Source organism: Pseudomonas sp. R84, from assembly GCF_009834515.1.
Classification (GTDB): domain Bacteria; phylum Pseudomonadota; class Gammaproteobacteria; order Pseudomonadales; family Pseudomonadaceae; genus Aquipseudomonas.
This window is the reverse complement of the sequence record NZ_CP019426.1, coordinates 3,437,064-3,494,734: the sequence shown is the minus strand read 5'-3', so window position 1 is coordinate 3,494,734 and position 57,671 is coordinate 3,437,064. Positions and strand designations below refer to the sequence as shown.

The window sequence follows — 57,671 nt, the reverse complement described above, 5'->3', positions numbered from 1 at the left end:
GTCGTCGACGCGGGAGTCGATGGATGCATCGAGGTCACTGAACAGCTCGGCAATCGGCTCGATCGACTCGTAATAAACGCGGGTCGGTGCGTAGAGTTTTTGCGCGGTGGCCAGGTCGCCTTTCTTCACCGCATCGGTGAATTGCTGGGTGTGGCTGCCCAGTTCATCCAATTGTTCGGTGACGTAGATCTTGTAGTCCGACACCGGCCCGACCAGATCCAGCGGTGCCGTGGCGGCGAACGCCGACAGCGGGGTGTTGAGCAAACCTAGGGTCAGCAATAAGGCGAGTGGCGTCTTTTTCATGGGGGCGGCTCCAGTGTTGGGATGTTGTTTCAGGCAGCGGTTTTCGGTTGTGTGGCGTTGAGCAGCGAGCGACCGATGAAGTCTTTGTCGCCGGTGACACCCGGCAGGGTGAAGAAGTAGCCGCCGCCGACCGGTTTGAGGTATTCCTCAAGCGGCTCGCCGTTGAGGCGGGTCTGCACGGTGATGAAGCCTTTTTCCAGGTCGGCCTGGTAACAGATGAACAGCAGGCCCATGTCGAGCTGGCCGTTCTTGTTCACGCCGTTGGAGTAGTTGAACGGCCGGCGCAGGATCAGGTTGGCCTGCGTCGCGGCAGTGCGCGGGTTGGCCAGACGAATGTGCGCGTCGAGTTTGGTCAGCTTGCCGGCCGGGTCTTTGCTGTAATCCGGGACTTCGCTTTCATGCTGGCCACCCATCGGTGCCCCGGTAGTTTTGACCCGGCCAAGGATGCTTTCCTGTTCCTGCAACGGCGTGCGATCCCAACGCTCAACGAAGTTGCGGATGATCCGCACCGCTTGATAGCTGCCGTGCGCGGCCCAGGCCGGTTCGTCACTGCCCGGTTGCACCCACACCAGGCGATCCATGGCCTTGCTGTCGTTAGAGTCGGGGTTGGCCGAGCCATCACGGAAACCGAGAAAATTGCGCGCCGACTGTGCCGGCACACCGGGTTTCGCCGGGGCTTGCGGCGGCACGCTGCCTTCCTGCTTCCAGCGCACCAGCAGCAGGTCGGGCAGGTTTTTGACGATGTCGCGCAGGGCGTGAATATTGGTGTCAGCAGTGTTCGAACAGAACTGCAGGCTCAGGTCGCCATGGCAGCAATCGGCGTCCAGCGCGTCGTTGGGGAAACCGACCATGCGCATCAGTCGTTTGGGTTTAGCATCGGCCAGACCGAAGCGCTCGTCGAACAGTGACTCGCCGACAGAAACGGTGATGGTCAGGTTGTCCGGCGTCACGTTCGGGCCGAGGATGCCGGAATCCGGCGGCGGCAGTTTCGGATCGATCTGTGCGACCGGGCCACCCTTCATCAGAAACGCGATGCGTTCGTTGAGCGTGCGGAACAACCGCTCCAGATCTTCACGATCACTGGCCAATACGTCGAACGAAACCAGCATGCCCGAGGCCGGACGCGGGGTGACGATGCCGGTCTGGTGCACGCCGTGGAAATCGTGGCGGTCTTCGGTCTTGTCGCTGCTCGGTGCTTCGGTGACTTGCGCCGGCGCTGCGGCCATGGCCGGGCAGCTCAAGGCTGAACCGGCGAGGGCAACACCCGCGGCGCCCATGCCCATCAAGACACGGCGACGTTGCAGGTTAAGTGGTTCGATATCTTTCATCGGGAATTCGTCTTCTGCTTACAGGCCGGAGAGGCCGAGGGCGGGATCGATGCCATCCAATGCGTCGGCCAGGGCCTGGGCCTTGTCGGCAATCTGCTTGCGTTGCGCGCCGCTGACGGAGTCGTAGCTGGCGTAGCCGTCCTTGATCTTGTAGGCGTCGAGTTCGCTGTCGAAATCCGTCAGTGCCTTGTCGATTTTCGGCAGCAGGTCAGCGGCGGACTTGCTCAACATTGGCAGCAGCAGATCGACGACTTTGTGTGCGGTTTGCGCGTTGGCTGCAAAACCGTTGAGGTCGCTGTGGCTGTAGCGTTCTTCTTCACCGCTGGCGGCGCGGACGTCGGCCAGGGTGTTGAGGTTGCGCACGATGATGCTGACCAATTGCTCGGGTGGCAGGCTCTGCGCGAGCAATTGCTGTTTGAGTGTGGTGACATCGCTGAGCAGGCGCTTGGCGACCGGTGTCAGTTCGTCGAGTTTGCGTTGCTGGAACAGGGCGTATTCGACGCGGTGGAAACCGACGAACGCCGGATCCTCTTCGCGCTTTTCGAAGTAGTCGGCGCGGGCGTTGATGCTGTTGTCCAGTTCGGCGAGGCGCTGCGCGGCCGGGGCCAGACGTTGATAAGCCGCACGTGCCGGCAGGTACAGCGCCTGCGCCTGGCTCAAGTTGCCGCTTTCAATCGCTTGATCGAGCGCGGTCACGGCTTTGATCAGCGCGCTGCTCTGGCTGGCCAGGTACACACGGAACTCCGACAACGGCCCGACGAAGGTGACCATCGACGGTTTGGCCTTCGCGGCAGCATCAGAAGCGGCAGTCGGCGTCACATGCAGGGTGCCACGCGGATTGCTCAGCAGGCCGCAGGTGATCGCGTAATCGCCCGGTTGCAGGTTGGCATTGATCACCTGACTCAGGCCCGGCGCAATGTTTTCGCGCTCCTCAACGACGAGCACGCCGTCGAGAATTTCCCATTCCACCGCCCGGTCGGAGCGGTTGACGATGCGGAAACTGGCGCGACCGGCCGGCACTGTCAGCGCGTTCGGCTCGCATTTGCCCGGATGAATGTTCACCACCACTTCATCGTGATTGTGCTGACGCTTGGCCGCAGCCATTTTCGAGGCGTAATAAAACAGACCACCTGCGGCGATCATCACCACCACCGAACCGGCCACCGCCCAGCGCAAGGCGCGGGGAGGGGAGGCCTGAGGAGTATTAGGCTTTGACATGAATGCCCTTATTGGCTGGAAACAGAAGACGATTGAGCGGACGGCTTGGGCGCCGGCAGAAAGAACATCACCAGCGCGACGAGCAGATAGATCAGATACGCGCCGAGGGTGCTGACGGTCGGCGCATCCTGGTAACCGAACATGCCGGCCAGCACCGAGCCCAAGGGGCCGTCCATCGGCAGCGTCGCGCTGAAGTCGAACAGCACGGTTTGCAGGTGATTCCACATCCCGGCTTCATGCAGGGCTTGCACGGAATTGGCGAGAATCCCGGCGGCGACCACCAGAATGAACAGGCCGGTCCACTTGAAGAACGCCGAAAGATTGAGACGCATGCTGCCGCTGTAGATCAGGAAGCCGACGATGATCGCCAGAATCAACCCGAGCAGGGCACCGATCGGCGCGCCCGGGCCTTCGCTCTGCTGGAACACCGCGAGCAGGAAGAACACCGTTTCCAGACCTTCCCGGGCGACAGCGAAAAACACCATGGCGATCAGCGCAATGACCTGATGCTTCGAAGAAGTCAGCGCGTGATCCAGCGAAGATTGCAGCGAATGCTTGATCGAACGCGCGACTTTACGCATCCAGAACACCATGGAACTGAGAATGCCAACGGCCATCAGGCCGACGATGCCTTCGAACAGTTCTTGCTGTTTTTGCGGGAATTCGGCACTGACCAGTTCCAGGCCACCACCTACCAGCAGGGCGAGGGCGGCGGCGAGAAACACGCCGATCCACACGGCGGGCATCCATTGACCACGGCCGGTTTGCTGGAGGTAACTGGCGATAATGCCAACGATCAGCGCGGCTTCAATGCCTTCGCGCAGCATGATCAGAAAGGGAACGAGCATTCGGTATCCAACAAGTCATTCGAAGAGGTTACAAGTTGTAACATAATGACAACCATTCTCACATGACATTGATTGACATAAACCTGAACACAAGCTGAACAACCTGTTTTTTGCCCCAGCACAGAACCCTGTGGGAGCGAGCCTGCTCGCGATGGCGTCGTGTCAGTCAGCGCTGATTTTTCAGACCCACCGCTATCGCGAGCAGGCTCACTCCTACAGGGGGTTCGTGTTGAATTCGCCACCTGCGGTAAGATGCCTGCCACTCAAAACAACAAGGTTCACCGCGCTCCATGTCGGAAAAAGACACCATCGCTGTTCAACTGGTGCGTGAAGCACTGCTGCAAAGTTGTGCCCCGGGCGTGGCCACGGAAGAAGCCTTGAACAAGGTCGGGATTGATCCGGCGTTGCTGCAAACCGAGCACGGTCGGGTACCGGCCTCGCAGTACGCGAAGCTTTGGCGGTTATTGGCGCGCCGTGGCGATGACGAGTTCTTTGGTATGGACCCGCGCAAGCTCAAGTCCGGCAGCCTTGAATTCCTCTGTCGCAGTGCGATGGCGCAACCGACACTCGCAGCGGGTTTGAGCACGGGGTTGAGCTTTCTCTCACTGATGCTCGAACGCCTGCCTGCACAACTGGTGCACCAGCAAAGTCTGGCGGAAATCGTTCTGCTTGAAGACGATCCCGAACCACGCCGTGCCTTCAGCTATTTCACCTACTGGATGATCGTCCACGGCGTCGCGTGCTGGCTGGCCGGGCGACGGATACCGATTCTGGCGATTGAATTGCGCTGTGCGGCGCCGGACTTCACCGATGATTACCGGGTAATGTTCTCGGAAAACCTGCGTTTCGAGCGGCCACGGACACGGATGATTTTCTCCGCCGATTGCCTCGATCTGCCGATCAAGCGCAGTGCCGAGGAGTTGAAACGCTTTCTCGCCCACGCCCCGGCCAATATTCTGGTGAAGTACCGCGATCCGCAAAGTCTTGCCAGCCGGGTCAAGCAGGATCTACGGCAACTGCCCGCTGAACAATGGCCGGAAACCGAGGCACTGGCGCAACAGTTGTGCATGTCGGCCTCGACCTTGCGCCGGCGACTGGCGGAGGAAGGGCAGACCTATCAAGGCCTCAAGGACAGTGTGCGCAAGGAGTTGGCCATTGTCTGGCTGGCGGAATCTTCGATCAGTTTTGTCGAAATTGCCAGCCGCTTGGGATTTGCCGATGTCAGCTCATTTTATAAAGCGTTCCGCAAATGGGCGGGCTCCAATCCTGGTCACTACCGCAGCCTGATCCTCAGCCAGCCAGCCGAAGCTGGCTCGACCGAGGGAACAGTTACAGTTCTTTCACACTGACCAGCGAGGTGGTACCGGTACCGAACGTCGAAGCCTTGATGCGCAACTGCAAGTCATTCTTCGCACCGCGCAGGACATAGATATGATCCGTCAGCTTCGGGCTTTCGAGCTTGAACAGTTTCACACTGCCCTCTGGATAAAGCGTGGGGTCAAGTTCCAGTACCGCGTGGATCTTGTTGGCACGGGATGAAATGTTGTAGCGGTTTTTCCCGAACAGCGTCTCCGAAAGCTGCTGCAGAGGCATGGAATCCGGAGCGAGATCGGTCACATACAGTCCGACGATGTTGCGTTGCGGTCTGCCGTACGCATCGTTGGACGAATTGTCGATAAACGCGCTTCTTGTGGCTTTGATCGTCGCTAATTTATCCCGGTTCACGTAGTGATACAGTCGCTTGGGCAAGGGTTTGATTTCGGTTTCGATAACCGACGGAAACCCGCTACTGTCAGCGATTGCCCGCCGTGAAGGCCCCGGTGCCTCAGTGTTGGAATCATCATGGCCGCGCTTGCTTGGCGCGCCCCCTTTCAGGTGCATCCGGTTATCCACTGTCCATCGCCCCTGACCGTCGGAGATCAGGAAGGGGCCGGGCCGCTGGTAATCCACCGGGTCAATGATCAGCACCGGCCCTTCTTCAATCGAAACCCGAAAAAACTGACCTTCCACCAATGCATGCCATTTGTTGTTGTACCGATAAAGGCCTTTGTTGCGTCCTTGCGCCTCGGGTTCTCCGAGGTCTACCGGCTTTTCCATCGCGAAACTGTCGAGTATCGCTTGCTGCGCCCGGGAAAAGGATGAGCGCGGTGTCGCCAACGCGTTTTCGGTAATCGACAGGTCCACCTGTGGATGTTGCTCACTCGGTAAACTACGGTTTTCAAGGACCGGCACGTCGGGCGTAGCGGGGGCGGGACTTTCGACGGAATAGTCGAACACTTCCGGTTCGATCGACAGGTGCGGCACACTCTCGGCGTTTTGGGACCTCGTCGTGACGCGCCCGGCGTGCATGAGTACGGCCGCCAGGTTAAGCAACAGGTCAGCCACGGCGAACGACTTGTCCTGACCATCCGATTGCGACAGTGCCTCAAGATCGGCCTTGAGACTCACCGCCAATTGCACTAACCATCCGGCGGTGGCTGCCGGCCCGGTCACCAGCGGCAACAACGACTCGAATATCAACCAGCTCAGTGTCTTGAAGTGGGCCCAGCGACTTTCTGCATTGGACACTGATTGGCGGTCTGCCAACTCGACAAGCGCCCGGCTGTTCGCCTCATACAAGTGCTGAAATACATCGCCCTGCAGTGGGGACACGTTTTTCAGTTCCCAACGCAGGCGTATTTCGTTAGCGCCCAACAGCCCGGTGTGCCTGACCACGGCTTGGTACCAGTCATGGATGCTCTTCTGCAGCGGGGCGTCGGACTGAATTGCCTGCTCCAGATGCCTGCGCGAAGGGTATTGAATCAACGAAGGGGAATAGAAGGGGCGATAGAGGATAACCGGAGCATCGCTCTGGTCGCCGGCAGCAATGACGAACATATTCAGAACCGGTCCGAGCCGCAGGTGCAAGGGGCTGACGACGATCTGTCGAGCGGCGTCGCCATCAGCCAGCGCGATGATCAGACGTACACCGTCATCGTCAAAACCATGGGCGCCCGTCAGTTTTGCCTCTAGTGCCTGGAGCGGCAATTGATTGCGCAGGTGAACCGTGAACAGATTTTGTCGGGACGACGCCTCGGTACGATTATCAAGCAAATGCTGTTTCAGATACGCCGGGTAGGTACGGCCAATGTCCACCGACTGGATGAGACTCTTGACGTAATCAGGGGTCATCCACGCTGGTACATTACGCTGGTGCAAGCCTTTGACGGTCATCGTGCCCCATGGCAGGCCGGCAAGATTCTCCAGCGCAAAATCGATGATGCCCAGCCTGATGGTTTCCACGCTTCCCCATCCACCGGGTACACCTCGCGCCACCTTGACGTTGAGTTCCATGTCATCAGGGTTTACCGGTTCATGCCCGTCATGGCTCATCTGATCGACGAGTGCTTGACTGGCAAAGTCGCGAATGGAATCCAGATCGGTGAAAAACGTCGCACCGTCGTACTCCAGATGAGTTGCCGCCATGGCCGATACATAGCGCCGATAAGTACGGCGATCACAAGAGTCTGCATTCTTTAGCCATTGCGGCAAATGCTGGTCGACATTTGCCGTTTGGTAAACATGCGGCTGTTTGCCGGCCAGCAGGCGAAGTGGATCGGTGATCTGGTCGAACAGTTGCTCAGCGCCCTCGAATATTTCGTTGACCGGAATCTGGATGCACTCAAGTTCCAACAGTTGCTGATCGATCAGGACCCGCACCAGCTCATCAAAAATATCCGCATCAGGCTCATAACGATCAACGCTCAGGGTGGTGAACTCCCAGCTTCGCTGCAAGTATCGGGCAATATTCTGTATGCAGTCAGACTCGGATTCAAATCGCTCCCAGGCACCCGAAGATTGAATCAACACTGTTCCTGATTTGTCCGTAATCAACAGAGCAGGATAGATTAGCGAGAGATTATCAGTCTCGTTATTCAAGGTGATTTTCAACAGATAAGCCGGCGCCCGTAAATGCTCGTTAAAAATTTCTCGATGGTGTTTTTCTGATTTGATGACCAAGCCAGTCAAAGCAAAATAAAAGTCTTGATCTGACTGGTGAAGTAATTCATTGATGTTCGATGCGCAGGCATCTTTTACAACCTCAGCCAGCCACTGCCAACGCGTCATGCCGTTATCGGCTGGTTGCTGCCAATAATCCAGCAACTGTTGCTGCAACGCAGGAACCAGTGCTTGGCACAGTTCTTCCTGAGCCAGGTGGAATTCGGCGAGATCGATTGCAGAGTGGCTCTCGGCATTTACCGGAATGATCAGGTTTTCGTCGGCCACAACAACACTGCGCCCTTCAGTGAAGGCCTGAATGAATGCATCCAGAAAAGGTACTGGTTCGGCGTCCAGAACAAAACGGGTATCACGATAAAATATCGAATCAAGCGTTAGTGAGCCCGATTCAAGACAGTGTTCCAGATAGTTTTCCAGTTGCGATCTGGCAACACTGCGTAACGTCGGGTGATTTTTGAATTGAGCGCGTATCGATTGTTCGAAAATAAAGCTTTTGTCATCAAATGAGTTTTCTTGGGGCGACACTGTGCGTTCCTTTTGGATCAAGATAGAAGTTGGGTGTTCGTCATCGCAAACTACCAAGGCATCCAACTTTCTACCACTGCATATAATTATCAACTTGTAAGTAAACGGTTGTACGCCAGTCAGGGTTGGCCAAACCAGTCAGCCACATTGATAGCTTTGACCATTGCCCCAGTCCCCGCACGGCGCGACTATCCCTGTGTTGTTTACGGTTCCCAGCCTAATAAAAAACAGAGGGATTCTGGCAATGCGCGATTACTTGTCTGCCACCGCACAGTTCAACTATCAGCACACCGTGGATGCCGCGCTCAGCGGTACGCTTGCGGCGCTCAACGCCTGCGTCGAATGCTGCGACCGCCATGCCTTGCCGGGGCGCATTGCGCTGTTCTGGGAAGGCCGCGATGGCGCCAGTGCGACGTACACTTTCTGCGAGCTGCAGGACAAAGCCGCGCGTTTCGCCAATTTCCTTCTCGCCCAGGGCGTGCAGAAGGGCGACAAGGTCGCCGGTCTGCTGCCACGCAACATCGAATTGCTCATCACTGTGCTCGCCACCTGGCGCATCGGCGCGGTGTATCAGCCGCTGTTTACCGCGTTCGGCCCAAAAGCCCTTGAACATCGCCTGAACAGCTCAGGCGCCAAAGTGGTGGTCACTGACGCGGTCAACCGGCCGAAACTCGCTGAAGTCGCCGATTGTCCGACACTCGTCACCGTTGGCGGCGCGAAAGGCCAGGGCATTGTCCGTGGCGACTTCAGTTTCTGGGCCGAACTGGCCAACCATTCCAGCGTCTGCGAACCGGTATCACTGAGCGGTGAAGACCCGTTTTTGCTGATGTTCACCTCAGGCACCACCGGCCCGTCGAAAGCGCTGTCGGTACCGCTCAAAGCCATCGTCGCGTTCCAGAGCTACACCCGTGATGCCGTCGATCTGCGCCCGGAAGATTCGTTCTGGAACGTCGCCGATCCGGGTTGGGCCTACGGCATTTATTTCGGCGTCACCGGCCCGTTGTCGATGGGGCACCCGATCACTTTTTACGATGGCCCGTTCACCCTCGAAAGCACCTGCCGGGTGATCAACAAATACGGCATCACCAACCTCACCGGTTCGCCAACCGCTTACCGCTTGCTGATTGCCGGCGGCGACGAGTTCGCCAACTCGATCAAAGGCAAATTGCGCATCGTCAGCAGTGCCGGCGAACCGCTGAACCCGGAAGTGATCCGCTGGTTCGCCGACAACCTCGACGTGGTCATTCATGACCATTACGGCCAGACCGAACTGGGCATGGTGCTGTGCAACCACCACGGCCTCGACCACGCGGTTCATCTCGGTGCGGCCGGTTTCGCCTCGCCTGGCCACCGCATTGTTGTGCTCGATGAGCAATACAAAGAACTTGGCGTCGGCCAGCCCGGCATTCTCGCCATCGACCGCCCGCAATCGCCGATGTGCTGGTTTGGCGGTTACGAAGGCGCGCCCACCAAGGCGTTCGTCGGCGATTACTACCTCAGTGGCGATACCGTGGAATGGAACCCGGACGGCAGCATCAGCTTCGTCGGCCGCAGCGACGACGTGATTACCACGTCGGGCTACCGCGTCGGTCCGTTTGATGTTGAAAGTGCATTGATTGAGCACCCGGCAGTGGTCGAAGCGGCGGTGGTCGGCAAACCCGATCCGGAGCGCACCGAACTGGTCAAAGCCTTCGTGGTGCTGAGCGCCCAATACCGCGCCGCGCCGGAGTTGGCCGAAGAATTGCGCCAACACGTGCGCAAACGTCTGGCCGCGCATTCATACCCGCGTGAAATCGAATTTGTCAGCGAATTGCCCAAGACCCCGAGTGGCAAATTGCAGCGCTTTATCTTGCGCAACCAGGAAATCGCCAAGGCTCAAGAGGCCGCGGCGCACAACGTTTCAGCTTGAACCGAAGGAAACAGTCATGCAGATCGAGAACAAGGTTTTTATCGTCACCGGTGGCGCGTCCGGCCTGGGTGCCGCTACCGCTGAATTGCTGGTCAGTGCCGGCGCCAAAGTGATGCTGGTGGACATGAATGCCGAAGCCGTCGCCGCTCAGGCTCAGCGTCTTGGCGCGCAAAGCGTGGTCGCCGACATCAGCAACGAAGCCGCCGCTGAAGCTGCCGTGCAGGCTACCGTCAAAGCCTTTGGCAGCCTCAACGGTCTGGTCAACTGCGCCGGTATCGTCCGTGGCGAGAAGATCCTCGGCAAGAGCGGCCCACATGCGCTGAGCAGCTTCGCGCAAGTGATCAACGTCAACCTGATCGGCAGCTTCAATATGCTGCGTCTGGCCGCTGCGGCCATCGCTGAATCCGAGGCAAACGCTGATGGCGAACGCGGTGTGATCATCAACACTGCATCTGTCGCGGCGTTCGACGGCCAGATCGGCCAAGCGGCGTACTCTGCTTCGAAAGGCGCGATCGCCAGCCTGACCCTGCCGGCTGCCCGTGAACTGGCGCGTTTCGGCATCCGCGTGATGACCATCGCCCCAGGCATTTTTGAAACGCCGATGATGGCCGGCATGACCCCGGAAGTCCGCGAGTCGCTGGCCGCCGGCGTACCGTTCCCGCCACGTCTGGGCAAGCCTGCCGAGTACGCCGCGCTGGTTCGGCATATCATCGAAAACAGCATGCTCAACGGCGAGGTGATCCGTCTCGACGGCGCCTTGCGCATGGCCGCCAAGTAAGGAGGATTTGTCATGACCATTTCCAACGATCCGATTGTTATCGTTAGCGCCGTGCGCACGCCCATGGGCGGTTTTCAGGGCGAGCTGAAAAGCCTCACTGCACCGCAACTCGGCGCTGCGGCGATCAAAGCCGCAGTGGAACGTGCCGGTGTCGCCAGCGACTCGGTCGATGAAGTGCTGTTCGGTTGTGTGCTGCCTGCCGGGCTCGGCCAGGCACCTGCACGTCAGGCTGCGCTGGGCGCCGGGCTGGATAAATCGACCCGTTGCACCACCGTCAACAAGATGTGCGGCTCGGGCATGGAAACCACCATTCTCGCTCACGACATGCTGTTGGCTGGCAGTGCCGATGTGGTGATCACCGGTGGCATGGAAAGCATGTCCAATTCGCCGTATCTGCTGGATCGCGCGCGCGCCGGTTACCGCATGGGCCATGGTCGCGTGCTTGACTCGATGTTCCTCGACGGCCTTGAAGACGCTTACGACAAGGGCCGCCTGATGGGCACCTTCGCCGAAGACTGCGCCGAGACCAACCACTTCAGTCGTGAAGCGCAGGATGCCTTTGCCATCGCCTCGACCACCCGCGCGCAGCAGGCGATCAAGGACGGCAGCTTCAAGGACGAAATCGTCCCGCTGACCGTGACCGTCGGCAAAGAGCAGGTACTGATCAGCCACGACGAGCAGCCACCGAAAGCCAAACTCGACAAAATCGCCTCGCTGAAACCGGCATTCCGTGAAGGCGGCACGGTGACGGCGGCGAACTCCAGTTCGATTTCTGACGGTGCGGCGGCGCTGGTGCTGATGCGTCAGTCGCAGGCGCAGAAACTCGGACTGAAACCGCTGGCGGTGATCCATGGCCACGCCGCGTTCGCTGATACTCCGGGCTTGTTCCCGGTGGCGCCGATTGGTGCGATCAAGAAACTGATCAAGAAAACCGGTTGGTCGCTGGGTGACGTCGATCTGTTCGAGGTCAACGAAGCGTTTGCCGTGGTCGGCATGGCGGCGATGACGCATCTGGAAATCCCCCATGACAAGTTGAATGTGCATGGTGGCGCCTGTGCCTTGGGTCACCCGATCGGTGCATCGGGGGCGCGGATTCTGGTGACGCTACTGTCGGCCCTGCGCCAGAGAAAGCACAAACGCGGCATCGCAGCGATCTGTATCGGCGGCGGCGAAGCCACGGCCATGGCCGTGGAATGCCTTTACTGAGCCCAACACCAATCCCCTTGTAGGAGTGAGCCTGCTCGCGATAGCGTCTTTTCAGTCAATAATGATCTGTCTGATCCACCGCTATCGCGAGCAGGCTCACTCCTACAGGGAAAGCGGTGCGACTGATATTTAAGGATTCACCATGATTCCCAACGAAGACCAAACCCAGATCCGTGACATGGCCCGGCAGTTCGCCGAGGAACGACTCAAACCGTTCGCCGCCGAATGGGATCGCGAGCACTGTTTCCCCAAGGAAGCCATTGGTCATATGGCTGAGCTGGGCTTCTTCGGCATGCTCGTGCCGGAACAGTGGGGCGGCTGCGACACCGGTTACCTGGCGTACGCGATGGCCCTGGAAGAAATCGCCGCCGGCGACGGCGCCTGCTCGACGATCATGAGCGTGCACAACTCGGTCGGCTGCGTGCCGATCCTCAAGTTCGGCAACGACGATCAGCGCGAACGCTTCCTCAAACCCTTGGCCAGCGGCGCCATGCTCGGCGCATTTGCGCTGACCGAACCGCAAGCCGGTTCCGATGCCAGCAGCCTGAAAACCCGTGCACGGCTGGAAGGCGATCACTACGTGCTCAACGGCTGCAAACAGTTCATCACCTCCGGGCAAAACGCCGGGATCGTGATTGTGTTTGCGGTGACCGATCCGAGTGCCGGCAAACGCGGCATCAGCGCGTTTATCGTGCCGACCGATTCGCCGGGCTACAAAGTCGCTCGCGTCGAAGACAAACTCGGCCAGCACGCTTCCGACACCTGTCAGATTCTTTTCGAAGATGTGCAAGTGCCGGTGGCCAACCGCCTGGGTGAAGAGGGCGAGGGCTACAGAATCGCCTTGGCCAACCTTGAAGGCGGCCGTGTCGGCATCGCTTCGCAATCGGTGGGCATGGCCCGCGCGGCGTTTGAAGCGGCGCGTGATTACGCCCGTGAGCGCGACACCTTCGGCAAACCGATCATCGAGCATCAGGCCGTGGCATTCCGTTTGGCCGACATGGCCACGCAAATTGCCGTCGCCCGGCAGATGGTGCATTACGCGGCGGCCCTGCGTGACAGCGGCCAACCGGCGCTGGTCGAGGCCTCCATGGCGAAACTGTTCGCTTCGGAAATGGCCGAAAAGGTCTGTTCAATGGCGTTGCAAACGCTCGGTGGTTACGGTTACCTCAACGACTTCCCGCTGGAGCGCATCTACCGCGACGTGCGCGTCTGCCAGATCTACGAAGGCACCAGCGATATTCAGCGCATGGTCATTTCGCGCAATCTTTAAGAAGGAATTTTTATTCATGACGTACGAAACCATTCTGCTGGAAATCCATGGCCGCGTTGGCTTGATTACCCTCAACCGTCCGCAGGCGTTGAACGCGCTGAATGCGCAACTGGTCAGCGAAGTGAACCAGGCTCTTGATGCACTTGAAGCCGATGCGAACATCGGTTGCATCGTCCTCACGGGTTCGAAAAAGGCCTTCGCCGCCGGCGCCGACATCAAGGAAATGGCCGAACTGACTTACCCGCAGATCTACATGGACGACTTGTTCAGTGACAGCGATCGCGTGGCCAATCGCCGTAAGCCGATCATCGCCGCCGTTAACGGTTTCGCCCTCGGTGGTGGCTGTGAGCTGGCGTTGATGTGCGACTTCATTCTGGCTGGCGACAACGCCAGATTCGGCCAGCCGGAAATCAACCTCGGCGTGCTGCCGGGCATGGGCGGCACCCAGCGTCTGACCCGCGCCGTGGGTAAAGCGAAAGCCATGGAGATGTGCCTGAGCGGGCGCATGATCGATGCGGTGGAAGCCGAGCGTTGCGGCATCGTTGCGCGAATTGTACCGAGTGATGAGTTGTTGGACGAAGCGCTGAAAGTGGCGGCGGTGATTGCCAGCAAGTCGCTGCCGATTGCGATGATGGTCAAAGAGAGCGTGAATCGTGCCTTTGAAGTGAACCTGACTGAGGGCGTTCGCTTCGAGCGTCGGGTGTTCCATGCGGCGTTTGCCACGCAGGATCAGAAGGAGGGGATGGCGGCGTTTATTGCCAAGCGTGAGGCGGCATTCCAAGGCAAGTAATGCGTCAAAAGCGAAAAGCCCCTCACCCTAGCCCTCTCCCAGAGGGAGAGGGGACTGATTGGGGGATGCTTTAGATATACGCCGACCTGAAAGTGCTTTAATGAATCCATAATCGACACAATCTTCCAGGTCGATGTATAACGCCAGACACCTCGGTCGGCTCCCTCTCCCTCTGGGCGGTCCGACGTTTCGGGAGGGCTGGGGAGAGGGAAAGGGGCCAACACCATTACAACTGGTAGTTCTTCAGCTCCCGCGCAATCACCATCCGCTGAATCTCGCTCGAGCCTTCATAGATCTGGGTAATCCGCGCATCGCGGTAGTACTTCTCGACCGGATAATCCTCCAGATACCCATACCCGCCATGAATCTGAATCGCTGACGAGCAGACCTTCTCGGCCATTTCCGAAGCAAACAGCTTGGCCTGCGAAGCCTCGGACAAGCAAGGTTTGCCCGCCGTGCGCAGACGCGCTGCATGCAGGATCATCAGCCGCGCGGCGTTGATTTGCATGTGCATATCGGCCAGCAGGTTGGCGATGCTCTGGTGCTCATTGATCGGTTTGCCGAACTGGATGCGATCACGCGAATACACCAACGCCGCTTCAAATGCCGCACGAGCAATACCCAGCGCCTGAGCCGCGATACCGATACGTCCGCCTTCGAGGTTGGACAGGGCAATCGCCAGACCTTTACCGCGCTCACCCAGCAGATTGGCCTCGGGGATGCTGCAGTTATTCAGCGTCACCGCGCAGGTATCAGAAGCGCGGATGCCCATCTTGTGTTCGGTGCGATCGACGATAAAACCGGCGGTATCGGTCGGCACCAGAAACGCCGAAATACCTTTCTTGCCCAGATCCGGATCGGTCACCGCAAACACGATCGCCAGCTTCGCGCGTTTGCCATTGCTGACAAATTGCTTGGCGCCGTTGATCACCCACTGGCCGTCACGCAGTTCGGCGCGGGTGCGCAGGTTGTGCGCTTCGGAACCGGCCTGTGGTTCGGTCAGGCAGAAGCAGCCGATGGTTTTCCCGCTGGCCAGATCCGCCAGCCAGGTCTGTTTCTGTGCTTCGCTGCCGTAGTTGAGCACCGGGCCGCAGCCGACCGAGTTGTGGATGCTCATGAACGCGCCGGTCGCGCCGTCACCGGCGGAAATCTCTTCCACGGCCAAGGCGTAGGCGACGTAATCGACGTAGGTGCCGCCCCATTCCTCAGGCACCACCATGCCGAGCAAACCGAGTTCGCCCATTTTCGCGACGAGCGCATCGTCGATCCAGCCAGCCTTTTCCCAAGCCTGCGCGTGCGGTGCGATTTCGCCACGGGCAAAGTCCCGGGCCATGTCGCGGATCATCACTTGTTCTTCAGTCAGTTCGAGATCGTGCATTGCTCAGCTCCCGCTCTCAGGAAAACCGTGGAAGAAACTCGCGACATGCGCTGCGTCCAGCGCAGCGAGGGTCGGCGGGTTCCAGCGAGGTGTCTTGTCTTTGTCGATCAGCAGGGCGCGTACGCCTTCGATCAGGTCGCCACGGGCGAACCACTGACGATCCAGATGCAGCTCCAGCGCGAAGCAGTGCTCCAGACTCAAGTGTCGGCCACGACGGAGCATCTGCAGGGTAACGGCCATGGCCAACGGCGAGCGGGTTTCCAGCAAGTCTGCCGTGGTGGTCGCCCATTCGTGGCTGTCGGCGACGGTCACCGCGCGCAATTGCTCGACCATGCTCGGCACGTCCGGCAGGGCGAAAAAATGATCGATGGCCGGGCGTAAGGCTTCGAGCGGAGCATCGGGCAGGGTTTGCACGGCGTGTTTGGCCAGCAGGTTTTGCAGCGCCTTCAGCGGTGTCTCCTGCCATTCCATCTGATCGAATTTTTCGTCGAGCAGCGCCAGTTTGCTGCTGTCCAGGTACCAGTCGGCGAGCCCGCAATAAAGCGCATCGGCGGCACGGATCTGCACGCCGCTGACGCCCAGATAAATCCCCAGCTCACCGGGAATGCGCGGCAGGAAATAACTGCCACCGACATCGGGGAAATAACCGATGGCCACTTCCGGCATCGCCAGTCGGCTCTTCTCGGTGACCACGCGCAGATCGGCGCCTTGCACCAGGCCCATGCCGCCGCCGAGGACGAAACCGTCCATCAGCGCCAATACCGGTTTGCGGTAGTGATGAATCGTCAGGTCGAGGGCGTACTCCTCGACGAAGAAATCTTCGTGCAGCGTATCGCCGCTTTTGAAACTGTCGTACAGCGAGCGAATGTCGCCACCGGCGCAGAAGGCTTTTTCACCGGCACCGCGCAGGACTACCGCGTGAACATCGGCGTCAGTCGCCCAGGCGTCGAGCTGCTGCTGCAGCAAACGCACCATGTCGAGGGTGATGGCATTAAGACCGGCGGGGCGGTTGAGGGTCAGGTGACCGATGTGGTTGCGAACCTCGGCCAGCACTTCGTTTTGCGTGGCATCCATGGACGGGGTCCGCGGGGATGAAGCCTGAGCTGTCATCAGTAACTCCCTGCTTTTATTGTCTTTATTCGAGAAGCTCGCGCGCGAGCGTTAGCCGATCGTAACAGTGCAAATTTGCCCTGTACAACCGGGATATTCGCAGGGGGAGTTTGCGTTTTTACCTTGGTCGAAAATGTGCGCGCTCATGTAGGAGCTGCCGCAGGCTGCGATCTTTTGACTTTGATTTTAAAGATCAAAAGATCGCAGCCTGCGGCAGCTCCTACACGGAGTCAGCGGAAGGTTTGGGTAATGCTGCGGCGCTTGGCGTGCAGTTCGCTGGCGTGGATCAGTTGTTCGAGGTCTTCAGGGGTGATGTCGATGAAGGCTTCCATGTCGGCCAACGCCAGTTTGAGGTCTTCAGCGGTGATCGCCTGACTGTCGACCGGGGCCACCAGCGGTGCCGGTTCAGCCGGACGTTTCGGATAACGAATCCGTGTCAGGTTGTTGTAGGCGAGGGCACTGAGCAGCATGCACGCCGCGCCGAGCATCACCGGTTCCATGGCTTTCCAGTCCAGGGCGATGGTCGCGGGATCCGCCAGCACCAGCGTCAGGGCCAACGCGCCAGCGGGCGGATGCAAGCAACGCAGCCAGCACATCAGAATCAGCGCCATGCCCGCCGCCAGACACGCGCTGCCAAGGGTCCGGCCGAGCACGTGAGCGACCAGCAATGCGACAACGCCGGCACATAAATACCCGCCGAGAATCGACCACGGCTGAGCGAGAGCACCGGAGGACACGGCAAATAGCAGCACGGCCGAGGCGCCCAGCGGACCGATCAGGTGATAGGCGACTTCATGGCCGAATACTTGTGCACACAACCACACACTGAACAACGTGCCCAAGGCCATGCCGATGGCGGCGCGGCTCCATTCGGTCGGGCGGGTATTGATGGCGGCGGGCAACCAGCGAGCGAGCATGTGAATCCGATCCTTGCAGCAAATTCGAGGCAAAAAAAAGGACTTGTCCGGCATATCCGGAAAGCCCTCGAAGCGTTCCAACATTGGGGGAGGAACGTGCACAGTGTGCCGGGCAAACTCGATGCTGACAAATTCATATTAATGCATATTTAGTGCATTAATTTTGTATTGAAGCGACGCGGCGGCCACTCACAAAGCATAAATAGCCGCCCACCGCCGCCAGTGCGCTCAAGGCGTAGAACATGCTCGGCGCGGGTGTGTGCATCAGCAGAAACCCGCACATCACCGGGCTCGCCGCACCGCCCAGCGCTGCGAGGTTCTGCGCGCCGTAATAGCTGCCGCGCAGTTCTTCCGGGGCGAGGGTGTCGACAAACAGAAAGTCGGCCGGGTAAATGATCATCTCGCCCAAGGTGAAGATGAACATCGCCACGCACCAACCGACCAGACTGTCGGCCAGACTGAAGCCGATCAGGCCGATGATGAACAACGCGGTACCGCCGGCGATCCAGTGGCGCAGGTGCTCCCGGGTGAGTAATCGGCCGACTTGGTACTGCAACAGAATCACCGTGACCGCGTTGCAGGCGAGCAGGGCGGCCATGGTGTCCAGCGTTTGTTGCTGGGTGTGGGTCACCAGCAGGTATTGCGACAGGTACAGGGTGAAACGCCCGTGCACCAGCGTGCTGAGCAGGCAACCCAGAGTGAACAGAATCATCGTGCGGTCGTTTTTCAGGATGATCAGGGTTTTCAGAAAACTTTGTGGCTGAGCGACCGCGGCGACCGGGTTCACTTCGCGCGCGGCACCGAACAGCAGAAAAATGCTGCCGATGGCAATCGCGCCCGCGACGATAAACGGCGCTGACGGCTGAACGCCGGCAATCACCACGCCAATCATCGGGCCGACGGCGTAACCGATGTTGGTCAGCGTGTAGTTCAGGGAAAACGCCTTGACCCGCTGGCCCACCGGCAGGTTTTCACTGAGGATGGCTTTAGAGCAGATGAGGAACAGCGCCGACGCCGTTTCGCTGATGATCAGCACCAGGGTGACCAGATACAGATTCTGCGCGAAGGTCAGCAGGATCAGACCGATACCGCTGGAAAGCATGGTCAGGATCAGCAACTGGCGTTTGTCGAGCCGATCAATGATGTAACCGCCGTACAGCGACAACAACGTGGCGCTGAACACCGCAATGCCCAGCAGCAGACCGACATCTTGCGGGTTGAGGCCGAGCTTGTTGCTGAGGAACAGCGTCAGCAGTGGGCTGATCAGGGCGCGGCTGATGACGACGGTCAGCGAGCTGATCATCAACCGGCGGATGAGGCGCGAGTAGGTGGCCACGAAGGGTCAATGTCCTTATTTCAAATGCCTGGCGGGGGTACGCCATCCTTACCGGGCGGCCATCACCGGTCAAGCTGCCACACCGCATTTCCTCTGTTGGAGTGAGCCTGCTCGCGATAGCGGTAGATCTGCCAATGAAGTGTTGAATGTGCAGACGCTATCGCGAGCAGGCTCACTCCTACAGGGGATTTGTGTTGTCTTCAGGAAAGGGGCAGGCGCATCGCGCAGCGGCGCTCTGCGGGAAAGCCGAAGAGGACCTCGGCTTGCAGCGCATCGCGCAAATGGCGATCGGTGTGTGCATGCGTCAACTCGACAAACCCCAACCTCTGATAAAACGGCGCATTCCACGGCAGATCGCGAAAAGTGGTCAGCGTCACTGAGTTCAACTGCATCGCGCGCGCTTGTTCAATGACGGCCGCAACCAGTGCACGACCCATGCCTTGTCCTTGAAAAGCCTGACTGACGGAGAGCTCCTCAATGTGCAGGTGCTGATCGATGTCTACAGCACGAACAAATCCAGTCAGTTGCCCATCGCTATTTTCAGCAACCCAGACGTACGCCTGTTCGATGGCCTGCCGATGTCGGGCAGCATCGGGCACCTCGGCATCAGCCAGCCACGCCAACGGCGGATCAAGACGAAACAATTGCGCTGCCGAACGCTCGATCGCGGGGAGGGCAACCGCGTCAGCAAGGCTGGCGCGGCGTACGTCGAAGGTCATGTTGAGGCGCATCCTGTCGGTCAAGAGCTGGACAGGTTACGGTTTCAGCCACAGCAATACATAGTCGTTTTTGTCGAAACGCCCGTTCAACACCGGTTGCGCGCTTTCCAGCGGCGTGCCCTTGAGGGAGGGTAGATCACTGCGATCCATCATCAGCCACGCCGGACCTTTGATCGCCTCCACTTGCTGGATCGAGTCGCTGAACTGCGGTTGCAGGTCCTGCGAGAGATTGACCATGAACTTGATCGCTTTCGCGTCCTTGCCCATGCCATGCAACACCAGCGGCGCCGGGTTTTGCTGAACCTGGGCGAACACCGCGTGGCTGAATGACTGGGTGTCGTACAAACGCCGTTCCACCGGTTCGAAGACCGCCGCATACACCATCCACAGCGCCAGCACGGCACACAACGCCAACAGTTCGGCGCGCCAACGCGTGATCAACAATCTCGACAGAGCCAGCAGTTGAAGAACGCCCAGCGCGAGCAAAACAATGGAAACTTCACTCAATTGCTCGGGAAAGCGCCGTTGCGCGACCAGTAAAACCACCAGCAACAAGCCCGGCGTGACCAGCCACAAGCCCATGATCAACCCGCGCAAGCAGCGAAACACCCGCCCATGCGCCACCTGAAACGGATACGCCGCAATGACCGCCGCCATGGGCAGCATCGGCAGCAGATACCGTGCCTTCTTCGCCTGGGGAATCGACAACCCGACCATCACAATCAGGGCCGCCGCCGCGCAGTACTGCACCAGACGCAGCGCCGGGCCACGCTGTTGCGGCTTGCTCAGCCAGGCCGCTGCCAGCACCAGCAATGCCAACGGATAGGCCAGCGCATAGTTACCGAAGGAGCTGGTGAAGTAATACAGCGAACCGCTGACGCCTTCGCTGCCGTCCATGCGCCCCATGAACTGCATGCGGATCACGTCCTGCAGGAACACCGGGCCACCGCTGACCTGTGCCAGCCATAACAACAACCCGACACAGGCGACCAGCAACAGCGAAGCCAACACACCGAACACCAGCAACCGCGACCATTCACGGTTGAGCAGGTAATAACTGCAGAGCATTCCGGTCGGCACCACCAGACCAATCGGCCCGCGTATGCCGAAACCGAGCAGCAGCAATACGAAGATCAACGGCCAACGACGCCCGCCGCCAAAATGATCATGGGCATAGCCCAGATAAAACACTGCGAACGCCGCACCCGCGAGCATCAAGTCCTGCGACACCGCGCGCACTTCAGTGACAAAGCCACTGGTGAGCATTAGCAAGGCAATACTGATCAACGCCCAGGGCCGTGAGTACGGTGCCAGCAGGCGATACATCAACGTCACGATCAACGCGCCCGCGATTGCGCTCGGCGCCCACGCGGTCAACGCATTCACCGCGCCAAACGGCAACGACAACAGCCAGATGAACAGCGTCGAAACCGCTGAGTAATCCGCGTAAGGCTGACCATAGGTGGTCGGAAACACCGTCGGCTCATGGCGTAGCATCTCTTGCGCGAACAACACAAATCGCGAGTCGAAACCGATCGGGGCCTGCCCGTGGACCCCGGCCATGAACAATAAAAACGCCAGCAGCCCTGCGATCAGGGACTGCCGGCGAATCTCAGGCGATAACGCGATCAAGCAACGTCGGACGCATTCGGCCACTGTTGCAGCGGGATCGGCAGTTTGCGCGATTCGCCACGGCCCATCGGGAAGTATTGGAAGCCATTGCGCGCCAGACGCTCGGCGTCGTAAAGGTTGCGCCCGTCGAAAATCACCGGGCTGTTGAGGCGCTGTTTGATCAGGTCGAAATCCGGTGCTTTGAACTGCTGCCACTCGGTGCAGATGATCAACGCATCGGCGCCGGGCAAGACCGATTCCGGTGTGCCCATCAGCATCAGTTTCGATTCGTTCGGGTAAAGGTTCTGGGTTTCCTGCATGGCTTCCGGGTCGAAGGCGCGCACGCTGGCACCGGCGGCCCACAGTTCTTCCAGCAACACGCGGCTCGGCGCGTCGCGCATGTCATCAGTGTTGGGTTTGAACGCCAGGCCCCACAGGGCGAAGGTCTTGCCGCGCAGGTCGCCCTTGTAGAACGCGTTGATGCGCTCGAACAATTTGTGTTTCTGGCGCTGGTTGATCGCCTCGACCGCTTGCAGCAAGTCGCTGGAGCAATGCGCTTCTTCGGCGCTGTGGATCAACGCGCGCATGTCTTTCGGGAAGCACGAACCGCCATAACCGCAGCCTGGGTAGATGAAGTGATAACCGATGCGCGTGTCGGCACCGATGCCCTGGCGTACCGACTCGATGTCGGCACCCAAGTGTTCGGCGAGTTCGGCGATCTGGTTGATGAAGCTGATCTTGGTCGCCAGCATGCAGTTGGCGGCGTACTTGGTCAGCTCAGCGCTGCGCAGGTCCATGAACATGATGCGGTCGTGGTTGCGGTTGAACGGCGAATACAGATCGCGCATCACGTCGCGCACGTCATCGCCTTCGCAACCGATAACGATACGGTCCGGCCGACGGCAGTCGGCAACGGCGGAGCCTTCCTTGAGAAACTCCGGGTTGGAAACGATATCGAATTGCAGCAGGCGGCCGACCTTGATCAAGGCTTTTTCAATGTGCGTGCGCAGGGTGTCGCCCGTGCCCACCGGCACCGTGGATTTTTCCACGAGAATCAATGGCTGCTCACGATGGCGGGCAATGGCATCGCCGACCGAAAGCACATAACGCAGATCCGCCGAACCGTCCTCACGCGACGGCGTACCCACGGCAATAAACGCCACCCGAGCGTGCTGCACGGCGAGCTTTTCATCGGTGGTGAATTGCAGGCGTTTCGAATCCAGACCTTCGCGTACCAGGCTGGCCAGCCCCGGTTCGAAGATGCTGACATGACCCTGGCGCAACAGGTCGACCTTCTTCTGGTCGACGTCCATGCACACGACATCGTGGCCGACTTCGGCCAACACAGCCGCTTGCACCAGACCGACGTAACCGCTGCCAAATACTGTGATTTTCATGGAGCACTCCTGAATTCGGGCGCACGAGCCGGACGAGTGTTGATGGTGATGACCCCGAGCATGACCAGCGCCACGCCCAGTGATTTGGTGAAACTGAAGGATTCGTTGAACAGCGGCAGACTGGCCGCCAGCAGATACACCAGCGCATAGCTGATGCTCAGCAGCGAGTACGCCCGGCCCAGCGGCAGATCGCGCAGGGCGGCGAGCCAGCAGAGCATCGACAGCGCGTAGGCAAAAATCGCCGCAACGACCACGGCCAATGCACGCAGGTCGAGGCTGTCGATGTGCAGCCATTGTTCCGGCACGGGCAGGCGGGTCATGCTCCAGCGCATGCCCAGTTGCGCCGCGCTGACGAGAAACACGCTGCCCAACGCGAAGGTGATGCCACGACGTTGATTCATGTCTGTTGCCCCAGCAGAACCACGCCGCCGATCACCAACGCCACGCCAAGCCAATGCTGGCGGTCGATGGGTTCACGGAAGACGAAGCGCGCGATCAGGGTGATCAGGACAAAGTTGAGGCTGAGCATCGGATAAGCGACGCCGACTTCCAGCCGCTGCAGCACCAGCAACCAGACCAACAGACCGGAACCGAGGGCGAGCAGGGCCAGCCACAACCACGGCGAGCGCAGTTTGTCGGCCCAGGTCGACTCGACGCCGCGCCAGCTCTCCACCGCGTATTTCTGCCCCACTTGGCCCAGACAGGTCAGCAGGCACGCGGCCAACAGCAGCAACAGGCTCATGACGCCTCCTTGGGCAGGATCATGATCACCAGGTTGCCCTGCTCGTAACGGACGCCGTCCTTTGGCAACTTGTCGATTTCGTCCAGTTCGTCCTGCCCCTTGACGCGCATCACCACGCCGACCGCACCGCTGCGGCGTGCCTCGCGCATCCACTGTTGTACGTGTTCGGGATCGACCCGCTGTTGAATGCCGTCAGGATAGGCAAGGCCATATTTCAATTCGCCTATCGTGTTGTACAACGCCACTTGCGGGGTTTTCAGGCGCCAGGCCAGTGCCGAAGCAGCACCCAGATCGTTGCTCAACAGGTGTGTGGTTTGCGCCAGTTCCGTGACGTGATGCTTGATGAACTGATCGGGCATCTTGTTGGCGACCACCGATTTCGGCAGCGCCGCTGGCAACACCGCGATCAGCAACAGGCTGCCCAGCGCCGGAGCCGCCCAGCATTGCAGCGGAAGCAAGGCTTGCAGCAGATTGGCGATGATCCAGCCGATCAGCGCGATAAACACCAGCACCATGCTGTGTAGTTCGTGGTCGTACACCGGTTTGCTCAGTTGCAGGTACACCAGCGCGATCAGCGTGACGACGCCCAGCAGCAGATTGAGCAACCCATTGATGCTCAGTGCCCGACCTTGCTCCAGACGCAAACGATCGGCCAACGCATCGCCCAGCAACAACGCCAGCGGCAGCAGGCACGGCAGTATGTAAGTCGGCAATTTGCCGTTGCTCAGGCTGAAAAACAGTAGCGGCATCAGCAGCCACAGCAGCAGGAACACGATTTTCGGCTGAGCGCGGGTTTGCCAGGCTTGCCTGAACGCCGTCGGCAACAGGCCGGCCCACGGCAGACTGAACGCCACCAGCAGCGGCAGGTAAAACCACCACGGCGCGTCGTGTTGCGCATCGTCCCCGGCAAAGCGACGAATGTGCTCGTGCCAGAAGAAGAATCGCCAGTAATCGGGCTCCTGCGCATGCACCGAGAGCACCCAAGGCAAGCTGATGAGGATCGCGATGGCAATCGCCACCTGGCCGAACATCAGCAGTTCTCGCCAGCGTTTTTGCCAGAGCATCCACGGTACGGCGATCAGCACCGGCAGCAGCCAGGCGAGAAAACCCTTGGTCATGAAACCCATGCCGCAGGCCAGCCCCAGCACGGCCCAAGCGGCCATGCGCTTGCCGCCGGTTTGACTGTCGAGGGCAAACCACAGCGCCACCAGACTCAGATTGACCCAGAAGGTGAATTGCGGATCGAGGTTGGCGTAGCCCGCCTGACCGGCAACGATGGTGAAACTCATGTAGAGCAGGGCGCAGACGAAACTTTTGCGCGGCTCGCTCCACAAGCGCCGGGCAACCAGATAGCACAGCAGCACGCTCAAGCCAGTGCTCAGCGCCGAAGCGAAGCGCACGCCGAACAGGTTCTGCCCGAACAACTCCTGACCCAGCGCGATCATCCAGTAACCGGCAATCGGCTTCTCGAAGTAGCGCAGGCTCATGAAGTGCGGCGACACCCAGTTACCGCTCAGCAGCATGTTCTGACTGATCTGTGCGTAACGGGTTTCGTCGGGAATCCACAAGCCGTGCGTGCCCAGCGGCAGCAGATAGGCCAGCAAGCAAATGACCAGCAACAGCAGTGGCAGCGTCCAGCGTTTAGTCATGCGTCTTGCACTCCCAGCCAGCCTTCACGGCCGTCGAGGGCGCCACGTTGTACGCGACCCATGGGCAAGGTGTTGAAGAACTCGGGCAACAAGTCGCCCAGCGGTTTGAAAGCGATGTTGCGCTGGCGTGCATCGACCAGCAGTTGACGAAAATCCTCAGCCATCAGAATCCCTTCTACTTCGGCGTGAATGGTGTAGACGTTGAGCTGTTGCGGACGAAAGTGGTCAAGGATAAACCCGTTGAAGTCCCGCGCTGCGACGATCGGGCCGACGACTTCATCGAAGGTCGGCAGATCCACCGGAATCTGCGGCGTGCCCGGCGTGCCGTCGGCCAGCAGCGGACGAAACAGGCGGTCGCCTCGGCAATCGCTGTTGTAGCGAAAGCCGAAGGCTTGCTTGGCCTCGATCACGCGCTCGTCCGCACGCCAACCAGCGGCGGCGGAACAGTCGACTTTCGCGCCGAGGATGTCGCTCAACGAGTCGACGCCCTGACGAATCTGCTCGATCAGTTGCTTGTCGCTCCAGGTCCCGGCGTTGGCCTGCCAGCCGTGGTGATCCCACGCATGCAGGCCAACCTCATGACCGGCATCGCGGGCCTGACGCATCAGGTGCCCGAGATCACGGCCAATCGGTTTGCCCGGCCACGCGGTGCCGGCCAGCAGAATGTCCCAGCCATACAGGCCGGCCGCATTGGAGCGGAGCATCTTCCAGAGAAACTGCGGGCGGATCAGGCGCCACAGATGCCGGCCCATGTTGTCGGGGCCGACACTGAAGAAAAACGTTGCCTTGATCTGCGCCTCGTCGAGCATTTCCAGCAAGCGCGGCACACCTTCACGGGTGCCGCGAAAGGTGTCGACGTCGATGCGTAGACCGGCCTGCATTAGCGCTTGTCCGCGATTTCGAGCATCGCTTCACGCAGGAAGAAGTCGAGCGTATTGCCAATGGTCTCGCGCATTTCCACGGTTGGCGTCCAGTCGAGCAGACGCTTGGCGTTGGCGATGCTGGGTTTGCGGTGCTCAACATCCTGATAGCCAGCGCCATAGAACGCCTTGCTCTCGACGTCGCGAAAACCGGCGAACGGCGGGAAGTTATCGCGCAGCGGATGCGCTTCGAACTGACGCAGCAGTTCTTCACCCAGCTGACGGATGCTCGCTTCGTTGTCCGGGTTGCCGATGTTGATGATTTGACCGTTGCAGACATCGTTGTCGTTATCGATGATCCGCGCCAGGGCCTCGACGCCGTCGGCGATGTCGGTGAAGCAGCGTTTTTGCTCGCCACCGTCGAACAGGCGAATCGGCGTGCCTTCCACCAGATTCAAAATCAACTGAGTGATGGCGCGGGAGCTGCCGATGCGGGCCGAATCCAGACGATCAAGGCGCGGGCCCATCCAGTTGAACGGGCGGAACAGGGTGAAATTCAGACCTTTGGCGCCGTACGCCCAGATCACGCGGTCCAGCAATTGCTTGGACACCGAGTAGATCCAGCGCTGCTTGTTGATCGGGCCGACCACCAGGTTGGAGGTGTCTTCGTCGAAATGCTTGTCCTGGCACATGCCATAGACTTCCGAGGTCGACGGGAAGATCACGCGCTTGTTGTACTTGACGCAGTAGCGCACCAGCTTGAGGTTTTCTTCGAAGTCGAGTTCGAACACGCGCAACGGGTTGCGGGTGTATTCGATCGGCGTGGCGATGGCCACCAGCGGCAGGACCACGTCGCACTTCTTGATGTGGTACTCGATCCACTCGGAGTGAATGCTGATGTCGCCTTCGACGTAGTGGAAGTGCGGATGGCTGCGCAGACGGTCGATGGCGTCGGAACCGATGTCCAGTCCATAGACTTCGTAGCGGTCATCGCGCAGGAGGCGTTCGGACAAGTGATTGCCGATAAAACCGTTAACGCCAAGGATCAGCACGCGAGTGCGACGTGGCGCACGGCCGGATTCGGCACCGCGCAACAGCGAGCCGTCGACCAGACCCAGTTCACTGGCCAGTTGCGGGCCACTGAGGAACAGGCCGTTGTCGTTGCGCTGACCGGAGAGGATTACCAGCGAGTCTTCGCCGCAGGCAATGCGCAGCGGATCGACGCTGATCACCCGGCCCGGCGCCTGGCTGTCGTTGCCCTTGGCAACTTCAGCGCTCCAGACGATCAGTTTGTGCTCGCCCACAGCGCAGAACGCGCCCGGGTAAGGTTGGGTGACGGCGCGCACAAGGTTGAACAACTGCTCGGCCGGTTTCGCCCAAAGCAGTTTGCCGTCCGCCGCCGTGCGACGCCCGAATACTGTGGCTTTCGATTCGTCCTGCGCGGTTTCACTGATCTTGCCTTGCAGCATGGCTGGCAAAGTGTCGCGCAGCAGATCCGTCGCGGCGATGCGCAGCTTGCCGTGCAGGCTCAGCGCGGTGTCGCTGCGTTCAATGGCCACACGCTGTTGGGCAACGATGGCGCCGGCATCGGCACGTTTGACCATGCGGTGCAGAGTCACGCCGGTTGCGGTCTCGCCGTTGACCAGCACCCAGTTGGCTGGGGCGCGGCCACGGTAGCTTGGCAGCAACGAGCCGTGCAGATTGAACGCGCCTTTTTTCGCGGTGGCCAGCAACGACTCGCTCAGCAGGTGGCGATAGTAGAAGGAGAACAGGTAGTCCGGATTCAGTTTGGCGATCCGCTCGATCCACAGTGGGTGATTGACGTCTTCGGGGGCGTGCACCGGAATGCCTTTGCGTGCGCACAGTTGTGCGACCGAGGCGTAGAAGGCGTTCTCTTTCGGGTCGTCGGCATGGGTGAATACCGCCGCAATGTCATAGCCGCTGTCGAGCAGGGCTTGAATGCCGGCGCAGCCGATATCGTGATAAGCGAAGACAACAGTTTTTGCGCTCATGAGAGAACCTGATCATTGGAGGAGGAGAGACCGTCGACGGTGATGGCGCGCGGCGGCATGGCGGGTTGGCCGCGCAAGACTTTTTCAACGAAGAAACGCGGGCGGGCGCGCACGTCGCTGTACATGCGCCCGAGGTATTCGCCGAGCAGGCCCATGCCGATGAACTGGCCACCGGTGAACACGAACAGCACAGCGAACAGCACGAACATGCCGTCACCGGCCCAGCCGGCACCGAACACCAGGCGCAGCACGATCAGTGCGGCGGCAAACAACACGCCGAGGCCAGCCATGGCAAAACCGACGATGCTCAGCAGGCGCAACGGCGTGGTGGTCATGCAGGTGATCAGGTCGAACATCAGGTTGAGCAAACGCATCGGGCTGTACTTTGAATCGCCGTGTTCACGCTCGGCGTGGGCGACGACGATTTCAGTGGTGTGGCGGGCGAAGCTGTTGGCCAGAATCGGGATGAACGTGCTGCGTTCACGGCAGGCGAGCATCGCGTCGATGATCGTCCGCCGGTAAGCGCGGAGCATGCAGCCGTAGTCGCTCATGGCGACGCCGGTGGAGCGTTGCACGGCGAGGTTGATCAGCTTCGACGGATAGCGACGCAGGGCCGAGTCCTGGCGGTTGCCGCGCACGGTGCCGACCACGTCGTAACCCTTTTCCGCTTCGGCGACCAGGCGCGGGATTTCTTCCGGCGGGTTCTGCAGGTCGGCGTCGAGGGTGATCACGACATCACCTTTGCACTGTTCGAAACCGGCCATGATTGCCGCGTGCTGGCCGTAGTTGCGGTTGAGAATGACGGCCACAAACGGGCTGTCTTCACGTGTCGCGGCTTCTTCCAGAAGGTTGGCCGACTCATCACGGCTGCCGTCGTCGACGAGGACGATTTCATAGTCGTGACGCAGCATGCGGCAGGCCGCTTCGGTGCGCCGCAGCAGTTCCGGCAGGCTGTCCTGTTCGTTGTAGACCGGGATGACGATCGACACACAGCGGATCGGATAGGTTTTCACAGGCGTTTGTCCATAAGGGTGGCGATGGCGCCGACCACGCGATCGAGGTCTTGATCGCTCATGTCGGGGAACAACGGAATCGAGCACAGCCGCGCCGAGTTCCATTCGGTGTCGGGCAGATACAGGTCGGGGGCACGCTGGCGATACCAGGTGTGCAGGTGAGTGGCGATGAAATGGATACCGGTGCCGATGCCCTGGTCCTGCAAGCCTTTCATGAAGGCTTCGCGGTCCATGCCGCAGCGCTCGCTGTCGATGCGCAGGATGAACAGGTGCCAGGCGTGGGTTTGTGCGTAAGCGGGCAGGGCCAGCGGTAGCACCGGCAAGCCTTCGAGTTTTTGCCGGTAGGCGGCAGCCAGTTCGCTGCGGCGGGCGTTGATTGCGTCCAGACGCTCAAGCTGCACCAAGGCAATTGCAGCGTTGATGTCGGCGAGGTTGTATTTGAACCCCGGCTCCATCACTTGCGCCTGCGGCTTGCGGCCACCGGTCAGCCGGTCGTAGGCGTCAACGCCCAAACCATGGAATTTGAGCATGCGCACGCGGCTGGCCAGGGCTTCGTCGTCGGTGACGAACATTGCGCCTTCGGCACAGGTCATGTTCTTGATCGCGTGGAAGGAGAAAATCGCCGTGCCCTGCGCGCCGACTTGGCGGCCCTTGTAACGGCTGCCAGCGGCGTGGGCGGCGTCTTCGATGACGGCGATACCGTGCTTGTCGGCCAGCGCGTACAGCGGATCAAGATCAAACGCGGCGCCGGCGTAATGCACCGGGATGATTGCTTTGGTGCGCGGAGTGATCGCCGCTTCGATACGCGCGGCGTCGGTCATCAGCGTGTCACGGTCGACGTCGACGAACACCGGTGTGGCGCCGAGCAGCGAGATCATGTTGGCCGTCGACACCCAGGTCTGCGACGGGGTGATGACTTCGTCGCCCGGACCAATGCCCAAAGCCAACAAGGTGATGTGCATGCCGCCGGTGGCCGAGGAAATTGCCACGGCGTGCTTGCAGCCGACATAGTTGGCGAAGTGTTCTTCCAGTGCCTGGCTTTTAGGCCCGGTGGTAATCCACCCCGAACGCAATACTTGTTCAACGGCGGCTATTTCTTCATCGCCGATACTCGGACGGGAAAACGGCAGAAACGCTTGACTCATAAGAACCTCGGGGCGACAGCCATCCTTCAGCCGATTGTCTGAAAAACACGGAATTTCAAAGGGTTGAGATACCGGCCGGGGAATGCCTGATTGACTTTTAAGTCCACGGACGGCAGGGTTGCAGGCCTTTCGGGGCAACCTGTTGTAACTAAGGTTATGCGCGTTTTTGTCAAAGGAACATGAAAAAACGGTCGGCGATTCGTCTATCTCTAAGCCATACAGCCACCGTTCAGACTTCTTCCGTTCATCGGCTCTTTTAATAGAAAAGTCCTACGGAAGAGTCGCTCTTTATATAAGTTTGTTTGCACTTTTAAGTTGTTTTGTTGAACTGTTTTCTATTCAAGGCCGTTTCGTTTGATTGACTTGTCGAGTACTGAATCCACACCGTCCACCACTAATCCGCTGACGCTTTATCTGGCGCGACTGGCGCCGTCCAGCCAACTGACCATGCGCTATGTCTTGCAGGATGCTGCAGACCGCCTCGGTTTCGAAGACGTGGATATCGAAGAAATCCCCTGGCACGGGCTGCAACCGGAAGACGTCGTGGCGCTGGTCGCCGCATTGCGCGCCGACGGTTATGCGCCGAATACCTCGTCGCTGTACGTGAATGCCGTGCGCGGTGTGATGAATGAAGCCTGGCGCATGAGCCTGATCAGCCAGGATCATCTTTTGAAGATGCGCTCGGTCAAAGGTATTGCCGGCACGCGCTTGTCCCAGGGGCGCAACTTGAAGCGCACCTTGATCCACGAATTGATGGAAGTCTGCGCCGCCGATCCGCGTCCGCAAGGGCTGCGCGACGCAGCGGTGATTGCGCTGTTGTACGGCACCGGCATGCGTAAATCGGAGTCGGTGGATCTGGACCTGAATCAGGTCGACTTCACCGAACGCAGCCTGACCGTCACCGGCAAGGGCAACAAGCAACTGATCAAGTACGCACCGGCGTGGGCGTTCGCCAAACTTGATGCGTGGCTGGAACTGCGGCGTTCAGAACTCAAGGAGGGCGAGAGTGACGATGCCTTTCTGTTCAACCGCATCCGTCGCGGCAGCCATATCACCCGTGAGCGCATCACCAAACACGCGATTTATTACATTGCCCGTCAGCGGGGTACTCAGGTCGGGGTGAAGATCATGCCCCACGATTTCCGCCGCTCGTTTATCACGCGGGTGATCGAGGAGCATGATTTGTCGATTGCGCAGAAACTGGCGCACCACAGCAACATCCAGACCACCGCCAACTACGATGTGCGTGATGACAACGAGCGGCGGCGTGCGGTCGATCGCTTCGATCTGTAGGCCCCGTCAGGACGGGGAAGGGCAGGTGCGCGCGTTGCCGGTGGCCGCCCGACTGATCTGCACGGCCAAGCGTTTGACGTTGTTCTGCTGGGCACCCACCAGATCATCGATGGTCGGGCCGGACGGTGTTTGCAGGGTCGAACGGCAGGTCAGCGAGCCATTGTCAGTGGCGCCGACGGGACGCAAGCGCCATTTGGCGTCGATCAGGCCGTACTGACCGGGGATCGAGTCGAAGCGTTGCACTTCGATGCGAACCGAAACGTTGCCTTGGCCACTGGTATTGCTCAACTGGTCGGCCAATGCACCGCGCAACTCATCCGCCAGTGTCGCCCCCCACCAATCGGTTTCCAGAATCGCCAGGCCGCTGTTGCCCTGGCGGATAACGATTTGCGCCCGGTCGACCTGCGGCGGCACGCTCAGCGCTTCAATCGGAATCTGCGCGCCGGTCCGGGTGTTGGCGATCTGCACCGGCGTCAGCGTGTGAAAGCTGATCGGGTCGCTGCGGCAGGCGCCAAGCAGCATGAACGCAGCGAGCACGGTGATTTTCAGCGGTACAGCCATGGTTCAGCTCCTGTGCTCAGTTACGTGGCGGGCCTTTCAGATCGATAGGCGCGGCGTTATCGGGGCGACCGCGGATCAGCGATTCAGGATGCCGGCCCAGGTAATCCGACAGCTCACGCAGGGAGCGCGACATGCGCCCGAGCTCGTCGAGGGTTTCCGTGAGTTTCTCGCGTTGCGGCGAATCTTCGGCCAGGGTCGAGCTGGCGGACTGCAAGGTCTTGCTCACATCGGCAAGGGTGCTCTGTACCCCCGGCAGAGTTTTGGCATTGAATTGGGCAAGGCCTTTGCGCAGCTCGATCAGATTGCTGTCGAGGTTGTTGGCGATGCGATCAACCGGCAGCTTGTTGAGCTTGTCGACCACGGCTTCGAGTTTTTCCTGCAGCTGTTCGAGGCTACCCGGCACGGTTGGAATCACCACCGGGCGCGCCGTGGGGTCAAACGCGACTTTTTCGGCTTTCGGGAAGAAGTCCAGGGCCACGTACAGTTGCCCCGTCAGCAGGTTGCCACTGCGGGCCTGGGCGCGCAGGCCATTGTCGATGAAGGTGCCCATCAGGCGAATGCCGGCGGCCTCATCGTTGGGATCATGCTTGAACGCAGTGAGCATTTTTCCATAAGCCATGCCCAAACGTTGCGGGTAAATGACGATGCCGACGTTAAGCGGGAAGCTGCGTTTTTTCGCATCGAAATCCAGATTGATCGCCACCACCCGACCGATTTCCATGCCGAGGAACTCCACCGGTGCGCCAACCTTGAGGCCGCGCAGGGACTGGTCGAAGCGCAGACTCAGATACTGCGCCTTGCCGTTGGGTGGGGCGAGGGCGGTTTGCTGGTCTTCGAACAGTTCGAATTCCTTGTCATCGGCGGCGGCCACGTCGTTGGGGCTGTAATCCGGCGCACGGAAAGCGATACCGCCCACCAGCATGGAGGACAGGGATTCGGTTTTCACCTGGAAACCGTTGGCGCCGACGCTGACGTCAATGCCACTGGCGTTCCAGAATCGGGTGTTTTCAGTGACGAACGCATCGTTGGGCGCGTGAATGAACACTTCGATATTCACGCCTTTACCGTCAGGCGCCAGCTCGTAGGTGACGACCTGGCCGACAGGGATCTTGCGGTAATACACCGGCGAACCGATGTCCAGCGAACCGAGATCCTGGGTGTGCAGCATGAAACGCTTGCCGGGTTCGCCGTAGGTAATCGGCGGCGGGTTTTCCAGGCCCTTGAATTGTTTGGCGCGGTTGTTGGCCTGTCCGATGTCGGCACCGATATAGTCGCCGGAAAGCAGGGTGTCGATACCTGAAACGCCACCGGCACCGATTCGCGGGCGTACCACCCAGAACTGTGAATCTTCACGAGTAAACGTCTCGGCCTGTTTGGCCAGTTTGATCGTGGCGTTGACGCTTTTCTGGTCGTCGCTCAAGTCGACATCGGTGACCTGACCAATCACCACGTTGCGGTATTTGACTTCGGTCTTATTGGCTGTCAGACCGCTGCCGGTCTTGAAGGTGACCACGATGGTCGGCCCTTCCTGCAGGATGTTGTGCACCACCAGCGAAATACCCACCAGCACCGCCACGATCGGTACGATCCAGACGAGGGAGATGCCGAAGCGGCGGGTTTTCACGGGGGCTTGGCCTGGCGCTCGCGGCTCGTCGGTGGCTGACGACTTCATCCATGTCTCCTCGATTGAATGGGCACTGAGCGTCAGGAACGCAAAAGCACCTCATCAATATAGAAGTGCTTGGCGATAGAGCAAATGTGTATAGCTCGCATCGTTGACAGTTTCCATGTAGGAGCTGTCGAGTGAAACGAGGCTGCGATCTTTTGATCTTGCTTTTTCAGGGCCAAAAGATCGCAGCCTTCGGCAGCTCCTACTTGGGCATGGTGTCGGAGCGGGTTGCGGGTTATCCGAGCATTTCCCGCAGGCGATACCAGAACATGCCCAGTGCCAGCAGTGGCGAGCGCAGGGACGGGCCGCCAGGGAAGGTCATGTGCGGCACGCCGCTGAACACGTCCATGCCCTGACTGTGACCGGCATGAATCGCCTCACCGAGCAGCTTCGCGCACCAGTGCGTGACGTTCAGGCCATGGCCGGAATAGCCCTGTGCGTAGAACACGTTCGGCTGTTGCTTGAGCCGGCCGACCTGCGGAAAGCGGTTAGCAGTGATGCCGATCTTGCCGCCCCACTGGTAATCGATGCGCACGTCGGCCAGTTGCGGGAAGACTTTGAGCATCTTCGGTCGCATATAAGCGGCGATGTCCGCCGGATCGCGCCCGGAATAGTGGCAGGCACCGCCGAACAGCAAGCGCCGATCGGCGGAGAGCCGGTAGTAATCGAGGCCGACTTTTTGGTCGCACACCGCCAGATTGTGCGGGATCAGTTGCGCGGCGCGCGCCTCGGACAACGGTTCGGTGGCGATGATGTAACTGCCGGCCGGCAGCACCTTGCCACTGAGTTGCTGTTCGAGTTCGTCCAGATGCGCATTGCAGCCGAGCACCAGACTGCCAGCCCGCACCGTGCCGCTTGCGCAGCGGACCTGCACGGTCGGGCCATGGATGATTTCCAGCACTTCACTCTGCTCGAAAATCCTTACGCCTAACGATGCTGCAAGTCGCGCTTCGCCTTGCACCAGATCCAGCGGATGCAAATGACCGGACCCCATGTCCACCAAGCCGCCGGCGTAAATGTCGGAGTTGACCACCTGCTGGCGCACCTGCTCCGGGCCGATCAGCCGGGTTTCGTGGGCGTAACCGAGTTCGGCGAGGTCGACCAATTCATCCTTGAAGGCAGCGAACTGCGCCGGGGTATTGGCCAGATCGCAGAAGCCCCAGCGCAGGTCGCAATCGATGGCGTTGTCGCCGATGCGCTGACGCACCAGTTCGACCGAATCGATGCCGGCGCGCTGCAAATAACGCACGCCTTCCTGACCGACATACTTGGCGAATCCCGTGACCTCATGACCGATCCCGCGAATCAACTGGCCGCCATTGCGCCCACTGGCGCCCCAGCCGATGCGCCGGGCTTCGATCAACACCACCGACAATCCGCGCTGAGCCAGCTCGATGGCGGTGTTGACCCCGGTGAAGCCGCCACCGATCACACAGACGTCGGCGGTCAAGTCACCGTCCAGCAGCGGATAGGGTGTGCTCGCCCGGGCCGAAGCGGCGTAATAGGAGCGGGCGTGTTCCTGGGTGTACTGATTCATTTGTTCGACTTCACTTTGCTCCAGGATCGGGTCATCAGTCGCATGATCGCTTGGGGCGGGGTAGAGGAGATGTAGAGCTTGTCGAGCACTGCCTGGGATGGGTAAACCTCAGGGTTGTTGACCAGCTCTTGATCCATGTATTGCTTGGCGGCCGGGTTCGGGTTGGCGTAACCGACCGAAGCGCTGACTTTGGCGATCACTTGCGGATCGAGCAGGTAATTGATGAAAGCGTGGGCTTCTTTGGTGTTGCTCGCATCGGCGGGGATGGCCAACAGATCAAACCAGAGGTTGGCGCCTTCCTTCGGAATGGCGTAAGCGATGTTCACGCCGTTCTTGGCTTCCTTGGCACGGTTGGCGGCCTGGAACACGTCGCCGGAGTAACCGAAGGCCACGCAGATGTCACCGTTGGCCAGATCCGACACGTACTTCGAAGAATGGAAATAGGTGATGTACGGGCGGATGCTCAGCAGTTTCGCTTCAGCCTTTTTATAGTCTTCCGGGTTTTCGCTGCGCGGGTCCATGCCCATGTAGTTGAGCACGGCCGGGAAGACTTCGTCGGCGGAATCCATCATCGACACGCCGCACTGGCTGAGTTTTTTCAGGTTTTCGGGTTCGAACAGCACGGCCCAGGAATCGATGTGGTCAATGCCCAGCACTTGCTTGACCTTGTCGACGTTGTAGCCGATGCCGTTAGTGCCCCACAGGTACGGCACCGAATGCTCGTTGCCCGGGTCGTTTTTCTCCAGCAGTTCGAGCAGTTTCGGGTCGAGATTCTTGAAGTTCGGCAGTTGCGCACGGTCAAGTTTGAGGAAGGCGCCGGCCTTCACCTGACGCGCGAGGAAGTGGTTGGACGGCACGACCACGTCATACCCGGTGCGACCGGCGAGCAGTTTGCCTTCGAGGGTTTCGTTGGAGTCGAAAACGTCGTAGATCACCTTGATCCCGCTTTGGCTCTGGACATCGGCGAGGGTGGTTTCGCCGATGTAGTCGGTCCAGTTGTAGACGCTGACCTGGGGTTGGGCGTTTGCTACGGCGCTGCACATCAGGGCCAGAGCGGCGGGAATCATGGTTTTCAACAGACGCATTTCGACACCTCTTAAATTGTTGGATTTTTCAGGTGGTTCGCTAATCCCTTGTGGGAGCGAGCCTGCTCCGGGCGGCGTTCCGACGAAAGCGGTGGGTCAGGCAACATAAATGGTGACTGTGCTGACGCCTTCGCGAGCAGGCTCGCTCCCACAGGGTCTGTGCAAATCTGAATTACACGCTGAGCATCAGGAACTCACGCTCCCACGAGCTGATCACGCGCTTGAAGTTTTCATGCTCGGCACGCTTTACCGCGACGTAGCCCCGGACGAATTTGTCGCCCAGGTACTGCCCAACGGTTTCGCACTCTTCCATCTGCGTCAGCGCTTCTTCGATGGTGATCGGCAGGCGCAGGTTGCGACGCTCGTAAGCGCGGCCCTGTACCGCAGCGCTCGGCGCGATGGCTTCGACCATGCCGATGTAACCGCAGAGCAGGCTCGCGGCGATTGCCAGGTACGGGTTGGCATCGGCGCCCGGCAGACGGTTTTCTACGCGCATGGCTTCCGGGCTGGAAGTCGGTACACGCAGACCAACAGTGCGGTTTTCTTCGCCCCATTCGACGTTGACCGGTGCCGAGGTGTCCGGCAGAAAGCGGCGGAACGAATTGACGTTGGGCGCAAACATCGGCAGCACTTTCGGGATGTACTTCTGCAAACCGCCGATGTAATGCAGGAACAGCTCGCTCATCTGCCCGTCTTCATTGGCGAAAATCGGTTTGCCAGTGGCGATGTCCACCACGCTCTGGTGGATGTGCATGGCGCTGCCCGGCTCATCACCGATCGGCTTGGCCATGAACGTCGCCGCAACGTTGTGCTTGAGCGCCGCCTCACGCATGGTGCGTTTGAACACGGTGATCTGGTCGGCCAGATCAAGGGCGTCGCCGTGACGGAAGTTGATTTCCATCTGCGCCGGGCCGTCTTCGTGGATCAGCGTGTCGAGGTCCAGGCCTTGCAGTTCGCACCAGTCGTAGACGTCTTCGAACAACGGATCGAATTCGTTGGCGGCATCGATCGAGAACGACTGCCGACCGCTTTCAGCACGGCCCGAACGGCCCAGCGGTGCCTTCAGCGGCAGATCCGGGTCTTCGCAGCGTTGGGTCAGGTAGAACTCCATTTCCGGCGCCACAATCGGCTTCCAGCCTTTGTCGGTGTAGAGCTGCAAGACTTTCTTCAGCACGTTGCGCGGCGACAGTTCGATCGGGTTGCCGAACTTGTCGAAGGTGTCGTGGATGACGATGGCGGTCGGTTCGATCGCCCATGGAATCACGTAGACCGCGTCAGCCACGGGCTTGCACACCATGTCGATGTCGGCAGGATCGAGCAGGTCGTAGTAGATGTCGTCGTCGACAAAATCCCCGGTTACCGTTTGCAGCAGCACACTTTCCGGCAGGCGCATGCCTCGCTCATGCAGGAACTTGTTGGTCGGTGCGATCTTGCCGCGGGCAATGCCGGTCAGGTCGCTGACCACACATTCGACTTCGGTAATCTTGTGATCTTTCAGCCACGTGAACAGCTGATCGAAAGGGGCATTCATAAAGACCTCGTTATTGGTTTTATAGACGCCGGGGAGGGCGGGTTTCATCTTCCGCCCCTTCCCCTGTGGCGCGTTGACGACTATCTTGGGCGAGCCATGCAGTTCCATCTATCCACTTTAAGCAGCACCAAAGCGCACCAAAAGAGTGCGCAAGGTCACCCCATGACAACGTGCAATTCGTTACAGGTCCAAGCGTTCAACACCGCCGATGTCGCCGAACAAGTCCGTGCCACACCGGGCTGGGTCCAGCATTACCAACAGATGTCACCGGGGCATTTTGCCGGGCAGATCCGCTATCTGGATCTGCAGGGTGTCGAGGTCTATGAAGAGCAGATGAACACCCGGGTCGAGCAGAATTTCAGCGCGCCATCGGGTGCCTTGGCGTTCTGTTTTGATCGCAGCGACAACGCGCTGTACCTGCTCAATGAAGAGAGCCGCAACATCTGGATCACTCCGGAGAACTACCAGGAAATCGCCGTGGTGTTCGGTCCGGAGTTTGTCCGTCAGCACGGTCTGAATGTGGCGAAACTCGAAGGGTTGTTCATGACACAACTCAATTGCGGACAGAACGCTCTGTTCAGTCGCTGGTTAAGCTCCACTCTCACGAAGTTGTCGCAAGCTGTTGATCTGTTTGATAAAGATTCACTGACTCAGCAGCTACTGGAAGACTGTCTGTTCATTCTCGATAACGCTCACACCAGCCTCGATCGCGGCGGATTACAGCGGCGCAGCGAAGAGCGGATGATCATGAAACGCGTTGGAGAGTGGGCGGCGGATTCGCCGGAAGACACGGTCAATCTGCTTGAGCTGTCGCACGTGGCCGGCGTGCCATTGCGACAATTGCAGCAGGCGTTCAAAGCCTACACCGGGATGACCCCTAGCCATTGGTTGCGCCTGCGCCGGTTGAACAGTGCACACCGTGAATTGCTCAAGCGCCGGCCGACGGAAACTACGGTTGCCGAGGTGGCGATGCAGTGGTCGTTCTGGCATTTGGGAAGGTTTTCCAGCAGTTACCGGGCGTTGTTCAAGGAGTTGCCGAGCGAGACGCTGAAACGCTCACCAGTGATTTGAACTGACAGCGCCCTGTTTCCCGGGCGCGCAGCTTTTCTGCCGGTTTCGATTGTTACGGATTCTTGCTGACAACCTTCGCTGCGGTGACTGGATACAGCGTCAACAAGCTGTGTTTGAGCAATACAACAGATCCTGCGAGCAAAACTGCATCCTTGATCAGAAAACTGGTTGCGCCGCCCATTGCCGGAAAGCCGCCGGCAGACGCTTCCCACGCATCCGGGGTGGTCAGGATCAGGGTGAGCGTGGTCAGGTAAGTGATCGCAGATCCGGCCGAGGCCCACAGCGATACTCGGGGAAACCAGGCGCCCACAATCAAACCGAGGCCAATGGCCCATTCGGCTACACCCAAGGCATAGCTGGCCCCCTGAATTCCGAACACACTGTGCATCCAGCTCAGTAGAGGGCTGTTGCCCAACAGAGGAATCAAGCCTTCAGCTTCGTACGCAAACCATTTGCTATAGCCAAAGATCGCGAAGATCAGTACGAGCGTCCAGCGCATCAATCTGATCTCGAAGTCATTCGAAAGCAGGCGGGACAAAGTGCAAGTGTTCATGGTTGTTCCTTTTCTTTGAGGTGATGACACCCGCTAGAGAAGGTCCCGTTGCAAAAATTACAGCCCGACGCAGACTAAAGCGCGACAAAAAACAGGCTGCTTGCGCGAAATTTTGTTGCAGGCCGACATCAATGGGCAAAAAGACCTTTGTGTCAGCGTTGAAGTTAAATAGAATCAGTCTCATTTGAATTCTTACTTCGCGCAGGGCCTCTTGAGATGACTGAAGCAGCGACGCCATCGGAGCAGAGCCTGCATGAGTTGTACCGCGATCATCAGGGCTGGCTGGAAACCTGGTTGCGGCGGCGCATGGGCAATGCGTGGGATGCGGCGGATTTGAGTCAGGACACCTTCCTGCGCGTGCTGTGCAGCGCTCAGCCGATTACCGATATGCGCGAGCCTCGGGCGTATTTGCTGACTGTCGGCAAACGCCTGCTGAGCAACTTCTACACACGTCGCAGCCTGGAAAAAGCCTACCTCGAAGCCCTCGCGCAATTGCCCGAAGAATGCGTGCCGTCGCCCGAGCAACGTTGGGTGCTGCTGGAAACCCTGCAAGCGCTGGATGAGTTGCTTGATGGTTTGCCCCGAGCAGTGCGCCGGGCGTTTTTATGGAGTCAGCTTGAAGGCCTCGGTTACCGCGAAATCGCCGAGCGCCTGCAGGTCTCCGAACGCACCATAAAACGTTATATGGCGCAGGCTTACGAGCATTGTTTGATGTTGGATCTATGATGCGCGTATCGTCCAACTCAGAAGCGCGCGAAGTGGCTCGTGCCGCCGCGCAATGGTTGGCACTGCTCGAATCGGGCGACGCCACGGATGCTGATCACGCGCGCCTGCAGTATTGGCGCAACAGCGACAGTCGTCACGAGAACGCCTGGCAGAAGATTCAACTGCTGCGCCAACGCTTTTCCGCGGTGCCGGCGGCGTTGGCCATGGCCACGCTGGATCGTCCGGATCTGGAACGTCGTGCCGCGCTGAAACGTGCGCTCGGACTCGCCGCGCTGGTGCCAGCAGCGTGGCTGATCAGTCGACAATTGCCGATGGATGCATGGCGTGCCGATCTGCACACCAGCACTGGAGAGCGCCAGCGTTTGTCGTTGGGTGACGGCAGTTCGTTACAACTGAACACCGCCAGCGCAGTGAACGTCGATCTGCCGGCACGGCAATTGACGCTGGTGCGTGGCGAGATAGCACTCAACGTGCCGGGCAGTTCGGCGCTGACGATCAACGCACCTTACGGGCGAATCATCGTCAGTCGCAGCGAGGTGTGCGTGCGTATCAATGAGCGTGACTGCAACGTTTCGGTCGTCAGCGGCAAGGTGCAGTTACAACCGTTGCACGGGGCGGCGCTGGTGTTGAATCAAGGTCAGCAGGTTAGCCTGAAAGCATCTGGTTCCGGTTCCGTTACAGCGTTCGATGCGCTGATGCCGGGTTGGCGCGACGGTGTGTTGATGGCGCAAAACCAACCGCTGGGGGATTTTTTGCGCGAGCTGAGTCGCTATCGTTCGGGCTTGTTGCGCTGGGATCCGGCCTTGGAAACGCTGCGCATCACCGGCAGTTTCCGCCTCGACAATACTGATCAAATCCTCACACTGCTCGCGGCCAGCTTGCCGATCGACGTTCATACGCGTACACGGTTCTGGGTGTCTCTCACGCCTCGAAACATTCCCTCCTCAGAAAAAACTGGCTGAAGCCTGTCCCTTTTTTTCGCCTCGCTGGTCATTCCAGGCAAGTGAACAAAATCGAGAGCTTCTTCCAATGCCCGCAGTATTCCCAAGTCGTTTGCGTCCGTTGTTGCAGTTGAGCCTCCTGCTGAGCCTGAGTGCCAGCCCTGTGTTGATTCAATCCAGTTGGGCCGAAGACGCCGCTCGGCGCAGTTACCAGGTGCCGGCCGGTAGTTTGAGTGCAGCACTGACCCGCTTTGCCGGGTTGGCCGGGGTCAATCTGTCGGTCGATCCGGCGCTGGTCAGCGGGCGCAACAGTAATGGTTTGTCCGGCGAGTTTGGCGTGGAGGAGGGGTTTACCCGGTTGTTGCTGGGCTCTGGCTTGCAACTGCAACCGCTGGGCGATCAGGCTTACACCTTGGTGCCTGCAGCGGAGGGCCGCAGCCTGCAATTGGCGCCGACGTCGATCCTCGGCGCCAGTGATTCGACAGGCGCCGATTTATTTGCCGGAGGGCAGGTAGCACGACGCGGTTCGCAGGGTTTGCTCGGGTCCAAGGACTTCATGGAAACCCCGTTCAGCATGACCACCTACACCAGTGAAACCGTGAAAAACCAACAGGCGCGCACGCTGGGTGATCTGATTGCCAGCGACCCTTCGGTGCGCGCGACCAACCCGGCCGGGGGCCGCTATGAGCAGTTCACCATCCGTGGCTTCAGCCTGTTCAACAGCGACGTGGCCTATAACGGCCTCTACGGTGTGTTGCCGACTTACACGATCGACATGGAAATGGCCGATCGCGTCGATATTCTCAAAGGCCCGAGCCAGCTCATCAACGGCATTTCGCCGCGGGGCAGTGTGGGCGGGGGGATCAACGTGGTGCCCAAGCGCGCTAGCGATCAGCCGATCACTTCACTGACTGCCAATTACGCGTCGAATAATCAGGTCGGTGGAGCGGTGGATGTCGGGCGCCGGTTTGGTGAGGACAACCAGTTCGGCCTGCGTTTCAACGGCGTCAAGCAGTCCGGTGATACCGAGTGGGATCATCAAAGTGTCGACCGTGACATGGCCGTGCTCGGCCTGGATTTTCGCGGTGAGCGCTTGCGACTTTCGACCGATATCGGCCACACCGAGCGCGATACCGACGCACCGCAAGAGCGCGTACAAGTCGCCGCCAGTGCCAAGGTTCCGAGCGCAAATAGCGTGCATCGCAATTATGCGCAACCGTGGAGCCAGGCGAAAACCGAGGACACCTTCGGCACAGTCAACGCCGAGTTCGACGTCAATGATTCGGTGATGCTGTACGGCGGCGTCGGCGCGCGCAAAAGTAATCATGACTTCTTGCGCCACGCCGTTTCCGTCACCAACGATGCCGGTGATTTCAGCGTACTGCCGCGCGACTTCACCCGCGACGAGAATGTCCGTACCGCCACGGCCGGCGTACGCAACTGGTTCCATACCGGGCCGGTGAGCCATGAGGTCAACCTTGCGGCCAGCTACTTCTACATGGATTTCGAGAACGGCGGCGCACGTTACGCGGCAGGGCGCAGCAATCTGTACGACCCGGTGGAAACGGTTAAACCCGGCACGCCGACACGCAATGACGCCAAGGTCTACACCGAAAATCGCTTCAGCGGCGTGGCGCTGTCCGACACGTTGGGCTTTTTCGATGATCGACTGTTGCTGACCCTCGGTGCGCGCTGGCAACGGGTGAAAGTCGATGACTGGAGCGATGACGTCAAAGGCGACACGGCTTACGACGAAGAAAAGGTCTCGCCATCGGGCGGGATTCTGTTCAAGGCCACGGACCGATTGTCGCTGTACGCCAACTACATGGAAGGCCTGAGTCAGGGCAAGATCGCGCCGTCGACCTCGGTGAACGAAGATGAAATCTTCCCGCCGTTTATCAGTCGTCAGGTCGAGATTGGGGCCAAGTACGACGCCGGCTCGTATGCCTTGACGGCTGCGGTGTTCAGGATCAAACAGCCCGCTTATGAAACCAACGCAACGACCCGAGTCTTCGGACCCAACGGCAAGCGACAGAACGACGGCGTGGAATTGAGCGTGTTCGGCGAACCGCTCAAAGGCTTCCGTTTGCTTGGCGGTGTGATGTACATCGACAGCGAATTGACCAAGACCACCAATGGCACCTTCGACGGAAACCGGGCGCCGGCGACGCCGAAATACAACGTCAATCTGGGCGCAGAGTGGGACGTGCCGACTGTGCAGGGGCTGACGCTGACAACGCGGGGCATCTATTCGAGTTCGCAGTACCTGGATCAGTCCAACGACAAGGAAATCGATTCCTGGGAGCGCTTCGACGTAGGTACGCGGTATGCCTTCAAGGTCGATGAGAAAACCGTCACCTTGCGCGCCAATGTCGAAAACGTACTGGATAAACGCTACTGGAGTTCGGCAGGCGCTTCGGACGATAGTGAGCCAGGATTGACGTTGTCGACACCGAGAACTTATCTGCTTACAGCGACGGTGGACTTCTGATTCCACTCGGAAAATCGAAAGCAATCGGGAGTGCTATCAGCGAGCTGACCCACTCTCAGAGTGATGTCCTGACCACCAATGGACAGTCAACTCGCTGGGTTCCCGATAACTCCAGGGTTTCGATCAGATGCCGTGCAGCCTGGCGCCCAATTTCGTAGTACGGCAATTGCACGGTGGTCAGCGGCGGGATGAACAACTCGGCAATGCCGATCATGTTGTCGTAGCCGAGCACGGCGACATCGTTGGGAATTTTCAGGCCACGCCCCAACAACAGTTGATAGGCACAAAAGGCGATACGGTCGTTGCCACAGATCAGAATATCGAATTGGGGACGCCCATCAATGACATGCCGGTCGAGGATGGCGGCTGTTTCACTGTAGGCATCATGATCGGAAAGGTCGTATTGCAGGAGTGTGTCGGGCGCCAGTCCGAATGCCTGACAGGCACGCTGCAGACCTTGTTGTCGCAGCCCCCATGCCAGACTCTGTTTCGGCAGATTGATACACAGAGGACGTTTGTAGCCGAGGCTCAATGCGTGGTGTACGGCGCGATACTGGCCCATTTCGTCGTCGGGTACATAGCTGACGAGGCTGCTGTCATCTGCCAGACAATTGGCGAGCACCAGAGGCTTGCTCTTCAAGCGCTCGGGAATGCTGACCTGGCGAAACCCCATGGCGCTGAAGATCAAACCGTCCGGACGGTGCGACAGCATCAGGTCGATGTTCTGGTCGGTGGGCGGGTTGCTTAGCAGGTTGAGGATAAAGACATTCCAGCCGGCTTGCTGCGCAGTCTGTTCAATGGACAGCAGCAACTCGACCGCGAAGGGCGTGGTCGCAGTGTCCAGCGCGAACACACCGATGGTTCGCGACTGCAGGTTGTCACCGCGCATCTTGCGCGCTGACAGGCTGGGTACGAATTGCAGTTCATCAATGGCACGACGCACCCTTAGAAGGGTTTCGGGGCTCAGTTTTTCCGGAGTATTGAGCGCTCGAGACACCGTCATCAGGGACACGCCGGCCAGCTGTGCAACGTCTTTCACTGAAGTCATGCGAAGTGCGGCCGGTCAGGTTGACGCCGAATCATGACACAGGGCCCGGGCCTCTCGCGACCCGAATGATGCCGCTCATGACCATGCAGAACCGAGCGGCCATGCCTTGGCAATCGAGACGCGCCCGCCACTTCCGCTGGCCATCAGCTTCACACCCAGACTGTCGGAGCGCGGATAGAGGCGACTGCTGAGACTGAAGCGGCCGTTTTCGTCGAACACCTCAATGGATGAGCGATCAAGAAACACGCGCAGTTCCAGGCGCTCTTGTGTCGGGTCTATCGCCACGCTGCGCTGGCCGGTGACTTGCGCACCCGAACGGCTGCGATCAAGCATCAGGCGCTGCAGTGACGGATCATAGTAGAGCAGGGTTTCTTCACGGCCATCGTCGCTGCAGCGCAAGGCGACTCCCAGGTGGCCGTCAGTGCAGCCGAGCAGATCCAGATGCACATGGATTTCGAGCATGTTGCCCTTCACTTGCGGTACCCAGCAGGCTCCCGACTCTCCCCACCACGGCGTCCCCGGCAATTGCGCCATTCGCAGCGCGCTGAGCTCGCGTGCCGGATACACGCAAAGACGATCGGCGCACAGTTCCAGTTCGCGGGGTAATCCGAGCATGCCGCACCAGTGATGGGTCTGGCTCGGCATCGGGCTTTCCCACATGTCCAGCCATGCCCATAGGAGGCGCCGACCATCGGCGGCCAACAGCGTCTGCGCCGCATAGAAATCGTGGCCGTTATCCAGCTCGATAAAAGGCCCGCCGGTGAACTGCCATTGGTTGTCGAGATGGCCCACTCGATAACCGGTCTGGTACTTGTTGAGCCGGTCATAACCGTCGGCTTGCATGCCTTGCGGAGAGTACAGCAGCACATCGCGTCCATTCAGTCGAAACAGGTCCGGGCATTCCCACATATAGCCATCGCCCTCGCTGCCGGCGGACACATAGTCGAGGAATTCCCAGGCGTGCAGATCCGTGGAGCGGTACAACGGCAGCAGCGGCCTGTCGCCCAGACGTGCGCCGGCAATCAGGTACCAATGGCCATCTTCCTGCCAGACCTTGGGATCGCGGAAATGCATGATGGCGTCTTGCGGCGCGCTGTCGATCACTGCGCCGTGTTTGACGAAGCGGATGCCGTCGTTGCTGGTTGCCAGGCACTGGACCTGTTTGATCAAGCGCTCGTCACCCACTTCGCCCAGCCAGGTGTGTCCGGTGTAGATCAGCGCCAGGGTATCGCCACAGACCACGGCGCTCCCGGAAAAACAGCCGTCGCGGTCGCAGTCATCGCCGGGTGCCAGCGCAATGGGCAGGTGTTGCCAATGCACCAGATCGGCACTCTTGGCGTGGCCCCAATACATCGGGCCCCATTTCGCGTCGAAGGGGTGATGCTGATAGAACACGTGATATTCGCCACGGAAGTACACGACCCCGTTCGGGTCGTTCATCCAGCCTGCCGGCGGGGCAATATGATAACCGGGTCGATAATCCTCGATGACGCGAGACTGGCTGTCAGCCAGGGCGCGCTGCGCAAGGTCAAGGGTCGAAGGCATGTGATCGCTCGCGGTATTCAAAGACAAGGTCATAGGGCGTGTGCTCGGACTGAGCGCAGAGAGAGGTCATCCGCCACGGACTCAATAGCGTGCGGGGGGCGCTTCAATGCCGTGCCGTCGGTGTCGAACAGGTGGATCGTGTCGATGTCCAGTTGCAGCTCGACCCGATCGCCTGCCTGCCAACCGGCGTTGACTTCACAACGACAGATCAGTGGCTCGTCCTGCCCGGTATCGAGGTGCACATAGGTTTCACTGCCCAGGTATTCGACCCCGGTCACAACGACGCCAGCCGTTCCCAGCGCCGCCTTGAGCGACAGGTGTTCCGGGCGAACGCCCAGGCTCAGCGCGGCGTCTGCCGCCAGGTTCGAGCTGTCAAAGGGCAGGGTGGTGATCCCCAAAACGGCAGCATCGACCAGGCTGGTTTCGCCCGGCGCCTGCAGGCGTGCCGGCAGGAAATTCATTTTCGGCGAACCGAGAAAACCGGCGACAAAGCGGCTGGCCGGGCGTTCATACAGTTCGCGCGGTGAGCCGACCTGCTCAATATGGCCGCCATTGAGCACGACAATTTTGTCGGCCAGGGTCATCGCCTCCACCTGATCGTGAGTGACGTAGATCATGGTCGAGCCCAATCGGTCATGCAGTCGGGCGACTTCGTTGCGCATCTGCACCCGCAAGGAGGCATCCAGATTGGACAGCGGCTCATCGAACAACAGAATGTCCGGCTCCCGCGCCATGGCCCGGCCCATGGCCACACGCTGACGCTGCCCCCCAGACAGTTCTTTTGGTTTGCGTTGCAGCAGTTTGTCCAATTGCAGGATTTGCGCGGTTTTCAGTACGCGCTCGCGCAGGCTGGTCTTTTCAGTCTTCGCCAGTTTTAGACCAAAACTGATGTTGTCGTAGACGCTCATGTGCGGGTACAACGCGTAGGACTGAAACACCATGCCGACGCCACGCTCGCGCGGTTCCAAGTCATTGACCCGGCGCCCGTCGATCAGCAGATCACCGGCGCAGATAGAATCCAGCCCGGCGATCAGGCGTAGCAGCGTCGACTTTCCGCAGCCCGAAGGCCCCACGAACACCACGAATTCACCTGCAGCAATCTCCAGGCTGATGTCGCGAAGAATCCGCACGCCGCCCAATTGTTTGCTCACGTTGTCCAGTTTCAATTTGATCACGATGCGGTTCCTTGTCTTTATTGGGCATCAACCCTTTAACGCGCCGGCAGTGAGACCGGAAACGATTCGGCGCTGGAAAATCAGCACCAGAATCACCAGTGGGACGGTGACCAGCACCGAGGCAGCCATCAACAAGCCCCAAGGCAACTCATGGGGGCTGCCGCCGGAAATCAAGGCGATGGCCACCGGCACCGTGCGTTGGCTGTCGGTGAGGGTGAAGGTCAGGGCAAACAGAAACTCGTTCCACGCGGCGATGAAGGCCAGCAAGCCCGTGGTGACCAATGCGGGCCAGAGCAGCGGCAACAGCACGCGGGTCAGCGTCACCCAGGGCGACGCACCATCCATGATTGCCGCTTCCTCCAGCTCATGGGGCAGTTGCCCCATGAAGGTGGTCAGCACCCAGACGGTGAAGGGCAGGGTGAAAATCGTGTAGCTGAGGATCAACGCCCACGACGTGTTGTACAGGCCCAAGGCACGAATCACTTCGAACAGTCCCGACAGTACCGCGACCTGAGGAAACATCGACACGCCAAGGACCAACATCAACACCGTGCCACGTCCACGGAATTTGACCCGGCCCAAGGCATAGGCAGCGGTCAGGCTGAGGAACAGCGCCAGCGTCACCACGCACAGCGCAACCACCAGCGAATTACCGATCGCTCGCAGGAATGAAGCCTGGTGGAGGACCGCCGCGTAATTGGAGAAGTTGGGATTTTCGATCCAGTAGCTCACCTCGAACAACGCGCTGGAGGGCTTCAGCGAGGTCACGATGGCGTAATAGAAAGGAAAAACCGCATACAGCAGCAACACCCCGATCAGGCACCAGAAGCCGAGGCGCAACAGCGCTTTTTTCAGCAGGCGCGGGCTCATGCGCGGACCTCCAGTTGACGGCGTCCGAGGTAGAGATAAAGCATGGCGATCACCGCGACCACCAGAAACAACAGCGTCGACGCCGCGCTGCCGTAACCGACGTCCTGGAACTCCACCAGGTGCTGGCGGGCATACACCGACATGCTCATGGTGCTCGACGAGTTCGAGGTCAGCACATAGATGACGTCGAACACCCGCAGGGAATCGAGGATGCGGAAGATCGCCGCCACCAGCAGTGCAGGCATCAACAGTGGCAGCGTGACGCGCCAGAACACCTTCAGCGGGTGAATGCCATCGACCCTGGCCGCTTCGTAGCAATCGCTCGGCAACATCTGCAAGGCCGCCAGCATCAACAGCGTTACAAAGGGCACGGTCTTCCAGACGTCAACGATGATCACCGCCCACATCGACAGGTCCGCATCTGCCGTCCAGGCCAACGGGGCGTCAATCAGGCCGAGGCTGAGCATCAGGTGATTGATGATGCCGAACTGGTCGTTGAGCATCCATGACCAGATCTTCGCCGAGACAATCGTCGGAATCGCCCACGGAATCAGAATCAACGCCCGCACCAGAGAACGGCCGGTGAACTTGATGTTCAGCAGCAACGCCACCAACAGCCCCAGCACGACCTCCAGTCCCACCGAGACCACCGTGAAATACAACGTGTTGCGCACCGCATTCCACCACTGTGGATCGACGAGGATGCCCGACCAGCCGGAACCGCTGAACGACAGATAATTGCTCACGCCTATGAAGGTTGCGCCACCGGTATCCGCCAGGCTGGCGTCGGTCAGGCTGAACCAGAAAGTGCGCAGCAACGGCCACGCTGCCACCAGGGCCAGGCAGATCAGCATTGGCGTCAGAAACAGCCAGGCGGCGCGCACCCGGCGACGTTGTACAGGCGTTTCCCTCGCGAGCAGCAGCTCGTCAAACGGGGCATGGGTCGTAGAGACAGACATGGTGATTTCCTTCCTTGTGGCTTACCAGTTCCGGCGTTTGATGCGCGTGAGTTCGCTTTCCAGTTCGGCCAGTGCCTGATCGACGGGCAACTCGCCGGCCAGCACGCCATGCACCCGATCGAAGAACGCATTGGAGACCCGTGGATAGCGCTCGGCGGTGATGGCGGCGGGGCGCATGACCCCAGCGTTGAGAATGCTGTGCAACTGAGCGTAATAAGGCATGGCCGCGAGCAACTCGGGATCTTGATACAGCGACTCGATCACCGGGTTATAGCCGCCTTTCAGCGCGCGACGTTTTTGCTCTTGGGCACTGCTCAGGTAGCTCACCAGCTCGGCGGCAAGTTTCGGATGCGTGCTGTAACGCGATACCGCCAGGCCCCAGCCACCGAGGGTAGAGGCATGCTCGCCGGTCTCGCCGCCGCGGGGCAGGGGAGCGACGCCGACCTGGTCTTTTACGGCACTGTCCTGGCTTTGCACCAGGGCCCAGACATAAGGCCAGTTACGCATGAACAGCGCATTGCCTGACTGGAATACGCCACGTCCTTCTTCCTCGGTGTAATTGAGCACGCCACGCGGGGAGATATCTCCGACCCAGCTTTTCGCCAGGGTCAACGCCGCTCTAGAGGCCTGGCTGTTGACCACGATGTCGCCGCGCTGATTGATCAGTCCGCCTTGCGGCTGACTGCTGATCCATTCCAGCGCATTGCACGTCAGCCCCTCGTAGGCACGTCCCTGAAAAATATAACCCCAGAGATTGGCGTTGCCGGCGTTGCGCTCGGCCTGTTGCACATCCCTGGCGGTAGCGGTCATTTCCTCCCACGTCTGGGGAACCTGTTTGTTGTATTTCTCAAGCAAGTCCTTGCGGTAATACAGCAGCCCCGAGTCGGTGAACCACGGCATCGTCACCAGCCGTCCGTTGACCGTGGCGTTATCGACCTGGGCCTGGAAGTAGCCTTGGGTCGCGTTGGCGGAAAGCACTTCACGCAGATCCATCAGGTGTTTGGCCAGCATCCCCGGCCACACCATGTCGATTTGAATGATGTCGATGTCGGTGGACTGCGCACTGAGGATCTGTTGGTAGAACGACAACCTCTCGGTCGCCGAGTTAGGCGTGGAGACCACCTCGACGTTGTTGCCAGTCTGTTTCGACCATGCCTCGACGGCCTCCTTGCACAGCTGCAACTCCGCACCCACCGCACCGCAGGAGATCGTCAGATCGGTTGCGTTCGACACGGATGGCAGTGCGGCAGACAGGGTGATCAATGCGACTGGCAGGAGCGATTTCAGGTGTTTCATCGAGCGTCCTTTATTTTTGTTTTTAGAAAAGTTAACGTTAACATCGCCAAATGTAGCAGCGTATTTGCGAGGAGGCATCCTTTTTTTGTCGTTTGTGACAACTCGCCATTTACACAAAAAAGGCAATTGCGGCAACCAAAAAATAAAAACAAAACAGGGAATCAACATGCAGAAAGGATCAAGCTGGCTACTGGTCGGCGTGCTCGGCACATCGGCGGCGGCTTCTCAGGCCGCGACGCTGGAAGAGCGCATGGCCGCACTTGAAGCCCGTGCCAGCGCAGCGGAAAAGCGTGCAGCCACGGCCGAGCAGCAGACCCAGGCGCTTGCCCGGGAATTGCAGCAGATCAAATTCGCGACGCCGCCCTTGCAACCCGTTGACTCTAACGCAACAGCCATTTCGGCGCCTGCTCTGGACACCCGACTGGCAAAACTCGAAGCCCGTCAGCAAAGCCTGGAGAAGGAGGGCGGTGCCGGAAACCTCACCGATGGGTTCAGCTTCAACGGCTATGCGCGCTCCGGATTGCTGGTCGACGAGGGGCTGGGTGGCGGGCGTGGCGGCCCTTATACAACGCCGGCCGGCTCGGTGGGCGGGGCAGTCGGGCGACTCGGCAACGAGGACGACACCTACATGCGTATCGACCTGTCGAAAGAGCTCTATGCGCAAAACGGTACCCGTTCCAAATTCACCGTCTCCATCGCCGACGGTGTGGAAAGCTCCAATGACTGGACGGCCGACGAAAGCAACCTCAACGTACGCCAGGTATTCGCCACGCTCGACCATGTCGCCGCGTTCAAAGGCAATTCAGTGTTAGAGAACGCTGCGTTGTGGGCGGGCAAGCGCTTCGATAGAGATAATTTCGATATCCACTGGCTGGACTCCGACGTCGTTTACCTCGCCGGCACTGGCGGTGGAATTTACGATGTGCAGATGAACCAGCATTGGCGCTCGAATTACTCGTTGATTGGGCGTAGCTACGGGGATTTCAGTCAAGGCGGAATTAATGCCGACGTGGAAAGCTACATCCTGACCTCCAACCAGTTCTTCGAGGATGGCCAGTGGCAGTGGATGTACAACGCCATCGGCGCAAAGAAAAACGATGTCGGCACCCGCACCAATAAAGCCGGTTTGACGCCTGCGGATTCCGGTTTGCACAGCATGCTGGCCAATCACCAGAAAAGCTTTTTCGGCAGGGAAGGCTTCTTCAAAACGGCGCTGCTTTATGGGCAAGGTCTGGGGGCCGAGGTCAAGAACGTTGGCTCGGATGGTGAACTGATCGACGATGCCCGCGCGCTGCGTCTGGCGCTTTACGGTGAGACCCCGCTGACCTCTGACTGGCGCATCGGGCCCAGCTTGCTGGCTGAACAGAGCAAGGATCGATACGTTAAAGGTGACGACTACCGCTGGCTGACTCTCAACGTGCGCTTGGCCAACAAAATCAACAGCAACTTCGAAATGGCCTACGAAATGAGCTGGCAAACCATGAACCTCGACCCCAAAGGCTATCTACAACGTAATGCGGTCGATGGTAACTTCTGGAAGTTCACGGTCGCCCCGACATTCAAACTCGACGTCGGCGATCTACTCACGCGTCCGGAGTTGCGAGTGTTCGCCAGCTACATGAACTGGTCTTCGGATCTGGACAGGTTCAGTACTAACGACTCCTTTGGCATGTCCGACTTCCAGGCGGGAGGGGTGTGGCAATACGGTATACAGATGGAAACCTGGTTTTAATTGTTGAACGCACTTGCGATAGTGCAGTGCTGGAGCGGCGAAGGATACTCCAGGCTGATGATGTCGTTTCTTCCCAGGATGGATGATTACCCAATGCTCAAGTTCAATGCTCATCTCGGTTTCCAATTCAATGAATTGCCTTTTCTGCAGCGCATCGAAGCCGCCGCAGCCGCCGGTTTCCGGGCAGTTGAATTCCCCTCGCCGTATGAATTCGACGCCAGTCTGCTTGCCGACCATCTAGCCCAATACAGTTTGCCGTTGATTCAGTTCGCCGCCCCGGCTGGCGTGACCAAAGGCATCGCCGCGTTACAGGGCAGGGGAGAGGAGTTTCGTGACGGGTTGCTCCAGGCCGCCCGCTACGCAAAGACCTTGGCGTGTGCGGATGTCCACATCATGTCGGGCGTTACCACGCAGAATGACGCTGAGCGAACCTACGCGGGCAACCTGGAATATGCGGTTAAGTACTTGGAGGACCAGGGGCTGCGGCCGCTGATCGAAGTGATCAGCGCGCAGGCGATGCCGGGCTATTACATGTCTGGCTTCAGCAAGGCGCAACAGGTACTGGAGACCTTCCCGAGTGTCGGGCTGATTCTTGATCTTTACCATGCCCAGCTTTTGACCGGAGATGCAGCCGATGTGTTGGCCCGGTTTTATGACAGAACCGTGCACGTGCAAATTGCCGATTGCCCGGGTCGTCACGAGCCAGGAACGGGGAGTATCGACTTTGCTGCCTTGTTCGAGGCGCTGGAGCAACGCGGCTATGCCGGATGGATCGGGTGTGAATATCGTCCCTCTGACTCTACCGTTGCGAGTCTTGACTGGATCAAGCAGCTGAGTGCTTAGGTCCCAGGTGAAAATCTTTGAGTCGCTGATATGGGGACAATCGCCGCCATCAAAGGCAGAAGCCCTTGATGGCCGAGCGAGAAGAACTCATCGATATCGGCCTGACGTCGACGAGTAGGGGGGATTAAATGCCTGATGCGGTTTTTGTATGCAGAACTATTTTGTTCGGAGATTGTGATCCGGCAGGGGTGGTTTACACCCCGCGATTCTCATATTTTGCTGTAGAGGCCATTGGTGTAGCACTCGACAGATGGGTAGGGGGGCCGGGGCTTAGGGCTGTGATGAGTTTTAATATATTGCCGCCGGTGCGTGCGATGTCGATCGAGTTGCTGGCTCCGGTGACGTGGGATGACGAATTGACTATTAAAGTCAGCGTGGCCAGGTTGGGGGAGCACTCTTTTACTTTTTTGGTTGAGGGGTTTATCGGCGAAGGCGTGCTGTCATTTACAGCGAATGTCACACACGTTTGTGTATCACCGGAAAGTAAGGAAGTTGTATCCATTCCAGCTCCGTTGCGAGCGCTTCTTTCATAGACGATCAGACTGACTCAACAAACGTTCGGGGGGCTGTCGAGTGTCCGGTTGTGGCCAAAATCTACCATTCCTCACCGGGAGCTATGGGCGATTGCGGCCTTGGTGACCGGCAGCAATCGGCCAAAAGTGGTCGTTCCGTCAGGCCGATTATCGATCTACGCGTATGTGCAGTTTTGTCGATATACGGCCTTGTGCAATCAACGTTCTGAAACAAAATAAGTGTCACTAGAAACGTGTTCTTAGAGGCGGACTGAACTGAGCACTTTAAGACGGCCTTCTCCGCTGCTGAAAATCCAATCTTTCTCAAAAACCTGACCAGAAGTAACCATGGTTGGGAGATAGAAAACGATTCCGTCTTGATGCCCAGCACTGGCGATCAGGCTCTCAAGCTGAACTAACATCGACTTGTAAGTGCGAATATTTATTCTATTCTTGATCTGCACAACTACTGACTGATCACCACTCTTCACTAGGATATCTGCAACAAACTTCTGCTTTTCCCCACCAATTTGAGCCTCAGACAACACTTCCGCATCAGGAAGGATAGCGGACAAAAAACCCGCTACAGACCCTAGCCACTGAGGGTAAGAGTTGCTCTCCAATTCCTCCAAGGAACGAAGGGTAAAATACGATTTAAGGGCCTCAGTAACACGCCCCAAAAGATCCCCATCCGAAAAATCGAACTTGCTTTTTATCGTTCGAGCCAATAATTTTACGGCTTCCTCTTCTCGTTCGCGTGCCAGCTGTAAGGCCATCTCGTCAACAAGAAGGCATGAGAACGCTGTTACTGACACGATGGCAAGGAAGGCTTCACTTTCGCTGAAGTCAAGCTTGTGATCATGAGTCGAGGGGTTTCTCCACTCCTGTCTGTAGTTAGTAAATTGATCTAGTACTCTCTTTCTGAATACGTTGGATTTGCTAAAGAATTGTTCAATATCAAATATTCGCGCCTTATCAAGATTTTTCTTGGCTAGAACGCCGTAAGCCTCTTTGAGGCCACCTTCGAATGCTTGATTTGTTCTATACACAGCATCAGTGAATGCCGAATCATCTGCGTCCCTTCGCCCCCTTTTCAAATGTTTATCAGCCACTTCTACGTGCGCAAGCATCGCCATCAATCCAGGCATATGATCACCTGCACCAGCTTGCTCAATCTTTCCTCGAAGGGTTGCAATAATATCCATTAGTTAAAAGTGCTATATCCATTAGTGAGCTAAATAATTGGCGTCGCATTATTCGCCAATTGTGTCGGGTAATGTTACGTGCTCTTAACCAATTGAGTCGAGCGCTAGAAACGCGACATGAGCAGAAGAGGAAAAGCGAAAAGACCTTGCCCGAGGCCAAAAAGTCACCGGCAGTGTGGGGCCGTTTCGCAGGTGTTGTATCAGCAGAGCAAGCTTCACGAAAACTGGCTCAACCATCGGATTCGACCGGAGCTGCAGGACTCGCGCCCGGACGCCATCAAATGCGTAGTCGTCACCGGCATGCTGCCCCAGGAAGAAATGCAGCGCCAGAGCCTGGATGTGTTCCGCAATGCGTGCAAGAACGTGGAAGTCATCACTTTCGACGAATTGCTGGGCAAAGTGAAACTTTTGTCAGATCATCTGGCGCCACGCTAGGAGCTGCTGAATGAAGTGGCAGAAGAAGACCTGGCATTCTAGGAATGCCGGATGAAGGGCTCCCCCTTTGTCAGTACGATTGAGAATTAAGGAAGATTGATGAGTGCCGCCCCAAAAGAGCCGCGCAAGCGATTGAAAGAGGCCATCGAAAAGTTCGACCTTCCCGCGGCGCTCGCAGCCCTGGAGGAAATGGAAACAGATAAGGTAGCTGCCGTTCTCGACGAGAAGATGGCGCAACCAGGTGCATATCAGATACGGGGCAATCGCTCCAAACGGAACAAGTTCTACGACGCGCTTTTGAGCTCATCCGTCATGTCGGGTGAGCACGATTCGATACGCCCATATGCCAATGAAATCAACGAAAAGATCAAGAAGATAGAGAAGTGCTTCGACGAAATTCGGGATTCATTGCCAAAATGCGACATCTCCCAATTTACTGGAGACATCCAATTCTGGAGTCATGTCGCGCGCGCGTCGTGCGAGTTGGCTGGGCTCGATAGCGCCGGAAATAAGGAATGGGGAAAGATTGAAGCGAAGCTTAAGGCGGGTATTCCGACTGCGATTCCTGAAGCGTTGATGGCGCAACTTGAACATGGCGGAATCGTGAATGTCGACGCGGCTTATGGTGGCATCGTAGAGGCGCTCAGCTTGACATTGAAGATGCTTTCCTTCGAGCAAAAGCTGCTTCACGATGGCAAGCTGGTGGCCCCCCGCAATGCCCGCGATTACCGACGACCATGTCTACAAGGCTGGCTCAATCCAGCTCTATGCGGTGTCGTGGAACGCCCTTGAGAATGCCGCCAACCGGACCCTATTTTTCGGTGGGGAAGTCGGGAGTGTGCAGGATGCGAAGGTATCTATTGACCACTTCCCGGCGGCATTTCATGCCAAGTTCCCGGACCCCATCTTCTTCTACCGTGAGCTGACCGAGGTCGAAGCTTACGACTTCATGGCCAACCGCAGGCTGCACACCTGGGCGATGCAGAATACGATGTTGATGGCGAATGGGACGGCGTTACGCGGAGCCGTCATGAAGGAAGGCGCGGCAGTGCCTGGGCTGACCGCAGGCTTTGTCTCTGAGGACGAGGGCATTACGCTGACGAAGCTATCAGAGATTCTTGCCTATGATGTTTTCGAGGACCAAGAGCGCTTCCACGGACTGACCTTGCGCGAGTGGGTGCGAGGATACTATGCCCTAGGGCTGATGGCCGCGGCGAAGCAAGACGACTCCTGCCTGGTCACGTTCGAAAAAAGTGAGATTGAGCAAGGGTTGCGCGACTACAAGCTTCCAGAAGAATGCATCCCGACCCTTATCCATCATCTGACCTTCGGCCAGGATAGTCGCGACCTGTATGACTCGCCGTTGATTCACTCGGAAGATGGCAAGTACACCTTGTTCGCCAATGTGCTCAAAACCTGCAACGTAACCAACGTGCTGTTCTCCAGGCTGAGCTCTCTCACGACCCAGTTCGACAAGAAGGGCAAAGGGTTTGAGAGCCGCGTCGTGTCGAGCTTCGTCAAGTGGGGATATCCGTGCAAATTTACGAAGTTCAAGATTGATGGTGCCGAGTACGAATACGACGCCCTGGTACTGATTGATGACACCCTGCTGCTCATCGAGTGCAAGAACAACCTGTTGTCGAGTAACAATGCAGTCCAGGCGTTTCGCTATTCTGAGTCGATTGACGAGAACGTCGAACAAATCAAGCGTCTGGAACGCGGCCTGAGAGAACGCCCTGACGTTGTTGAATCGTTGTTCCGCAGAAAGCTCGATGACTTGACCCTGGTGCCCGTGATGCTGAACTCCATGACCTACTCCAGGGGTCCTGTGGAGGGCGTCTACATTTCGGATTGGTCGGCGTTGAGCAAGTTTTTCACGGAGAGCACCATCTCTCGCTTCGGTTTGCAGAATGGCAAGAAGGTAAACAAGCAGACTATCCATACGCTCTGGAAAGGCAAGCGGCCTACTGCAAAAGAGTTGCTTGATTATCTGGCGATGCCCATCCAGTTGAAGTTGATGGGCAAGCACCTGCGCTGCAAGTATTTCGATCGTCCGATGTCCGAGAGCTCAATCTTCTTTGCGCAAGAGCTGGATGTCGATGAAGAGAAGATGCTCAAGGCCCGAGGGGTGCCCCTTGCCAAGAAGGCTGGCAAGAAGAAGATCAAGACGCGCCACAAGAAGCGCTGAGGGTCACGTCGCAGAGGTTGGCAACTGTCCCATGAAGGCGCCTGCGAACGGTGGATAGGCTGCGCGGGGGCTGGCACCCGCGCAGTGCGGCGTACCTGTGCCTTGCCACTCGGGTAGACCGACAGCAGGTTCCGGACCGACCTGGAAACGATTACGCCTGCGTAAATCAACCTGAACGAAGCGTTCTCGACAGCATTCTGCAGTGGCGTCGAACTGCATGCTGTGCTCCTTGCGAAAAAACAATCACGATTACTTCTATTGGGGATGAACCAGGCAAGGCTAGAGGCTTCCAGCGAAAGTCTGCTTCTGGTCGGATGGACCCCGAAGAGAACCGGGAGCCCA

The 57,671-nt window shown here is 58.8% G+C and carries 49 protein-coding genes (1 of these 49 only partly in view); 17 read left to right on the top strand and 32 right to left on the bottom strand.

What is annotated here, in order from left to right; translation table 11 throughout:
* The 4 genes in view from efeO (PspR84_RS15420) to efeU are tightly spaced (at most 29 nt apart) and all read right to left on the bottom strand, a layout consistent with a single transcriptional unit that may run on beyond the window.
* Positions 1 to 303: the 5' end (the start) of an iron uptake system protein EfeO gene (efeO, locus tag PspR84_RS15420; protein WP_160057956.1), read on the bottom strand. It extends 522 nt beyond the left edge of the window; only the first 303 of its 825 coding nucleotides appear in the window; it begins with the start codon at positions 301 to 303; the stop codon falls past the left edge of the window.
* Between the two features lie 29 nt (positions 304 to 332).
* A complete protein-coding gene (gene efeB / locus PspR84_RS15415; RefSeq protein ID WP_160057955.1) occupies positions 333 to 1,631 on the bottom strand; it encodes an iron uptake transporter deferrochelatase/peroxidase subunit in 1,299 nt (432 codons plus the stop codon).
* An 18-nt stretch (positions 1,632 to 1,649) separates the two neighbouring features.
* Positions 1,650 to 2,849, bottom strand: coding sequence for an iron uptake system protein EfeO (gene efeO, locus PspR84_RS15410; protein WP_160057954.1), 1,200 nt, complete (start codon positions 2,847 to 2,849; stop codon positions 1,650 to 1,652).
* A gap of 8 nt (positions 2,850 to 2,857) precedes the next feature.
* Positions 2,858 to 3,697, bottom strand: a complete 840-nt coding sequence (efeU, locus tag PspR84_RS15405; protein ID WP_160057953.1) for an iron uptake transporter permease EfeU — start codon at positions 3,695 to 3,697, stop codon at positions 2,858 to 2,860.
* A gap of 290 nt (positions 3,698 to 3,987) precedes the next feature.
* On the opposite strand from efeU, the gene PspR84_RS15400 reads away from it, so the two are divergent.
* Positions 3,988 to 5,046 (top strand): AraC family transcriptional regulator, encoded by a 1,059-nt coding sequence (locus tag PspR84_RS15400; RefSeq protein WP_160057952.1) that lies wholly within the window; start codon positions 3,988 to 3,990, stop codon positions 5,044 to 5,046.
* Here the strand turns inward: PspR84_RS15400 and PspR84_RS15395 are convergent.
* Complete coding sequence (locus tag PspR84_RS15395) at positions 5,027 to 8,221, bottom strand: DUF6543 domain-containing protein (RefSeq protein ID WP_160057951.1); 3,195 nt, start codon at positions 8,219 to 8,221, stop codon at positions 5,027 to 5,029. The genes PspR84_RS15400 and PspR84_RS15395 overlap by 20 nt on opposite strands.
* 244 nt (positions 8,222 to 8,465) lie before the next feature.
* Between PspR84_RS15395 and PspR84_RS15390 the strand changes: the two genes are divergently transcribed.
* From PspR84_RS15390 to PspR84_RS15370, 5 genes are all read left to right on the top strand, one after another.
* Positions 8,466 to 10,130, top strand: coding sequence for an AMP-binding protein (locus tag PspR84_RS15390; RefSeq protein WP_160057950.1), 1,665 nt, complete (start codon positions 8,466 to 8,468; stop codon positions 10,128 to 10,130).
* A 16-nt stretch (positions 10,131 to 10,146) separates the two neighbouring features.
* Entirely contained in the window at positions 10,147 to 10,908 is a 762-nt protein-coding gene (locus PspR84_RS15385) for an SDR family NAD(P)-dependent oxidoreductase (protein ID WP_160057949.1), read from the top strand.
* A 12-nt stretch (positions 10,909 to 10,920) separates the two neighbouring features.
* A complete protein-coding gene (locus tag PspR84_RS15380) occupies positions 10,921 to 12,114 on the top strand; it encodes an acetyl-CoA C-acyltransferase (protein WP_160057948.1) in 1,194 nt (397 codons plus the stop codon).
* Between the two features lie 142 nt (positions 12,115 to 12,256).
* Positions 12,257 to 13,384, top strand: a complete 1,128-nt coding sequence (locus tag PspR84_RS15375) for an acyl-CoA dehydrogenase (RefSeq protein ID WP_160057947.1) — start codon at positions 12,257 to 12,259, stop codon at positions 13,382 to 13,384.
* 16 nt (positions 13,385 to 13,400) lie between these two features.
* Entirely contained in the window at positions 13,401 to 14,174 is a 774-nt protein-coding gene (locus PspR84_RS15370; RefSeq protein ID WP_160057946.1) for an enoyl-CoA hydratase, read from the top strand.
* Between the two features lie 226 nt (positions 14,175 to 14,400).
* Here PspR84_RS15370 and PspR84_RS15365 read toward each other — a convergent pair whose 3' ends face one another.
* The 14 genes from PspR84_RS15365 to arnB form a co-directional block, all read right to left on the bottom strand.
* The gene (locus PspR84_RS15365) at positions 14,401 to 15,552 is read right to left on the bottom strand and encodes an acyl-CoA dehydrogenase family protein (RefSeq protein ID WP_064390160.1); all 1,152 of its coding nucleotides are present in this window, start codon (positions 15,550 to 15,552) and stop codon (positions 14,401 to 14,403) included.
* Between the two features lie 3 nt (positions 15,553 to 15,555).
* Entirely contained in the window at positions 15,556 to 16,662 is a 1,107-nt protein-coding gene (locus tag PspR84_RS15360; RefSeq protein WP_160057945.1) for an enoyl-CoA hydratase/isomerase family protein, read from the bottom strand.
* Between the two features lie 230 nt (positions 16,663 to 16,892).
* Positions 16,893 to 17,579, bottom strand: a complete 687-nt coding sequence (locus PspR84_RS15355; protein ID WP_160057944.1) for an HPP family protein — start codon at positions 17,577 to 17,579, stop codon at positions 16,893 to 16,895.
* A gap of 157 nt (positions 17,580 to 17,736) precedes the next feature.
* Positions 17,737 to 18,915, bottom strand: coding sequence for an MFS transporter (locus tag PspR84_RS15350; protein WP_160057943.1), 1,179 nt, complete (start codon positions 18,913 to 18,915; stop codon positions 17,737 to 17,739).
* A 200-nt stretch (positions 18,916 to 19,115) separates the two neighbouring features.
* On the bottom strand, positions 19,116 to 19,634 hold the full coding sequence (locus tag PspR84_RS15345; protein ID WP_160057942.1) for a GNAT family N-acetyltransferase: 519 nt from the start codon (positions 19,632 to 19,634) through the stop codon (positions 19,116 to 19,118).
* A 36-nt stretch (positions 19,635 to 19,670) separates the two neighbouring features.
* On the bottom strand, positions 19,671 to 21,266 hold the full coding sequence (locus PspR84_RS15340) for a glycosyltransferase family 39 protein (protein ID WP_160057941.1): 1,596 nt from the start codon (positions 21,264 to 21,266) through the stop codon (positions 19,671 to 19,673).
* Positions 21,263 to 22,642, bottom strand: coding sequence for a UDP-glucose/GDP-mannose dehydrogenase family protein (locus PspR84_RS15335; RefSeq protein ID WP_160057940.1), 1,380 nt, complete (start codon positions 22,640 to 22,642; stop codon positions 21,263 to 21,265). The genes PspR84_RS15340 and PspR84_RS15335 overlap by 4 nt, the downstream gene beginning before the upstream one ends.
* On the bottom strand, positions 22,639 to 23,043 hold the full coding sequence (arnF, locus tag PspR84_RS15330) for a 4-amino-4-deoxy-L-arabinose-phosphoundecaprenol flippase subunit ArnF (RefSeq protein ID WP_150751353.1): 405 nt from the start codon (positions 23,041 to 23,043) through the stop codon (positions 22,639 to 22,641). Before arnF ends, PspR84_RS15335 begins: the two co-directional genes overlap by 4 nt.
* Positions 23,040 to 23,384, bottom strand: a complete 345-nt coding sequence (gene arnE, locus PspR84_RS15325) for a 4-amino-4-deoxy-L-arabinose-phosphoundecaprenol flippase subunit ArnE (RefSeq protein WP_160057939.1) — start codon at positions 23,382 to 23,384, stop codon at positions 23,040 to 23,042. The genes arnF and arnE overlap by 4 nt, the downstream gene beginning before the upstream one ends.
* Complete coding sequence (arnT, locus tag PspR84_RS15320) at positions 23,381 to 25,033, bottom strand: lipid IV(A) 4-amino-4-deoxy-L-arabinosyltransferase (protein WP_160057938.1); 1,653 nt, start codon at positions 25,031 to 25,033, stop codon at positions 23,381 to 23,383. Before arnT ends, arnE begins: the two co-directional genes overlap by 4 nt.
* Complete coding sequence (gene arnD, locus PspR84_RS15315) at positions 25,030 to 25,914, bottom strand: 4-deoxy-4-formamido-L-arabinose-phosphoundecaprenol deformylase (protein ID WP_160057937.1); 885 nt, start codon at positions 25,912 to 25,914, stop codon at positions 25,030 to 25,032. Before arnD ends, arnT begins: the two co-directional genes overlap by 4 nt.
* Positions 25,914 to 27,905, bottom strand: a complete 1,992-nt coding sequence (arnA, locus tag PspR84_RS15310; RefSeq protein WP_160057936.1) for a bifunctional UDP-4-amino-4-deoxy-L-arabinose formyltransferase/UDP-glucuronic acid oxidase ArnA — start codon at positions 27,903 to 27,905, stop codon at positions 25,914 to 25,916. The genes arnD and arnA overlap by 1 nt, the downstream gene beginning before the upstream one ends.
* Positions 27,902 to 28,918, bottom strand: a complete 1,017-nt coding sequence (arnC, locus tag PspR84_RS15305; protein WP_160057935.1) for an undecaprenyl-phosphate 4-deoxy-4-formamido-L-arabinose transferase — start codon at positions 28,916 to 28,918, stop codon at positions 27,902 to 27,904. The genes arnA and arnC overlap by 4 nt, the downstream gene beginning before the upstream one ends.
* Positions 28,915 to 30,063 (bottom strand): UDP-4-amino-4-deoxy-L-arabinose aminotransferase, encoded by a 1,149-nt coding sequence (arnB, locus tag PspR84_RS15300; RefSeq protein WP_160057934.1) that lies wholly within the window; start codon positions 30,061 to 30,063, stop codon positions 28,915 to 28,917. The genes arnC and arnB overlap by 4 nt, the downstream gene beginning before the upstream one ends.
* Before the next feature lie 447 nt (positions 30,064 to 30,510).
* Between arnB and PspR84_RS15295 the strand changes: the two genes are divergently transcribed.
* The gene (locus PspR84_RS15295) at positions 30,511 to 31,356 is read left to right on the top strand and encodes a tyrosine-type recombinase/integrase (protein WP_224793216.1); all 846 of its coding nucleotides are present in this window, start codon (positions 30,511 to 30,513) and stop codon (positions 31,354 to 31,356) included.
* A 6-nt stretch (positions 31,357 to 31,362) separates the two neighbouring features.
* Here PspR84_RS15295 and PspR84_RS15290 read toward each other — a convergent pair whose 3' ends face one another.
* From PspR84_RS15290 to PspR84_RS15270, 5 genes are all read right to left on the bottom strand, one after another.
* Positions 31,363 to 31,917, bottom strand: coding sequence for a PqiC family protein (locus tag PspR84_RS15290; RefSeq protein WP_160057933.1), 555 nt, complete (start codon positions 31,915 to 31,917; stop codon positions 31,363 to 31,365).
* Positions 31,918 to 31,933: 16 nt separating this feature from the next.
* Positions 31,934 to 33,589 carry an MlaD family protein gene (locus PspR84_RS15285; RefSeq protein ID WP_160057932.1) on the bottom strand — a complete coding sequence of 552 codons (1,656 nt, stop codon included), beginning with the start codon at positions 33,587 to 33,589 and terminating at the stop codon, positions 31,934 to 31,936.
* 232 nt (positions 33,590 to 33,821) lie between these two features.
* The gene (locus PspR84_RS15280) at positions 33,822 to 35,123 is read right to left on the bottom strand and encodes an FAD-binding oxidoreductase (protein ID WP_160057931.1); all 1,302 of its coding nucleotides are present in this window, start codon (positions 35,121 to 35,123) and stop codon (positions 33,822 to 33,824) included.
* Entirely contained in the window at positions 35,120 to 36,208 is a 1,089-nt protein-coding gene (locus PspR84_RS15275) for a polyamine ABC transporter substrate-binding protein (RefSeq protein WP_160057930.1), read from the bottom strand. Before PspR84_RS15275 ends, PspR84_RS15280 begins: the two co-directional genes overlap by 4 nt.
* Before the next feature lie 172 nt (positions 36,209 to 36,380).
* Positions 36,381 to 37,739: a glutamine synthetase family protein gene (locus PspR84_RS15270; protein WP_160057929.1), complete on the bottom strand. Its 1,359-nt coding sequence runs from the start codon at positions 37,737 to 37,739 to the stop codon at positions 36,381 to 36,383.
* Between the two features lie 162 nt (positions 37,740 to 37,901).
* Here PspR84_RS15270 and PspR84_RS15265 point away from each other — a divergent pair, with 162 nt between their 5' ends.
* On the top strand, positions 37,902 to 38,810 hold the full coding sequence (locus tag PspR84_RS15265) for a helix-turn-helix domain-containing protein (RefSeq protein WP_160057928.1): 909 nt from the start codon (positions 37,902 to 37,904) through the stop codon (positions 38,808 to 38,810).
* Positions 38,811 to 38,862: 52 nt separating this feature from the next.
* Here PspR84_RS15265 and PspR84_RS15260 read toward each other — a convergent pair whose 3' ends face one another.
* A complete protein-coding gene (locus PspR84_RS15260) occupies positions 38,863 to 39,363 on the bottom strand; it encodes a DUF417 family protein (protein ID WP_160057927.1) in 501 nt (166 codons plus the stop codon).
* Positions 39,364 to 39,579: 216 nt separating this feature from the next.
* On the opposite strand from PspR84_RS15260, the gene PspR84_RS15255 reads away from it, so the two are divergent.
* From PspR84_RS15255 to PspR84_RS15245, 3 genes are all read left to right on the top strand, one after another.
* Positions 39,580 to 40,089 carry a sigma-70 family RNA polymerase sigma factor gene (locus PspR84_RS15255; RefSeq protein WP_160057926.1) on the top strand — a complete coding sequence of 170 codons (510 nt, stop codon included), beginning with the start codon at positions 39,580 to 39,582 and terminating at the stop codon, positions 40,087 to 40,089.
* Entirely contained in the window at positions 40,089 to 41,051 is a 963-nt protein-coding gene (locus tag PspR84_RS15250) for a FecR domain-containing protein (protein WP_160057925.1), read from the top strand. The genes PspR84_RS15255 and PspR84_RS15250 overlap by 1 nt, the downstream gene beginning before the upstream one ends.
* Positions 41,052 to 41,118: 67 nt before the next feature.
* Positions 41,119 to 43,521, top strand: coding sequence for a TonB-dependent receptor (locus tag PspR84_RS15245; protein WP_160057924.1), 2,403 nt, complete (start codon positions 41,119 to 41,121; stop codon positions 43,519 to 43,521).
* 55 nt (positions 43,522 to 43,576) lie between these two features.
* Here PspR84_RS15245 and PspR84_RS15240 read toward each other — a convergent pair whose 3' ends face one another.
* From PspR84_RS15240 to PspR84_RS15215, 6 genes are all read right to left on the bottom strand, one after another.
* Complete coding sequence (locus PspR84_RS15240; protein WP_160057923.1) at positions 43,577 to 44,569, bottom strand: LacI family DNA-binding transcriptional regulator; 993 nt, start codon at positions 44,567 to 44,569, stop codon at positions 43,577 to 43,579.
* 75 nt (positions 44,570 to 44,644) lie between these two features.
* Complete coding sequence (locus PspR84_RS15235) at positions 44,645 to 46,147, bottom strand: sucrose-6-phosphate hydrolase (protein ID WP_174244457.1); 1,503 nt, start codon at positions 46,145 to 46,147, stop codon at positions 44,645 to 44,647.
* On the bottom strand, positions 46,144 to 47,289 hold the full coding sequence (gene ugpC, locus PspR84_RS15230) for a sn-glycerol-3-phosphate ABC transporter ATP-binding protein UgpC (protein WP_160057921.1): 1,146 nt from the start codon (positions 47,287 to 47,289) through the stop codon (positions 46,144 to 46,146). Before ugpC ends, PspR84_RS15235 begins: the two co-directional genes overlap by 4 nt.
* Positions 47,290 to 47,316: 27 nt before the next feature.
* Complete coding sequence (locus tag PspR84_RS15225) at positions 47,317 to 48,159, bottom strand: carbohydrate ABC transporter permease (RefSeq protein WP_160057920.1); 843 nt, start codon at positions 48,157 to 48,159, stop codon at positions 47,317 to 47,319.
* Positions 48,156 to 49,118: a sugar ABC transporter permease gene (locus PspR84_RS15220; protein ID WP_160057919.1), complete on the bottom strand. Its 963-nt coding sequence runs from the start codon at positions 49,116 to 49,118 to the stop codon at positions 48,156 to 48,158. Before PspR84_RS15220 ends, PspR84_RS15225 begins: the two co-directional genes overlap by 4 nt.
* A 21-nt stretch (positions 49,119 to 49,139) precedes the next feature.
* Positions 49,140 to 50,414: an ABC transporter substrate-binding protein gene (locus PspR84_RS15215; protein WP_160057918.1), complete on the bottom strand. Its 1,275-nt coding sequence runs from the start codon at positions 50,412 to 50,414 to the stop codon at positions 49,140 to 49,142.
* A gap of 166 nt (positions 50,415 to 50,580) precedes the next feature.
* Here PspR84_RS15215 and PspR84_RS15210 point away from each other — a divergent pair, with 166 nt between their 5' ends.
* The 3 genes from PspR84_RS15210 to PspR84_RS15200 all read left to right on the top strand — a co-directional run bounded on the left by PspR84_RS15210 (position 50,581) and on the right by PspR84_RS15200 (position 53,522).
* Positions 50,581 to 52,146 (top strand): carbohydrate porin, encoded by a 1,566-nt coding sequence (locus PspR84_RS15210; RefSeq protein WP_160057917.1) that lies wholly within the window; start codon positions 50,581 to 50,583, stop codon positions 52,144 to 52,146.
* Positions 52,147 to 52,239: 93 nt separating this feature from the next.
* Positions 52,240 to 52,989, top strand: a complete 750-nt coding sequence (locus PspR84_RS15205) for a TIM barrel protein (RefSeq protein WP_160057916.1) — start codon at positions 52,240 to 52,242, stop codon at positions 52,987 to 52,989.
* 128 nt (positions 52,990 to 53,117) lie between these two features.
* Positions 53,118 to 53,522, top strand: a complete 405-nt coding sequence (locus PspR84_RS15200) for a thioesterase family protein (protein WP_160057915.1) — start codon at positions 53,118 to 53,120, stop codon at positions 53,520 to 53,522.
* Positions 53,523 to 53,761: 239 nt separating this feature from the next.
* Here the strand turns inward: PspR84_RS15200 and PspR84_RS15195 are convergent, their stop codons facing one another.
* A complete protein-coding gene (locus tag PspR84_RS15195) occupies positions 53,762 to 54,706 on the bottom strand; it encodes a hypothetical protein (RefSeq protein WP_160057914.1) in 945 nt (314 codons plus the stop codon).
* 117 nt (positions 54,707 to 54,823) lie between these two features.
* On the opposite strand from PspR84_RS15195, the gene PspR84_RS15190 reads away from it, so the two are divergent.
* From PspR84_RS15190 to PspR84_RS15180, 3 genes are all read left to right on the top strand, one after another.
* The gene (locus tag PspR84_RS15190; RefSeq protein WP_202982140.1) at positions 54,824 to 55,141 is read left to right on the top strand and encodes a Shedu anti-phage system protein SduA domain-containing protein; all 318 of its coding nucleotides are present in this window, start codon (positions 54,824 to 54,826) and stop codon (positions 55,139 to 55,141) included.
* A 99-nt stretch (positions 55,142 to 55,240) separates the two neighbouring features.
* Positions 55,241 to 55,933, top strand: a complete 693-nt coding sequence (locus tag PspR84_RS15185; RefSeq protein ID WP_160057913.1) for a hypothetical protein — start codon at positions 55,241 to 55,243, stop codon at positions 55,931 to 55,933.
* Entirely contained in the window at positions 55,857 to 57,329 is a 1,473-nt protein-coding gene (locus tag PspR84_RS15180; RefSeq protein ID WP_160057912.1) for a hypothetical protein, read from the top strand. Before PspR84_RS15185 ends, PspR84_RS15180 begins: the two co-directional genes overlap by 77 nt.
* The last annotated feature ends 342 nt before the right edge of the window (positions 57,330 to 57,671 follow it).

Bases quoted from the DNA above. Each gene is read 5' to 3' on its own strand.
- efeB (WP_160057955.1), bottom strand. From the start codon at position 1,631: ATGAAAGATATCGAACCACTTAACCTGCAACGTCGCCGTGTCTTGATG.
- efeO (WP_160057954.1), bottom strand. From the start codon at position 2,849: ATGTCAAAGCCTAATACTCCTCAGGCCTCCCCTCCCCGCGCCTTGCGC.
- efeU (WP_160057953.1), bottom strand. From the start codon at position 3,697: ATGCTCGTTCCCTTTCTGATCATGCTGCGCGAAGGCATTGAAGCCGCG.
- PspR84_RS15400 (WP_160057952.1), top strand. From the start codon at position 3,988: ATGTCGGAAAAAGACACCATCGCTGTTCAACTGGTGCGTGAAGCACTG.
- PspR84_RS15390 (WP_160057950.1), top strand. From the start codon at position 8,466: ATGCGCGATTACTTGTCTGCCACCGCACAGTTCAACTATCAGCACACC.
- PspR84_RS15385 (WP_160057949.1), top strand. From the start codon at position 10,147: ATGCAGATCGAGAACAAGGTTTTTATCGTCACCGGTGGCGCGTCCGGC.
- PspR84_RS15380 (WP_160057948.1), top strand. From the start codon at position 10,921: ATGACCATTTCCAACGATCCGATTGTTATCGTTAGCGCCGTGCGCACG.
- PspR84_RS15375 (WP_160057947.1), top strand. From the start codon at position 12,257: ATGATTCCCAACGAAGACCAAACCCAGATCCGTGACATGGCCCGGCAG.
- PspR84_RS15370 (WP_160057946.1), top strand. From the start codon at position 13,401: ATGACGTACGAAACCATTCTGCTGGAAATCCATGGCCGCGTTGGCTTG.
- PspR84_RS15365 (WP_064390160.1), bottom strand. From the start codon at position 15,552: ATGCACGATCTCGAACTGACTGAAGAACAAGTGATGATCCGCGACATG.
- PspR84_RS15360 (WP_160057945.1), bottom strand. From the start codon at position 16,662: ATGACAGCTCAGGCTTCATCCCCGCGGACCCCGTCCATGGATGCCACG.
- PspR84_RS15355 (WP_160057944.1), bottom strand. From the start codon at position 17,579: ATGCTCGCTCGCTGGTTGCCCGCCGCCATCAATACCCGCCCGACCGAA.
- PspR84_RS15345 (WP_160057942.1), bottom strand. From the start codon at position 19,634: ATGACCTTCGACGTACGCCGCGCCAGCCTTGCTGACGCGGTTGCCCTC.
- PspR84_RS15335 (WP_160057940.1), bottom strand. From the start codon at position 22,642: ATGAAAATCACAGTATTTGGCAGCGGTTACGTCGGTCTGGTGCAAGCG.
- arnF (WP_150751353.1), bottom strand. From the start codon at position 23,043: ATGAATCAACGTCGTGGCATCACCTTCGCGTTGGGCAGCGTGTTTCTC.
- arnE (WP_160057939.1), bottom strand. From the start codon at position 23,384: ATGAGCCTGTTGCTGCTGTTGGCCGCGTGCCTGCTGACCTGTCTGGGC.
- arnT (WP_160057938.1), bottom strand. From the start codon at position 25,033: ATGACTAAACGCTGGACGCTGCCACTGCTGTTGCTGGTCATTTGCTTG.
- arnD (WP_160057937.1), bottom strand. From the start codon at position 25,914: ATGCAGGCCGGTCTACGCATCGACGTCGACACCTTTCGCGGCACCCGT.
- arnA (WP_160057936.1), bottom strand. From the start codon at position 27,905: ATGAGCGCAAAAACTGTTGTCTTCGCTTATCACGATATCGGCTGCGCC.
- arnB (WP_160057934.1), bottom strand. From the start codon at position 30,063: ATGAGTCAAGCGTTTCTGCCGTTTTCCCGTCCGAGTATCGGCGATGAA.
- PspR84_RS15295 (WP_224793216.1), top strand. From the start codon at position 30,511: ATGCGCTATGTCTTGCAGGATGCTGCAGACCGCCTCGGTTTCGAAGAC.
- PspR84_RS15290 (WP_160057933.1), bottom strand. From the start codon at position 31,917: ATGGCTGTACCGCTGAAAATCACCGTGCTCGCTGCGTTCATGCTGCTT.
- PspR84_RS15285 (WP_160057932.1), bottom strand. From the start codon at position 33,589: ATGAAGTCGTCAGCCACCGACGAGCCGCGAGCGCCAGGCCAAGCCCCC.
- PspR84_RS15280 (WP_160057931.1), bottom strand. From the start codon at position 35,123: ATGAATCAGTACACCCAGGAACACGCCCGCTCCTATTACGCCGCTTCG.
- PspR84_RS15275 (WP_160057930.1), bottom strand. From the start codon at position 36,208: ATGCGTCTGTTGAAAACCATGATTCCCGCCGCTCTGGCCCTGATGTGC.
- PspR84_RS15270 (WP_160057929.1), bottom strand. From the start codon at position 37,739: ATGAATGCCCCTTTCGATCAGCTGTTCACGTGGCTGAAAGATCACAAG.
- PspR84_RS15265 (WP_160057928.1), top strand. From the start codon at position 37,902: ATGACAACGTGCAATTCGTTACAGGTCCAAGCGTTCAACACCGCCGAT.
- PspR84_RS15260 (WP_160057927.1), bottom strand. From the start codon at position 39,363: ATGAACACTTGCACTTTGTCCCGCCTGCTTTCGAATGACTTCGAGATC.
- PspR84_RS15255 (WP_160057926.1), top strand. From the start codon at position 39,580: ATGACTGAAGCAGCGACGCCATCGGAGCAGAGCCTGCATGAGTTGTAC.
- PspR84_RS15250 (WP_160057925.1), top strand. From the start codon at position 40,089: ATGCGCGTATCGTCCAACTCAGAAGCGCGCGAAGTGGCTCGTGCCGCC.
- PspR84_RS15245 (WP_160057924.1), top strand. From the start codon at position 41,119: ATGCCCGCAGTATTCCCAAGTCGTTTGCGTCCGTTGTTGCAGTTGAGC.
- PspR84_RS15240 (WP_160057923.1), bottom strand. From the start codon at position 44,569: ATGACTTCAGTGAAAGACGTTGCACAGCTGGCCGGCGTGTCCCTGATG.
- PspR84_RS15235 (WP_174244457.1), bottom strand. From the start codon at position 46,147: ATGACCTTGTCTTTGAATACCGCGAGCGATCACATGCCTTCGACCCTT.
- PspR84_RS15225 (WP_160057920.1), bottom strand. From the start codon at position 48,159: ATGAGCCCGCGCCTGCTGAAAAAAGCGCTGTTGCGCCTCGGCTTCTGG.
- PspR84_RS15220 (WP_160057919.1), bottom strand. From the start codon at position 49,118: ATGTCTGTCTCTACGACCCATGCCCCGTTTGACGAGCTGCTGCTCGCG.
- PspR84_RS15215 (WP_160057918.1), bottom strand. From the start codon at position 50,414: ATGAAACACCTGAAATCGCTCCTGCCAGTCGCATTGATCACCCTGTCT.
- PspR84_RS15210 (WP_160057917.1), top strand. From the start codon at position 50,581: ATGCAGAAAGGATCAAGCTGGCTACTGGTCGGCGTGCTCGGCACATCG.
- PspR84_RS15205 (WP_160057916.1), top strand. From the start codon at position 52,240: ATGCTCAAGTTCAATGCTCATCTCGGTTTCCAATTCAATGAATTGCCT.
- PspR84_RS15200 (WP_160057915.1), top strand. From the start codon at position 53,118: ATGCCTGATGCGGTTTTTGTATGCAGAACTATTTTGTTCGGAGATTGT.
- PspR84_RS15195 (WP_160057914.1), bottom strand. From the start codon at position 54,706: ATGGATATTATTGCAACCCTTCGAGGAAAGATTGAGCAAGCTGGTGCA.
- PspR84_RS15190 (WP_202982140.1), top strand. From the start codon at position 54,824: ATGAGCAGAAGAGGAAAAGCGAAAAGACCTTGCCCGAGGCCAAAAAGT.
- PspR84_RS15185 (WP_160057913.1), top strand. From the start codon at position 55,241: ATGAGTGCCGCCCCAAAAGAGCCGCGCAAGCGATTGAAAGAGGCCATC.
- PspR84_RS15180 (WP_160057912.1), top strand. From the start codon at position 55,857: ATGCCCGCGATTACCGACGACCATGTCTACAAGGCTGGCTCAATCCAG.